General features: G+C 71.0%; 44 protein-coding genes and 3 tRNA genes (1 of these 47 running past the window's edge). 24 read left to right on the top strand and 23 right to left on the bottom strand.

What is annotated here, in order from left to right; all coding sequences use genetic code 11:
• Window positions 1-662, bottom strand: the 5' portion of a protein-coding gene (locus CG723_RS04285; protein ID WP_100592548.1) for an MFS transporter. Its footprint begins 616 nt before the window's first position; only the first 662 of its 1,278 coding nucleotides appear in the window; it begins with the start codon at window positions 660-662; its stop codon lies beyond the left edge, outside the window.
• Between the two features lie 206 nt (window positions 663-868).
• On the opposite strand from CG723_RS04285, the gene CG723_RS04280 reads away from it, so the two are divergent.
• Window positions 869-1,906, top strand: a complete 1,038-nt coding sequence (locus CG723_RS04280) for a rod shape-determining protein (protein WP_100591879.1) — start codon at window positions 869-871, stop codon at window positions 1,904-1,906.
• A gap of 1,047 nt (window positions 1,907-2,953) precedes the next feature.
• On the opposite strand, the gene CG723_RS04270 is transcribed toward CG723_RS04280, so the two are convergent.
• The 5 genes from CG723_RS04270 to CG723_RS04245 form a co-directional block, all read right to left on the bottom strand.
• On the bottom strand, window positions 2,954-3,838 hold the full coding sequence (locus tag CG723_RS04270) for a hypothetical protein (protein WP_159032384.1): 885 nt from the start codon (window positions 3,836-3,838) through the stop codon (window positions 2,954-2,956).
• 431 nt (window positions 3,839-4,269) lie between these two features.
• The gene (locus CG723_RS04260) at window positions 4,270-4,809 is read right to left on the bottom strand and encodes a hypothetical protein (protein ID WP_100591875.1); all 540 of its coding nucleotides are present in this window, start codon (window positions 4,807-4,809) and stop codon (window positions 4,270-4,272) included.
• A gap of 865 nt (window positions 4,810-5,674) precedes the next feature.
• A tRNA-Ile gene (locus CG723_RS04255) sits at window positions 5,675-5,751 on the bottom strand.
• Between the two features lie 187 nt (window positions 5,752-5,938).
• Window positions 5,939-6,011: transfer RNA gene (locus CG723_RS04250), tRNA-Asn, on the bottom strand.
• A gap of 5 nt (window positions 6,012-6,016) precedes the next feature.
• A tRNA-Asn gene (locus CG723_RS04245) sits at window positions 6,017-6,089 on the bottom strand.
• Between the two features lie 137 nt (window positions 6,090-6,226).
• On the opposite strand from CG723_RS04245, the gene CG723_RS04240 reads away from it, so the two are divergent.
• The 4 genes from CG723_RS04240 to CG723_RS04225 all read left to right on the top strand — a co-directional run bounded on the left by CG723_RS04240 (window position 6,227) and on the right by CG723_RS04225 (window position 11,861).
• Window positions 6,227-6,535 (top strand): YtxH domain-containing protein, encoded by a 309-nt coding sequence (locus tag CG723_RS04240; RefSeq protein ID WP_100591874.1) that lies wholly within the window; start codon window positions 6,227-6,229, stop codon window positions 6,533-6,535.
• A gap of 87 nt (window positions 6,536-6,622) precedes the next feature.
• The gene (locus CG723_RS04235; RefSeq protein WP_100591873.1) at window positions 6,623-8,062 is read left to right on the top strand and encodes a xylulokinase; all 1,440 of its coding nucleotides are present in this window, start codon (window positions 6,623-6,625) and stop codon (window positions 8,060-8,062) included.
• 137 nt (window positions 8,063-8,199) lie between these two features.
• Window positions 8,200-9,933 (top strand): ABC transporter ATP-binding protein, encoded by a 1,734-nt coding sequence (locus CG723_RS04230; RefSeq protein ID WP_100592547.1) that lies wholly within the window; start codon window positions 8,200-8,202, stop codon window positions 9,931-9,933.
• Entirely contained in the window at window positions 9,933-11,861 is a 1,929-nt protein-coding gene (locus CG723_RS04225; protein WP_100591872.1) for an ABC transporter ATP-binding protein, read from the top strand. The genes CG723_RS04230 and CG723_RS04225 overlap by 1 nt, the downstream gene beginning before the upstream one ends.
• Window positions 11,862-12,010: 149 nt before the next feature.
• On the opposite strand, the gene CG723_RS04220 is transcribed toward CG723_RS04225, so the two are convergent.
• The 3 genes from CG723_RS04220 to CG723_RS04210 form a co-directional block, all read right to left on the bottom strand.
• The gene (locus tag CG723_RS04220) at window positions 12,011-13,414 is read right to left on the bottom strand and encodes an RNA polymerase sigma factor (protein ID WP_100592546.1); all 1,404 of its coding nucleotides are present in this window, start codon (window positions 13,412-13,414) and stop codon (window positions 12,011-12,013) included.
• A 163-nt stretch (window positions 13,415-13,577) separates the two neighbouring features.
• On the bottom strand, window positions 13,578-15,476 hold the full coding sequence (dnaG, locus tag CG723_RS04215; RefSeq protein WP_100591871.1) for a DNA primase: 1,899 nt from the start codon (window positions 15,474-15,476) through the stop codon (window positions 13,578-13,580).
• A gap of 34 nt (window positions 15,477-15,510) precedes the next feature.
• A complete protein-coding gene (locus CG723_RS04210; protein ID WP_100591870.1) occupies window positions 15,511-16,785 on the bottom strand; it encodes an NAD(P)/FAD-dependent oxidoreductase in 1,275 nt (424 codons plus the stop codon).
• 140 nt (window positions 16,786-16,925) lie between these two features.
• Here CG723_RS04210 and CG723_RS04205 point away from each other — a divergent pair, with 140 nt between their 5' ends.
• Entirely contained in the window at window positions 16,926-17,330 is a 405-nt protein-coding gene (locus CG723_RS04205; RefSeq protein WP_159032383.1) for a hypothetical protein, read from the top strand.
• Here the strand turns inward: CG723_RS04205 and CG723_RS04200 are convergent.
• On the bottom strand, window positions 17,275-18,666 hold the full coding sequence (locus tag CG723_RS04200; RefSeq protein ID WP_100591868.1) for a deoxyguanosinetriphosphate triphosphohydrolase: 1,392 nt from the start codon (window positions 18,664-18,666) through the stop codon (window positions 17,275-17,277). The two genes, CG723_RS04205 and CG723_RS04200, sit on opposite strands and share 56 nt — an antisense overlap.
• Window positions 18,667-18,699: 33 nt before the next feature.
• On the bottom strand, window positions 18,700-19,605 hold the full coding sequence (locus CG723_RS04195) for a sirohydrochlorin chelatase (RefSeq protein ID WP_100591867.1): 906 nt from the start codon (window positions 19,603-19,605) through the stop codon (window positions 18,700-18,702).
• A 284-nt stretch (window positions 19,606-19,889) separates the two neighbouring features.
• Here CG723_RS04195 and CG723_RS04190 point away from each other — a divergent pair, with 284 nt between their 5' ends.
• The 3 genes from CG723_RS04190 (at window position 19,890) to CG723_RS04180 (ending at window position 23,649) form a co-directional block, all read left to right on the top strand.
• The gene (locus tag CG723_RS04190) at window positions 19,890-20,465 is read left to right on the top strand and encodes a SanA/YdcF family protein (RefSeq protein WP_234374140.1); all 576 of its coding nucleotides are present in this window, start codon (window positions 19,890-19,892) and stop codon (window positions 20,463-20,465) included.
• A gap of 442 nt (window positions 20,466-20,907) precedes the next feature.
• Window positions 20,908-23,019, top strand: a complete 2,112-nt coding sequence (locus CG723_RS04185) for a molybdopterin oxidoreductase family protein (RefSeq protein ID WP_100591866.1) — start codon at window positions 20,908-20,910, stop codon at window positions 23,017-23,019.
• Between the two features lie 78 nt (window positions 23,020-23,097).
• Entirely contained in the window at window positions 23,098-23,649 is a 552-nt protein-coding gene (locus tag CG723_RS04180) for a DoxX family protein (RefSeq protein WP_234374139.1), read from the top strand.
• A gap of 94 nt (window positions 23,650-23,743) precedes the next feature.
• Here the strand turns inward: CG723_RS04180 and cutA are convergent, their stop codons facing one another.
• Window positions 23,744-24,070 (bottom strand): divalent-cation tolerance protein CutA, encoded by a 327-nt coding sequence (gene cutA, locus CG723_RS04175; RefSeq protein WP_100591864.1) that lies wholly within the window; start codon window positions 24,068-24,070, stop codon window positions 23,744-23,746.
• Between the two features lie 166 nt (window positions 24,071-24,236).
• Between cutA and CG723_RS04170 the strand changes: the two genes are divergently transcribed.
• The gene (locus CG723_RS04170; protein ID WP_100591863.1) at window positions 24,237-25,886 is read left to right on the top strand and encodes a M4 family metallopeptidase; all 1,650 of its coding nucleotides are present in this window, start codon (window positions 24,237-24,239) and stop codon (window positions 25,884-25,886) included.
• A 64-nt stretch (window positions 25,887-25,950) separates the two neighbouring features.
• Here the strand turns inward: CG723_RS04170 and CG723_RS04165 are convergent, their stop codons facing one another.
• Entirely contained in the window at window positions 25,951-26,589 is a 639-nt protein-coding gene (locus CG723_RS04165) for an NADPH-dependent FMN reductase (protein WP_100591862.1), read from the bottom strand.
• A gap of 291 nt (window positions 26,590-26,880) precedes the next feature.
• Between CG723_RS04165 and CG723_RS04160 the strand changes: the two genes are divergently transcribed.
• The 7 genes from CG723_RS04160 to CG723_RS04130 all read left to right on the top strand — a co-directional run bounded on the left by CG723_RS04160 (window position 26,881) and on the right by CG723_RS04130 (window position 33,965).
• Complete coding sequence (locus CG723_RS04160) at window positions 26,881-27,402, top strand: hypothetical protein (RefSeq protein WP_100591861.1); 522 nt, start codon at window positions 26,881-26,883, stop codon at window positions 27,400-27,402.
• A 135-nt stretch (window positions 27,403-27,537) separates the two neighbouring features.
• Window positions 27,538-28,182: a class F sortase gene (locus tag CG723_RS04155; protein WP_100591860.1), complete on the top strand. Its 645-nt coding sequence runs from the start codon at window positions 27,538-27,540 to the stop codon at window positions 28,180-28,182.
• Window positions 28,183-28,280: 98 nt separating this feature from the next.
• Window positions 28,281-29,504 (top strand): NAD(P)/FAD-dependent oxidoreductase, encoded by a 1,224-nt coding sequence (locus CG723_RS04150; RefSeq protein ID WP_100591859.1) that lies wholly within the window; start codon window positions 28,281-28,283, stop codon window positions 29,502-29,504.
• Window position 29,505: 1 nt separating this feature from the next.
• Window positions 29,506-32,061, top strand: a complete 2,556-nt coding sequence (gene nirB, locus CG723_RS04145) for a nitrite reductase large subunit NirB (RefSeq protein WP_100591858.1) — start codon at window positions 29,506-29,508, stop codon at window positions 32,059-32,061.
• Window positions 32,058-32,420: a nitrite reductase small subunit NirD gene (gene nirD, locus CG723_RS04140; protein WP_100591857.1), complete on the top strand. Its 363-nt coding sequence runs from the start codon at window positions 32,058-32,060 to the stop codon at window positions 32,418-32,420. The genes nirB and nirD overlap by 4 nt, the downstream gene beginning before the upstream one ends.
• 50 nt (window positions 32,421-32,470) lie before the next feature.
• Window positions 32,471-33,079, top strand: a complete 609-nt coding sequence (locus tag CG723_RS04135) for a TetR/AcrR family transcriptional regulator (RefSeq protein ID WP_100591856.1) — start codon at window positions 32,471-32,473, stop codon at window positions 33,077-33,079.
• A gap of 118 nt (window positions 33,080-33,197) precedes the next feature.
• Window positions 33,198-33,965 (top strand): SDR family NAD(P)-dependent oxidoreductase, encoded by a 768-nt coding sequence (locus CG723_RS04130; RefSeq protein WP_100591855.1) that lies wholly within the window; start codon window positions 33,198-33,200, stop codon window positions 33,963-33,965.
• Window positions 33,966-33,985: 20 nt separating this feature from the next.
• On the opposite strand, the gene CG723_RS04125 is transcribed toward CG723_RS04130, so the two are convergent.
• The 3 genes from CG723_RS04125 to CG723_RS04115 are packed head-to-tail and all read right to left on the bottom strand — an operon-like array spanning window position 33,986 to window position 37,049.
• Window positions 33,986-34,825 (bottom strand): carbohydrate ABC transporter permease, encoded by an 840-nt coding sequence (locus tag CG723_RS04125; protein WP_100591854.1) that lies wholly within the window; start codon window positions 34,823-34,825, stop codon window positions 33,986-33,988.
• Entirely contained in the window at window positions 34,822-35,772 is a 951-nt protein-coding gene (locus CG723_RS04120) for a carbohydrate ABC transporter permease (RefSeq protein ID WP_100592544.1), read from the bottom strand. The genes CG723_RS04125 and CG723_RS04120 overlap by 4 nt, the downstream gene beginning before the upstream one ends.
• Window positions 35,773-35,801: 29 nt before the next feature.
• Window positions 35,802-37,049, bottom strand: a complete 1,248-nt coding sequence (locus tag CG723_RS04115; RefSeq protein WP_199841655.1) for an ABC transporter substrate-binding protein — start codon at window positions 37,047-37,049, stop codon at window positions 35,802-35,804.
• Between the two features lie 220 nt (window positions 37,050-37,269).
• Here CG723_RS04115 and CG723_RS04110 point away from each other — a divergent pair, with 220 nt between their 5' ends.
• Window positions 37,270-37,827, top strand: coding sequence for a hypothetical protein (locus CG723_RS04110; RefSeq protein WP_100591853.1), 558 nt, complete (start codon window positions 37,270-37,272; stop codon window positions 37,825-37,827).
• A 93-nt stretch (window positions 37,828-37,920) separates the two neighbouring features.
• Here the strand turns inward: CG723_RS04110 and CG723_RS04105 are convergent, their stop codons facing one another.
• The 4 genes from CG723_RS04105 to CG723_RS04090 all read right to left on the bottom strand — a co-directional run bounded on the left by CG723_RS04105 (window position 37,921) and on the right by CG723_RS04090 (window position 45,927).
• Complete coding sequence (locus CG723_RS04105; protein WP_100591852.1) at window positions 37,921-38,835, bottom strand: oxidoreductase; 915 nt, start codon at window positions 38,833-38,835, stop codon at window positions 37,921-37,923.
• Between the two features lie 98 nt (window positions 38,836-38,933).
• Complete coding sequence (locus CG723_RS04100; RefSeq protein WP_234374138.1) at window positions 38,934-41,252, bottom strand: galactose-binding domain-containing protein; 2,319 nt, start codon at window positions 41,250-41,252, stop codon at window positions 38,934-38,936.
• Between the two features lie 300 nt (window positions 41,253-41,552).
• Window positions 41,553-44,270 (bottom strand): pyruvate, phosphate dikinase, encoded by a 2,718-nt coding sequence (gene ppdK / locus CG723_RS04095; protein WP_100591850.1) that lies wholly within the window; start codon window positions 44,268-44,270, stop codon window positions 41,553-41,555.
• 394 nt (window positions 44,271-44,664) lie between these two features.
• The gene (locus tag CG723_RS04090; protein WP_100591849.1) at window positions 44,665-45,927 is read right to left on the bottom strand and encodes an ROK family protein; all 1,263 of its coding nucleotides are present in this window, start codon (window positions 45,925-45,927) and stop codon (window positions 44,665-44,667) included.
• 141 nt (window positions 45,928-46,068) lie between these two features.
• Between CG723_RS04090 and CG723_RS04085 the strand changes: the two genes are divergently transcribed.
• Both CG723_RS04085 and CG723_RS04080 read left to right on the top strand, forming a co-directional pair.
• On the top strand, window positions 46,069-47,505 hold the full coding sequence (locus tag CG723_RS04085; RefSeq protein WP_234374185.1) for an MGH1-like glycoside hydrolase domain-containing protein: 1,437 nt from the start codon (window positions 46,069-46,071) through the stop codon (window positions 47,503-47,505).
• Window positions 47,502-49,493, top strand: coding sequence for an amylo-alpha-1,6-glucosidase (locus CG723_RS04080; RefSeq protein WP_100591848.1), 1,992 nt, complete (start codon window positions 47,502-47,504; stop codon window positions 49,491-49,493). The genes CG723_RS04085 and CG723_RS04080 overlap by 4 nt, the downstream gene beginning before the upstream one ends.
• Before the next feature lie 167 nt (window positions 49,494-49,660).
• Here CG723_RS04080 and dusB read toward each other — a convergent pair whose 3' ends face one another.
• Window positions 49,661-50,791: a tRNA dihydrouridine synthase DusB gene (gene dusB / locus CG723_RS04075; RefSeq protein ID WP_100591847.1), complete on the bottom strand. Its 1,131-nt coding sequence runs from the start codon at window positions 50,789-50,791 to the stop codon at window positions 49,661-49,663.
• Between the two features lie 136 nt (window positions 50,792-50,927).
• On the opposite strand from dusB, the gene CG723_RS04070 reads away from it, so the two are divergent.
• Entirely contained in the window at window positions 50,928-52,397 is a 1,470-nt protein-coding gene (locus CG723_RS04070; RefSeq protein ID WP_100591846.1) for an MFS transporter, read from the top strand.
• Between the two features lie 84 nt (window positions 52,398-52,481).
• On the opposite strand, the gene CG723_RS04065 is transcribed toward CG723_RS04070, so the two are convergent.
• On the bottom strand, window positions 52,482-53,480 hold the full coding sequence (locus tag CG723_RS04065) for a helix-turn-helix transcriptional regulator (protein ID WP_100591845.1): 999 nt from the start codon (window positions 53,478-53,480) through the stop codon (window positions 52,482-52,484).
• A 101-nt stretch (window positions 53,481-53,581) separates the two neighbouring features.
• On the opposite strand from CG723_RS04065, the gene CG723_RS04060 reads away from it, so the two are divergent.
• Window positions 53,582-55,024 (top strand): MFS transporter, encoded by a 1,443-nt coding sequence (locus tag CG723_RS04060; protein ID WP_100591844.1) that lies wholly within the window; start codon window positions 53,582-53,584, stop codon window positions 55,022-55,024.
• Window positions 55,025-55,039: 15 nt separating this feature from the next.
• Here the strand turns inward: CG723_RS04060 and CG723_RS04055 are convergent, their stop codons facing one another.
• Window positions 55,040-55,423, bottom strand: a complete 384-nt coding sequence (locus tag CG723_RS04055; RefSeq protein WP_100591843.1) for a VOC family protein — start codon at window positions 55,421-55,423, stop codon at window positions 55,040-55,042.
• Between the two features lie 417 nt (window positions 55,424-55,840).
• On the opposite strand from CG723_RS04055, the gene CG723_RS04050 reads away from it, so the two are divergent.
• Window positions 55,841-56,875 (top strand): aldo/keto reductase, encoded by a 1,035-nt coding sequence (locus CG723_RS04050; RefSeq protein ID WP_100591842.1) that lies wholly within the window; start codon window positions 55,841-55,843, stop codon window positions 56,873-56,875.
• A 24-nt stretch (window positions 56,876-56,899) separates the two neighbouring features.
• A complete protein-coding gene (locus CG723_RS04045) occupies window positions 56,900-57,490 on the top strand; it encodes a TetR family transcriptional regulator (RefSeq protein WP_100591841.1) in 591 nt (196 codons plus the stop codon).
• Window positions 57,491-57,671 lie beyond the last annotated feature (181 nt).

The raw sequence follows: 57,671 nt of genomic DNA, 5'->3' as shown, positions 1-57,671 counted from the left end.
CGCCGCTCCCCCTGCGGCGCGTCCGGCAGCATCGCCGGCAGCCGCCACATCGCGTACAACGCCGCCGAGAAGGCGACCGCGTCGATCAGATACGCCGTCTGGTAGCCCCACAGGCCGACCACGACGCCGCCCAGCATGGGGCCGATGAGGCTGCCGGCTGTGCTCGTCATGGAGTTGAGCGCGTTCGCCGCCGGCAGGTGCTCGGGCGGCAGGAGGCGCGGGATCATCGAGGTGCGCGCCGGTGAGTTGAGCGCCCCGCACATCGCCTGGAGGGCCACGACCGCGTAGAGCAGCCAGACGCGGTGGTAGCCGGCGAGCGCCGCGACGGCCAGTGCCACGGACAGCGCGCACGAGCCGGTCGCGCTGTACAGGCCGAGCTTGCGCCGGTCCATCGTGTCCGCGATGGCACCCCCGTAGAGGCCGAAGACGACCAGCGGGACCAGCGAGAACAGGCCGACCAGGCCCACGGAGAAGCTGGAGTGCGTGATGTCGTACACCTGGAGGGACACCGCGAGCGCGGTCATCGCCTGGCCCGTCCAGGACACCGTGTTGCCGACCCACAGGCGCCGGTAGTCGACGGAGATACGCAGCGGGGTGAGATCGGCGAGAATCCGGCGACGACCACCCGGAGCGGGGCCCTTCACCAGTGCCGGAGCGGATATCGCAGGGGTCTCGGAGGCGTCTGCCTGGTCCGGCGAGGACGGGGTGCTGGTCACACGGGATGCTAACAACGCCCGGCAAGACCACCCGTCCGGCGGAACCCCGCCCGGCTCATTCCAGCGCGCGCCCGGCGCCACCCCGCCGCAGGATTTCAGGAGGGCCGTTATTTGACGACCCGTCACGGTCTGCGCTCTCGGGAGGATCTGCCATGACCGTCAGTCTGGAGCAGTTGCGCCGCTGCCATCTCGCCGTCGACCTGGGGGCCGCGCGGACCCGGGTGTACGTGAAGGGCGCGGGCCTCGTCGTCGACGAGCCGAGCGCCGCCGCCGTCAACACCCGCACCGGCGCCCTGATCGCGGTCGGTGAGCTCGCCGAGAAGATGACGGGCCGCACCCCCGACTACATCCGCGTCATGCGCCCCGTCTCCGGCGGCACTGTCATCGACATCGACATGGCCCAGCGCATGCTGCGCCACCTCATCGGCGAGAAGCTGCGCCGCGCGCTGCGCCGCAAGCCCCGGCTGCGCGCCGCCGCCTGCACCCCGCACGACGCCGACCCGCTCGCGCAGCGCGCCGCCGTCGAGACCCTGGTCGGGCTCGGGGCGCGCCGCGTCGAACTCGTCGACACCCTCATCGCCGCCGCCGTCGGCTGCGACCTGCCCGTGGAGCGCCCCGAAGGCACGATGATCATCGTGTGCGGCGCGGCCACGACACAGATCGCCGTCCTGTCGCTGGGCTCGATCGTGACCGCCCAGCGCATCCCGGTCGGCGGCGACGCCATCGACCACGCGGTGGTCCAGCACCTGCGCCAGCACCACGAACTGATGCTCCCGTCCCAGTCCGTACGTCCCCTGCAGATCGCCCTCAGCGGCAATGGCCTCACCCCGTACGGCCCGGAGTCGACGGAGATCCACGGCCGGGACGTGGCGACGGGCCTGGCCCGCTCGGTGGTGGTCGACACGGCGGCCGTGCGCCACGCGATCCACACCCCGCTGACCGCCGTCCTCGACGGCATCGGCAAGGTCCTGCGGGACTGCCCGCCCGACCTGGTGGCCGACCTCGCCGACCGCGGCATCATGATGGTCGGCGGCAGCGCGCTGCTGCCCGGTTTCGACCAGATGCTGCGCGACGCCACGGGCGTACCGGTCCATATCGCCGAACGCCCCGACATCTGCGCGGTACTCGGCCTCGGCGCGATGCTGGAGGGCAAGGTCCAGCCCCTCACCCTCACCCCGGTGGCCGGCTGATTCCGGCGACCCGGTTCGACGCGGCGCGGGGACGTCCTTCGATGTCGCGTGTCGCGGGTCCGAGCCCGCCCGCCTGCGCAACGAGCCCCGGGGCCGGTGCTCAGGCGGGCGGGCTCGGGCATTCCACGGATGCGTTGCGGCGCACGGCCATCGAGGCCGGCCGGGTGGCCACAGATCATCAAGGAGTCCGAGACCCACGCACAGGACCAGCGCCACCACACCCATCAGCAGGGTGCGCCGACCGGCGCCGATCAGCTCGGCGGCGAAGGCCGGCCCGGGCAGACGATCGGGAGCCTCCGGTCGCCGGCATGGGGCGGCTCATGTCCGCACGCGCGGAGCGTCATGACTGAGGAGGCTGTGGAGACTCGCTGGCCCTTGGCGCGTCCACGATGTTCACCGTGGACGCGTAGTGGTGGGCTCGCCCTCCCCGCCACTTCACCCATGCCTCGTCGTCGAGGAGAGCACTGTGAACCGTCACGCCGGCCTGGCAGAGGAGTTCGACGAGGTCGGCATCACTTCGGACGATCCCGGCGACGTGCCCCTGGATTGCTACCCGTCGGCCCCCGGTGGGGGCGGGCGGGTGCACGACTATCGGAGTGGAGTCCATACGGCGAACGGTGCTACGGGCCGGCCGATCCCGCGCGTGAGCTCCGGTGGGAACGTTGCGCTGTTCGCGTGACTGGACACATCAACAGTGACGCGAGGCCGCGCCGCGACCGGTGTCGGGGAACGGCCTGTCCGGGGCCTGGCGGACTGCGGCGGCGTCCGGCCGTCCCGGCCGCACGCCGCCAAGTACCTTGCGCACCACGCAGGTTCGCCTACGGATACGGCTCCCAGGACCGCCTCGTCACCGGGCGGCTCGCCAGGCCGCTCGCGCCGCTCGGTTCAGCCGGGCCGAGCCCCTGCGTGTGACGGATGCAAGGGCTCGCCGGGCACTTCCGCTCAGCCGATCGGCTGACGTCTTCGGGGCCCGGTCCGGCGATGGGCCCTCAGTAGCCGGCAGCGCGCGGGCCCCGCACCGCTCGCCGTTCGTGCCCGGACGCACCGTCATGAACGGCTGAATCGTCGCAGTGGCCCCGCCGGACCGGAAAGCTTCGAGCGAAGCGCTTGAGACGTTGCCGTGAGGCGGTTTTCCTCACGCCTTCCCGGGTCCTCACTTCGTGAGGAGTCGAACGGCAAGGCGGGCTGCCAATGCTGTTCGAGGCGCCCCGTCGAACTCTGCCCGCAGATATGTGGCTGAAGGTGATTCTGCGACACCAACTGATTCGCCACGAGATAAATGAGCGTGGCGACCGCATCCTGATCCACGACCACGGTACGACCGCTACCCACCGGCGCCTCGGGTGCCGACCTATTCGAGCATCTTCTCGGTGCGATCGGAACGGCCCGCTCTCGCTGCCCGACCTCGCCGGCCAGCGGAACGCCGGACGCGCTCACCCTTGAGGGAATGGGCCGAATTCCGAGGGAGTCTCTGCGTTCCTCGATGTAGTCGAACTGTTGGTAGAATCCGGGCAGTTGAGACGTAGTCTCCGCGGATCCCGCGGTGATCTGCTCTCTGCCGCGCAGGAGTTCGCGATGCATTTCCCCGTACGCGCTGCCCAGCTTGACGGAGTCCTCGCCGCGATCAGTCAGGCCGCTCGCGTAGGGGGCGGCAATGGCCAGCGCTGCCAGGCCCGACAGCCCGGAGATGAGAACCTGCGCCGTGAGCACGGAGGACTCGGCCACCACAGGCCAGGCCAGAAGGCCGGTGAGGAGGCTGACCCCTCCTGCGGCGACGCCGTAGAGGCGCTCCTTGCGTACCAGGCGGACTGCCTCGCGCGGCATCCTTCTTGCCCAGTACTCGGAGCTTTCGATGGTCTCTTCAAGTCTTTGCGAGATTGCAGCGGCGGCCGTTGTCTTCGTTTTCGTGAGCGATCTCTGCGGCATTTTCATGCATCCCTCAAGTCCGAAGGGGCGGATTCGACGTCACGGATCGACGGAGCAAGACAGTCCGCCGCCTGGTGAATGCCCAGCCCGTGCACGGCCGGCATCCCACCCATTGCGATTCTCGGCTGGTCGGCCATGACGCCGTTTCGTATACCCCCGTCCGTATACGGAATGTGCAGCATGACCGACGACAGCCGACGCGACTTGGAGGGCTCGATCGAGCCCGAGGAACCGGGCATACCTCGGCACGCCTTCGACGAAGCGCGACATGCCCATGGGTGCGCCCGAGATCACCGCGATGCAGGCACGGACCGTGAGGTGGTCCGTACGAGCATTCAGCCATCTCGGGCGCGGCGTGCCCGGCTGGGATAACCTTTCGTTGATCGCCCCGGCCCGATTCCGGCGGGCCGGGGCCTCAACTATTCCAGCGGCCGGTGTTACCAGCCGCCCTTGCCGCCGCCGCCGTAGCCGCCGCCGTAGCCACCACGGTGGTCGTCGACCACACGGAAGCTGCCTACAACGCCGTTCTTGACGAACACGCCGCCGCGGATGTGGCGGAGGGGCACGATGCTGTTGCTGGTGCTCCACGGTCCGACCGTGGCAATGGGAGACCCGTTGTCGCAGGTCGCGCCACGGAAGACCTCAACAGTCTTCCTGCTGTCGTTGCGGACGTTGAAGCTACGCGAGCCCAGACCGCTGACCACAGTGATGCAGCCATCCGACCAGGCCGAGTAGGACCGCTCGTTGAAGTGGATCCGTCCCTCGTGCTTGTAGCCGCCGTAGTTGTTGTCTTCCTTCTCCTTGCCCTGGCCGGAGTCGCCACCGAGGGGCGCCGCCGCGGGAGCAGCCGCCTGACGAACAGCCGGAGCAGCCGGGGCGGCCTCCGTGCCGGCAGCAGCGGCGTAGTTGATGCCGGTGGCGGCGAGGGCTGCAGCGCCGGCAATAGCGGCGGTGACAGCAATGGAGCGCTTGCTCATGTCAGTTTCTTCCTTCTCGGAGAGATCGGCCGGACAGCCGCTCTGTGAAAGAAGATACATAAATCGCCCCATTCATCACTTATAAGACGTGCTGAAAATGCGAGAAATAATCCGAGTGGCCGTATGCCGGCGGCGGCACCTGTCGACTGCGGCACTCACATCGACTCTCAATTGGCTTGATTTACAGGCGAGTTGACATCTCGTTAGCCCTATCAGGTGACTCGCTGACGACTGCTCAAGCCTCCGACGGCGTGTCGCGGATTTCCGCGTGGCGCGCAGTCGCTCGCGCCCCCTGCCGGTCGGGGCGAAGCTCGTCGACGCCACGCAGACCGCGCTTCAGGGCGGCTGCCTCGTGATCCCCAGGGTGCCCCGGGCGTTCCGGGCGCCTTCGGCGGCCCCGGCCGTCGCCACGCAGACCGGGCCGGTTCGCGACCCGACCGTCCGCGATCTCGACGTCGATGGTGTCCCTCTTCGCGGACGGGGAGAGCACCCTCTCGTCCGGCCGCCGTTCTTTCGGACACTCCCCTACCGCGCGCGACGCCCCGTCCAGGCAGGTGCAGCGCCTCGGCGGCGAATCCGTTGCGGGCCGAAGAAGTGGCAGGGGGCGCAGGGGCGGATCGATCAGATCAGCGAGCGCACACCTGCCCGGCCCCTGAGGCGCCGAGGGGCATCGTCATCGATGACCCGCTCGACCGGCTCGCGGCTCCCCCGAGCCAGGTGACGGAGGTTGCACCCAACGGCGCGGTCGCCAGCTCTTCGGGCCGGCAGCGGGCGGCCGACGGTCCACCTGACGGGTAATCACGTCCGCCGAACGACGGACGCTCCGGTGTGTCGCAGGTTAAAACGTTCCTGCATCGGAAACCCTTGGTGGGGCGGGTGGGACTCGAACCCACGGCCGACGGATTATGAGTCCGCTGCTCTAACCGGCTGAGCTACCGCCCCGTTACGGCGTGGCGCGTACATGTGTGCGCGCCGTCTGCCGCAGCATAGCCGCTCATACGATCTCCTGCTCCGGATGCTCGGCCTTGCTCGACGTAGAGGACCTCGCCGCGCCCGCAGACGGTTCCACCTGGTGGAGAAGACGACACGACAAGACCCCCGGGGGTTCCCCGGGGGTCTTGTCCGTCAGCTCTCCCGACTGGACTCGAACCAGTAACCTGCCGGTTAACAGCCGGCTGCTCTGCCAATTGAGCTACAGGAGATCGAGCTCCCCCGACTGGACTCGAACCAGTAACCTGCCGGTTAACAGCCGGCTGCTCTGCCAATTGAGCTACAGGGGAATGTCTCGTTGCATCGAACGCATCTACCTGGGCACTCGCCAGGGGGCGTGCGCTCGCTGCGACACATACATTAGCGCAAGCAGGGGGGTGCTCCGCCAATCGGTTCCCCCGGTGATCACAAGGGAAGGGTGACAGCCATGCGCTACCGGCTCACATTCGTCGCCGGTCTGGCCCTGGGTTACGTGCTCGGGACCCGGGCCGGACGCGAGCGGTACGAGCAGCTGAAGAAGTCCGCCCGCGGGTTCGCGCAGAACCCCGCCGTCCGGAACACGGCGGAGTCGGCGGCCCAGCAGACGCGTCACTTCGCGGGCAAGGCCATGCACTCGGTGAGCGTGAAGGTCGAGAGCCGGGTCCCCGACTCGGTGGCCGGCCGGGTGCGCTCGCTGCGGGAGCGCGGCCAGGGCGGCGACGGCTTCGAGGACGACTGGGGCACCAGCAATACCTGAGCCCCGCGGCCCCGCCGCTCAGCGGGTCTTCGGCCCCGGCCCCGGCCCGCGGGACGGGGCCGCCGCGGAGTGCGGCAGAATTCAGTCATGGGGATAGTCGCCGGGCTGGACAGTTCGCCCGATTTCACTCGGATCGTGGTCTGTGACGCGGACTCCGGTGCCGTGCTCAAGCAGGGCTATGCCCCGCACCCGCTCGAATCCGCCGAGGGCGGCGGCCGTCCCGCCGATGTCGATCCACAGGCGTGGCTCCTCTCACTCGGCGAGGCCGCGGGCGGCGGGCTGCTCGAAGGCGTGCAGGCCATCGGAGTTTCCACGCAGCAGAACGCGCTGGTGCCGCTGGACGCGCAGGGCAACACCGTGCGCCCCGCAATGCCAGGGGGCGACAAGCGGACGCAGGCCTCGGCCGCGGATCTCATCGACCGGCTCGGCGGGCGCGAGGCGTGGGCGCAGGCCGTCGGGTGTGTGCCGCAGGCCGCGCATCCGGTGACGAAGCTGCGGTGGCTGGCGAAGCACGAGCCGGAGGCCGCGCAGCGGGTCGCGCTCGTGCTCCAGGCCCACGACTGGCTGGTGTGGCAGCTCCTCGGCCGGCCCTCGCGGCGGACCACCGACCGGGGCGGCGCCTCGGGCACCGGCTACTGGTCGGCGGCGAGCGGCTCGTACCGGCCTGACCTGGTCGAGCTGGCACTCGGGCACCAGGCGATGCTGCCGGAGGTGCTCGGCCCCGGGGACGCGGCGGGCACCACTCCGGAGGGGCTGATCATCTCTGCCGGTACGGGCGAGACGATGGCCGCGGCGTTCGGGCTCGGGGTGCGGCAGGGCGACGCCGTGGTGTCACTCGGCGCCTCGGGGTCGGTCATGGCGGTGCACCACGAGGCACTCGTCGATCCGTCCGGGACGATCACCTCGCTCGCCGACGCGACCGGCATGCATCTGCCCGTCGTCCATACGCTCAATGCGGTGCGGACCCTGCGCGGTACGGCCGACATGCTCGGGCTCTCCGGGATCGAGGAGCTGTCCGACCTGGCGATGAAGTCGACCCCCGGTTCGCACGGGCTGGTCATGCTGCCGTATCTGGAGGGCGAGAAGACACCGAGTCTGCCGCACACCGCGGGCACCCTGAGCGGGCTGCGGCGGGAGTCGATGAAGCCGGAGCATCTCGCGCGGGCCGCGTTCGAGGGCATGCTGTGCGGGCTCGGGGACGCCATGGACGTACTGCGGGCGCGTGGGGTCGGGGTGCGGCGGGTGTTCCTGCTCGGAGCGGCGGCCGAGCTGCCGGCGGTGCAGGCGGCGGCGCCGATGCTGTTCGGGACGCAGGTCGTGGTGCCGCAGCCCGCGGACTACGCGGCGCTCGGTGCGGCGCGGCAGGCGGCGTGGGCGCTGAGCGGTCAGCTGCCGCAGTGGCAGGGCGCGGCCGCGCAGGTTCTGGAGCCGGGCGAGGAACTGCCCGTCGGGCAGGCGGTGCGCCAGCAGTTCACCGCCGTACGGGAGCAGACGCACCCCGGAGCCTTCGATTCCGTGGGGGCATGAGCGTTTCGTCCCGCTCCACGTGGGTTTCTTGGCGCGGACTTGGCTAAATCGGTTGAGGTAACGCGGGTGGAGTGTCGGACGATGGGGGTCGTGCATCACTGACCCCCGTCATGTCGGCCGACTTCGAGAGACCGAGCGTGCTCATACGACTCCTTCGGACGTACCTCAGTCCGTACAAGAAACCCATCGGCGTGCTGGTGCTGCTGCAGTTTCTGCAGACCTGCGCCTCGCTCTACCTGCCCACCCTCAACGCGGACATCATTGACAACGGTGTCGTGAAGGGGGACACGGGCTACATCCTGGCCTTCGGGGCCATCATGATCGCGATCACCGTGGTCCAGATGGTCTGCAACATCGGCGCCGTGTACTACGGCGCCCGCACCGCGTCCGCGCTCGGACGGGACGTCCGGGCCTCCGTGTTCGACCGCGTGCAGTCCTTCTCGGCACGCGAGATGGGCCAGTTCGGGGCGCCGTCCCTGATCACCCGCACGACGAACGACGTGCAGCAGGTCCAGATGCTCACGCTCATGACGTTCACGCTGATGGTGTCGGCGCCGATCATGTGCGTCGGCGGCATCGTCATGGCGCTGGGCCAGGACGTGCCCCTGTCCGGCGTGCTGCTCGCCGTGGTCCCGGTCCTCGGAATCAGCGTCAGCCTGATCGTGCGCCGCCTGCGCCCGCTGTTCCGCACCATGCAGGTGCGGCTCGACACGGTGAACCGGGTGCTGCGCGAGCAGATCACCGGTAACCGCGTCATCCGCGCCTTCGTACGCGACGACTACGAGAAGGAGCGCTTCCGCGAGGCCAACGCCGATCTGACCGCGGTCTCCCTCGGTACCGGCAAGCTCCTCGCGCTGATGTTCCCGATCGTCATGACCGTGGTGAACATTTCGTCGATCGCCGTCGTCTGGTTCGGCGCGCACCGCATCGACAGCGGCGGCATGCAGATCGGCGCGCTCACCGCGTTCCTCGCCTATCTGATGCAGATCGTGATGAGCGTCATGATGGCCACCTTCATGTTCATGATGGTGCCGCGCGCCGAGGTCTGTGCCGAGCGCATCCAGGAGATCCTCTCCACCGAGTCCAGCGTCGTGCCGCCGTCCGCGCCGGTGCGGGAGCTGCGCCGCCACGGTCATCTGGAGATCCGGGACGCGGGCTTCCGCTACCCGGGTGCCGAGGAGCCCGTGCTCAAGGCCATCCAGGTCACCGCGCGCCCCGGTGAGACGACCGCCGTCATCGGCTCGACCGGCAGCGGCAAGTCCACCCTCCTCGGCCTGGTGCCGCGGCTGTTCGACGCGACCGACGGCGAGGTCCTGGTGGACGGCGTCGACGTGCGCACCATCGAGCCGGCGCTCCTCGCCAGGACCGTCGGGCTCGTGCCGCAGAAGCCGTACCTCTTCGCGGGGACCGTCGCGACGAATCTGCGGTACGGCAATCCGGACGCGAGTGACGAGGACCTGTGGCACGCCCTGGAGGTGGCGCAGGCCAAGGACTTCGTGAAGAAGCTGGAGAACGGGCTCGACTCCCCGATCGCGCAGGGCGGCACCAATGTGTCCGGCGGTCAGCGCCAGCGGCTCGCGATCGCGCGGACGCTGGTACAGCGGCCCGAGATCTATCTCTTCGACGACTCGTTCTCCGCGCTCGACTACGCGACGGACGCCGCGCTGCGGGCCGCGCTGGGGCACGAGACCGCCGAGGCGACCGTGGTGATCGTGGCCCAGCGGGTCTCCACCATCCGCGACGCGGACCGCATCGTGGTCCTCGACGAGGGCCATGTCGTGGGCACCGGCACCCATCACGAGCTGATGGCCGGCAATGAGACGTACCGGGAGATCGTTCTCTCCCAGCTGACGGAAGCGGAGGCGGCCTGATGGCGGGGCCAGGCGGGCGGATGATGGGCGGGGGCGGCCCCGACCAGCGTTCGATGGACTTCAAGGGCTCGGGCAAGCGGCTCATCAGGCAGTTCAGGCCCGAGAAGACGACGATGCTCGCGATGGTCGCGTGCGTCGTCCTGAGTGTGGGCCTGTCGGTGCTGGGCCCGAAGATCCTGGGCCGGGCGACCGACCTGGTCTTCGCGGGCATCATCGGGCGTGAGATGCCGTCCGGGAGCAGCAAGGCGCAGGTCATCGCGGGGATGCGGGCCAAGGGTGACTCCGGGGTCGCCGACATGCTCTCCGGGATCGACTTCACGCCCGGCCAGGGCATCGACTTCGACGCCGTGGGCTCCGTGCTGGGACTCGCCCTCTGTACGTTCCTGGGGGCCGGTCTCCTGATGGCCGTGGCGACGCGGCTGTCGAACCGGGCGCTCAACAAGACCGTCTTCCGGATGCGCGAGGACATCCAGGCGAAGCTGTCGCGCCTTCCGCTGTCGTACTTCGACAAGCGGCAGCGCGGTGAGGTCCTCAGCCGCGCCACGAACGACATCGACAACATCGGGCAGACGCTCCAGCAGACGATGGGCCAGCTCATCAACTCGCTGCTCACCATCATCGGCGTGCTGGTGATGATGTTCTGGATCTCGCCGCTGCTCGCGCTGGTGGCGCTGGTGACGGTGCCGCTGTCGTTCCTGATCGCGACGCGGGTCGGCAAGCGGTCGCAGCCGCAGTTCGTGCAGCAGTGGAAGACCACCGGCAAGCTGAACGCGCACATCGAGGAGATGTACACCGGCCACACCCTGGTGAAGGTGTTCGGGCGTCAGGAGGAGTCGGCGAAGGCGTTCGCCGAGCAGAACGACGCGCTCTACGAGGCCGGGTTCAAGGCGCAGTTCAACAGCGGGATGATGCAGCCGCTGATGTTCTTCGTGTCGAACCTGAACTATGTGCTCGTCGCCGTGGTGGGTGGCCTGCGGGTCGCCTCGGGTTCACTGTCGATCGGTGACGTCCAGGCGTTCATCCAGTACTCGCGGCAGTTCTCCATGCCGCTGACGCAGGTCGCCTCGATGGCGAACCTGGTGCAGTCGGGCGTCGCGTCGGCCGAGCGGATCTTCGAACTGCTCGACGCGGACGAGCAGGAGGCCGACCCGGTGCCGAGCGAGAAGCCCGATCTGCTGCGCGGGCTCGTCGAGTTCGAGAACGTGTCGTTCCGCTACGAGCAGGACAAGCCGCTCATCGAGGACCTGTCGCTCGCCGTGGAGCCGGGTCACACCGTCGCCATCGTGGGCCCGACGGGCGCCGGCAAGACGACGCTGGTCAACCTGCTGCTCCGCTTCTACGAGGTGACCGGCGGGCGCATCACCCTCGACGGGGTCGACGTGGCGAAGATGTCGCGCGACGAACTCCGTTCCGGGATCGGCATGGTGCTCCAGGACACGTGGCTGTTCGGCGGCACGATCGCGGACAACATCGCGTACGGCGCCACCAAGGACGTCACGCGGGAGCAGATAGAGGAGGCGGCACGGGCCGCCCACGCGGACCGGTTCATCCGGACGCTGCCCGAGGGCTACGACACCGTGATCGACGATGAGGGGGCGGGCGTCAGCGCCGGTGAGAAGCAGCTCATCACCATCGCGCGCGCGTTCCTTTCGGACCCGGTGATACTCGTCCTCGACGAGGCGACGAGCTCGGTCGACACCCGTACCGAGGTGCTCATCCAGACGGCGATGGCGCGGCTCGCGCACGGGCGGACCAGCTTTGTCATCGCCCACCGGCTGTCCACGATCCGCGATGCCGACACCATCCTGGTGATGGAGAACGGGGACATCGTGGAGCAGGGCACGCACGAGGCGCTGCGCGCTGCCGGTGGGGCGTATGAGCGGCTGTACAACGCGCAGTTCGCGCAGGCCGTTGCCGAGGTGGACTAGGCGCGTCATGGGGCGGCGGGGTTCTGCGTGCGGGTCGTTCGTGGCTTGTTTGCGCAGTTCCCCGCGCCCCTGATGGTTCTCTGTGCGGGTCGTGGGGGTTGAGCGCGCCCACGCGGCGGAGCCGCACATGTCACAGCCCCGCGCCACCATCAGTCCAGATAGCCACGCAGTTGGTCGGCGAACGCGTGGTCGCGCAGCTTGTTGAGGGTCTTGGACTCGATCTGGCGGATGCGTTCGCGGGTCACCCCGAAGATGCGGCCGATCTCCTCCAGCGTGCGAGGGCGGCCGTCCGCCAGGCCGTAGCGGAGCTGGACCACCTTGCGTTCGCGTTCGCCGAGGGTCGAGAGGACCGCCTCCAGGTGTTGGCGCAGGAGGAGGAACGCGGCCGATTCGACGGGGGACGTCGCGTCGCCGTCCTCGATCAGGTCGCCCAGCGCGACATCGTCCTCCTCGCCCACCGGCGCGTGCAGCGACACCGGTTCCTGGGCCAGGCGCAGGACTTCGCTGACCCGCTCGGGCGCGAGTTCGAGGTGGGCGGCGACCTCTTCCGGGGTGGGTTCGTAGCCGCGTTCCTGGAGCATGCGGCGCTGGACGCGGACGACCCGGTTGATCAGCTCGACGACGTGCACCGGGACGCGGATCGTGCGGGCCTGGTCGGCGAGGGCCCGCGACATGGCCTGCCGGATCCACCAGGTCGCGTACGTCGAGAACTTGTAGCCGCGGGCGTAGTCGAACTTCTCGACCGCCCTGATCAGGCCGAGGTTTCCCTCCTGGACCAGGTCCAGCATGGTCAGGCCGCGGCCCACGTAGCGCTTGGCGACCGAGACGACCAGGCGGAGGTTGGCCTCGATGAGGCGGCGCTTCGCCATCCGGCCCATGACGACGAGTTTGTCGAGGTCGATGGCGAGCTGGGAGTCGGGGTCGGGGGTGCCCGTCAGCTTCTCCTCGGCGAAGAGTCCGGCCTCGACCTTGCGGGCCAGGTCGACCTCCTCCGCGGCCGTGAGCAGCGGGATCCGTCCGATCTCGCGCAGGTACTGGCGGAACAGGTCCGAGGACGGGCCGCCGGTGTCGGTGCGGCTGCGGGAGGCAGGGGGCTCGGGAGTCTCGGCTTCCACGGTGTCGAGGAGGAGGGCGACGGGCGGGCGGGGCCCGGCCTCCCGCGGCTCCGTCTCCGACTCGGGCCCTGGCTCTGGCTCCGGTTCCGGCAGTTCGGCGGCGCCGGACGTCAGAGGGGCGTCGGCGGGATCGTCGGGCGGGTCGGAGTCCGGGTGGTTCTCCGGCCCCCTCTGCTGGGGGACGGCCGGGAGTGCCTCTCCGTCCGTGTCCGGCGCGGGGGCGCCCTGTGCGCTCTGACGCGCGGCACCGGTCTGGCTGAGGGTCTGGGTCTGCACGGGGGCGACCTCCAAGGTGATCGCTGCTGAGGCGTGCGGCAGGGGTACACCGGGATCGGCGACGGCGGCCACACCGCTGTCCGTCCCGTACGCGATAGGCGGAACCGCGGGGGTGTCGGACCCGTTGTCGGGGTTCCGGCCGCGCTCCGAGGACTCAGGCACCGGACCCAGTGTGCTGTACGACACAACGCTGCCACGAGGGGCGTGCGGTGACTTTTTGAGTCCGGTGCGTGACCGCCCGGTTACCGTGCACGACGCCTGCCCCTGCCGGGCGGACCGAAACCGGCCGGGCGGACCCTCGTCACGGGCCCGCGGGGCGCAGCGGTCAGAGCGCCTGCGCGCCGAGGTCCTGCAGTGCCCTGTCGTAGCGCTGGAGGACCATCAGCTCCTCCTGGACGGCGGACAGGCGCGCCGGGTCGCCGTGCGTGCCCAGGCGGGTCAGGGAGCCCTGTACGTCGCGGATGCGCCGGTCGACGGCGCGGCGGCGCACGGCGACGAGCTGCTGGCCCGCGTACACCTCGTCGACGGATCTGCGCAGGATCGCCTCGACGGCGAGCTCGGTGACCATGGCGCGCACCGCGTCGTCGGGCGCCACCTCCCGGACGCGTACGAGATACGCCTGCGGGTCCTGCGTGCCGAGGTCGGCGCCGCCCGCCTCGATGATCGCCTCGCGCACCGCGGCGTACGGGGCGGCGGTGAACTCGTCCACGCCGTACGCGTCGAAGGCCGGGGAGACCAACTCGGGCCGCTGGAGGGCCAGTTTGAGCAGCTCGCGCTCGGTGGCGTACACGGGGTTGCGCAGGGTGAGGGCGGGGCCGGCGGCGGAGGCGCGCGTCGCCGCGGCCTCGTAGGACTGCTGCGGGCGGGCCGGGGCGGGGCCGCGGCCACCGCGGTCGCGGGCCCAGCGGGCGAGCTGCGAGACGCGCTTGACGACGAACTGCGTGTCGAGGATGCCGAGCATGCCGGCGAGCTGGACGGCTACCTCGTGCTGCGCGCCGCTGTTCTTGATGCGGGCGACGACGGGGGCGGCCTCGTCCAGCGCGGAGGCGCGGCCGGCGGGGGTCTCCAGGTCGTACCGGGAGACGATGTGGCGCAGGGCGAACTCGAAGAGCGGGGTGCGGGGTTCGACGAGGTCGGCGACCGCCTCGTCGCCCTTGGCCAGGCGCAGGTCGCAGGGGTCCATGCCGTCGGGGGCCACGGCGATGTACGTCTCGGCGGCGAACTTCTGGTCGTCCTCGAAGGCGCGCAGGGCGGCCTTCTGGCCCGCCGAGTCGCCGTCGAAGGTGAAGATCACACGGGCGCTCCCGTTGTCCATGAGGAGGCGGCGCAGGATCTTGATGTGGTCGCCGCCGAAGGCCGTGCCGCAGGTCGCGATGGCGGTGGTGATGCCGGCGAGATGGCAGGCCATCACGTCCGTGTACCCCTCGACGACGACCGCGCGGCTCGACTTGGCGATGTCCTTCTTCGCGAGGTCGATGCCGTAGAGCACCTGGGACTTCTTGTAGATCGGCGTCTCGGGCGTGTTCAGGTACTTCGGACCGTTGTCGTCGTCGCGCAGGCGGCGGGCGCCGAAGCCGACGACCTCGCCGCCGATGTCGCGGATGGGCCACATCAGGCGGCCGCGGAAGCGGTCGATGGGGCCGCGGCGGCCCTCCTGCGCGATCCCGGAGGTGATGAGCTCCTTGTCGGTGAACCCCTTGCCGCGCAGGAAGCGCGTGAGGTGGTCCCAGCCGGCCGGGCTGTAGCCGACGCCGAAGTGCGCGGCGGCGGCCTGGTCGAAGCCGCGCTCGGCGAGGAACTTACGGCCGATCTCCGCCTCGGCGCTCTCCAGCTGGTCCATGTAGAACTGGGCGGCCGCCTTGTGCGCCTCGACCAGGCGGATGCGCTCACCGCGCTGGTGCGACGGGTTGTAGCCGCCCTCCTCGTACCGCAAGGTGATGCCCGCCTGGCCGGCGAGGCGCTCCACGGCCTCGGAGAAGGAGAGGTGGTCGACCTTCATCACGAACGTGATGGTGTCGCCGCCCTCCTGGCAGCCGAAGCAGTGGAAGAAGCCCTTGCTCGGGCTGACCTGGAAGGACGGCGACTTCTCGTCGTGGAAGGGGCACAGGCCCTTGAGGTTCCCGCCGCCCGCGTTGCGCAGTTGCAGGTACTCGGACACCACGGCGTCGATCGGGACCGCGTCCCGGACCGCCTTCACGTCCTCGTCATTGATCCTGCCTGCCACGCAAGAATTCTACGGTGACCCGCCGACACTCACGTCACCCGTCCTCCCCCTCAAGCAGCGCCGTGAGCGCGACGGACGGATCCGACAGGCGTTCGGCCCCGGGCCTGACACCGGAGCGGATGAGGGCCTGGATGGTCTCCGTGACGTCCCACACGTTCACGTTCATCCCGGCGAGCACCCGCCCGTCCTTGAGCCAGAACGCGATGAACTGCCGCTTGCCTGCGTCCCCGCGGATGACCACCTGGTCGTACGAGCCCGGGGGCGCCCAGCCCGAGTACTCGAGGCCGACGTCGTACTGGTCGGAGAAGAAGTACGGCACGCGGTCGTACGTCACCTCCTGGCCCAGCATGGCGCGCGCGGCGGCCGGGCCGCCGTTGAGCGCGTTGGCCCAGTGCTCGACGCGCAGCCGGGTCCCGAACAGGGGGTGCTGCACGGCCGCCACGTCACCGGCCGCGTAGATGTCCGGGTCGGAGGTGCGCAGCGAGGCGTCGACGGCGATGCCGCCGCCGTGCGAACGGTCGGCGAGTTCGATCCCGGCGGACTCGGCGAGCGAGACGCGCGGGGCGGCGCCGATCGCGGCCAGCACGTCATGGGCCAGGTGCTCCTCGCCGTCGTCGGTGAGGGCGGCGAGGACCATGCCGTCCTGGCCGGTGATGCCGGTGAGGCGGGTCCCGAAGTGGAAGCGGACGCCGTGCTCGGCGTGCAGGTCGGCGAAGATCTGGCCGATTTCGGGGCCGAGGACCGCGTGCAGCGGGGTTGCCTCGGGCTCGACGACGGTGACCTCGGCGCCGTACTCGCGGGCCGCCGCGGCGACCTCCAGGCCGATCCAGCCCGCGCCCGCGATCACGATGTGGCCGTTGTCCCGGCCGAGAGAGGCGAGGACGCCCTTCAGGCGCTCCGCGTGGGCGAGGCGGCGCAGGTGGTGCACGCCGGCCAGCTCGGTGCCCGGGATGTCCATGCGGCGCGGCTCGGCGCCGGTGACCAGGAGCAGCTTGTCGTAGTGGACGACCGTGCCGTCGCCGAGCCGGACGTTCTTCACGGCCGGGTCGACCGCTACGACGGTCTGGCCGAGGTGCAGCTCGATGTCGTTCTGCGCGTACCAGGCCGGTTCGTGGACGAAGACGCTGTCCCGTTCCTCCTTGCCCTGGAGATAGCCCTTGGACAGGGGTGGGCGTTCGTACGGATGATCCCTCTCGTCCCCGATGAGGATCACTCTGCCGTTGAAGCCCTCGGAGCGCAGCGTCTCGGCCGCTTTCGCTCCGGCGAGCCCGCCTCCGACAATGACGAACGTTTGATCCGCGTCGACCACGTGATGCCTCCTCTTTGCCATGGCGCCATATGCGAGCGTCCCGCACGGAGCGTGATGCGGGAAGGGGGCATGGTCCGAACAGGGCATCTTTTCGTCACGCCCAGTGGTCGATGGCCGGTTTCGCGACGAGGGCGACGACCGTGCACAGGAGCGCGATCCGCACGAACCCCGCTCCGCGGCGCAGCGCGGTGCGGGCCCCGTCGTTCTTCTGCGTCGTGTCACCGGTGGCGCTGACCGACCCGCTGCTCGACCCCGTCCTCGTGCATCCTCCGGGATCCGCGCCGGGGTGGCCGACCCCCCAGGCGCTCGCCCTCGAAGCCCTCGAAGCCCTCGAACATCCGCGTACGACCGTGCAGTTGGCCCGGCTGCTGCGGCCGACCGCGTCCACCGCGAGCCGGCGCGCCACGGTCCTGCGGGAGGCGGGTCCCGTCGGTTCGCTGCGGCGCGGCAACACCGGCCTGCACCGCCGCACCCCGCTGGGCGACGCCCTCATGGACGGGGCCCTGTCAGCCGCGCGTGCAGCTCGCGGGCCGAGGCGTCGGTGAGGGAGGAGATCTGGTCGACGATCACGCGCTTGCGGGAGCGGTCGTCGCCCGCCGTGTCGAACAGGGCACGGAACTGCGGGTCGAGGCCGTCGGGGGCGCGCAGGGTGAGCGCCTCGGCGAGTTCCGCCACGACGATGCGCTGGTCGGCGCGGAGCCGCTCCTGCTGCGGGCGCTGCATCACGTACCGGTCGGCGACCGCCTTGAGGACCGCGCACTCGTACCGTGCCTCGCGCGGCACCACCAGCTCGGCCTCGTAGCGCGTGAGGCGGCCCGAGCCGTACCGGGTACGCGTGGCGCCCTCCGCCGCGAGGCAGAAGCGGCCGATGAGCTGGCTCGTCGCATCCTTGAGGCGGGCCTGCGCGACCGCCGTGCCGTCGTAGCCGTGCGGCCACCACTCCTGGTCGAGGAGCCGGTCGAGCGCCGCCGCGAGCTCTTCGGGGTCCGTGTCCGCCGGCACGTAACGGCCGATCGCGACCGCGTAGATGTCACGGCGCTCCGGTTCGGCGTGCAGCATGTTCGGGTCCAGGTGGCCGGCGTGCAGGCCGTCCTCCAGGTCGTGCACCGAGTACGCGACGTCGTCCGACCAGTCCATGACCTGCGCCTCGAAGCAGGTGCGTCGCTCGGGTGACTCCTTGCGGATCCAGTCGAAGACCGGGCGGTCGTCCTCGTACACGCCGAACTTGGGCGAGGCCGGGTCGGTGGGGTGGCCGCCGCGGGGCCACGGGTACTTCGTCGCGGCGTCCAGCGCGGCACGCGTGAGGTTCAGGCCTACGCTGACCAGCTCGTCCGTGTCGGCGCTCTGGACGAAGCGCTTGGGTTCGATACGGGTCAGCAGGCGCAGCGACTGCGCGTTCCCCTCGAAGCCGCCGCAGTCCTGCGCCACCTCGTTCAGCGCCTGTTCGCCGTTGTGGCCGAAGGGCGGGTGGCCCATGTCGTGCGAGAGGCAGGCCGTCTCCACGAGGTCCGGGTCGCAGCCGAGCGCCGCGCCGAGCTCCCGGCCCACCTGCGCGCATTCCAGGGAGTGCGTCAGACGGGTGCGGGGGCTGGCGTCCCAGGCTCGGATGGGGGTCCCCCCTGCTCGAGCGGAGTCGAGAGCCTGGGGGATCGTGCCGGGGGTGACTACCTGGGTCTTGCCCGCGAGGCGGCGCAGCGCCGAGGAGTGCAGGACGCGGGCGCGGTCGCGCTGGAAGGCGGTGCGGCCGGGGCGTTTGTCCGGCTCGGGGGCCCAGCGCTCCGCCGCCGCTGCGTCGTAGCCGGACTGGTCGATGGGGTGCGATGGGGCGGTAGGGATGGCTGGGACCGATTTCGCTGCGGGTGTCTCGTGCGTGCCTTCCATGGACTGACAGTAAAGGCACGCGGTGACAAACGGTCAGGCCGACGTGAGCTGCCGCTGTACGGGAGCGGGTCGCGCCGGGGACGCGAGCGTCGTGTCGTAGCGGTGGAGCAGGAGGCGCGCCATCGCCGTGTGCGCGCCGAGCGGGGCGGCGGCTATCCAGGGGGCGGCCTGCGCGCACTGCGTGGCGAAGCGGCCCGGCGCCGTGAAGTACGCGGCGACGGCGGCTCGGTGCCTGCCTCTCGCGGCCAGCGCCCGCAGCGCGGCCGGGACGGTGGGCGCGGCGGCACTCGCGTAGGCGGGCACCACCGGGACACCGAGCCGGTTCGCCAGGAGCGCGGCCGTACGGGCCGTGTCGACGGCCGAGTCGGGGTCGCGGGAGCCGGCCGCCGCGAGGACTACGCCGCTGGTCCTGCGCGTACGGGCGTCGGGGCGCGGGTCCCAGCCTGCCTCTACCAGGCGGGCGTACAGCGTTTCCACGAGGAGCGGGTGGGGGCCCAGTGGCGGGGCGACGCGGGCCGTCAGGTGCGGGGCCGTGGCCAGGGCTCCCGGGATGTCCTGCTTTACGTGGTAGCCGCGGGACAGGAGCAGCGGGGTCAGGACGGCGCGGCCGGGGGCGAGGCCCGCGAGGGTGTCGGTCAGGAGCGGTTCGTTCAGCTCGATGTGGCCGAGGTGGACGGGGAGTCCCGGGCGTTCCTCGCGCACCTTGTCCAGCAGGGCGTGGACCGTGGCGAGCGCCCTCGGGTCGCGGCTGCCGTGCGCCACGACCACCAGGGCCGGCGGGGTGGGCGGGGCCTGCGGGAGCGTGCGGCGGCTGCCGTCGAGCCTGACATGGCTCAGCTGGGTGCCGAGCTGACTGGTGATCCTGGTCATGAGTTGCGCCGTACTGTCGAGGTGGGCCGTGCCGGTGGGCTCGTCGCGCTGATGTTTCGACGCCGTCATGAACCGATCCTGTCCGCGGGAGGTTGCGGCGTCGTTGCGGGGCGGTGACGGGTCGCTTCCCCTGGGCTCACCGGGTGTTCGGACGGATGTGAGGTGGTCGGGTCCTCGCTTGCCGCGTGAACCGGCCGGCGGAAACGTGCGTCCAGTCGTGCGACGACGTTTCGGAGGGGTGGGGGTGGGGGTCAGTGGTGCGGATCCGGTTGCCGCGTACGCGACGGGGGTGGCGGCTGTTCGTACAGGGCGCAGTGGCCGTGTGTGTGCTGGCGCTGTTGCCGGCTACGTGGATGTTTGTGGTGACCGGGGACCGGCTGCGTACGGTTGACGATGCGCCGCGCACGGATGTCGCTGTGGTGTTCGGGGCCGGGCTCTGGGAGGGCGAGCCTTCGCCGTATCTCGCTCACCGGCTCGACGCCGCGGCCCGGCTCTACCGTGACGGGCGGATCCGGGTCCTTCTGGTGACCGGCGACAACAGCCGCGAGGACTACGACGAGCCCGACGCCATGCGCGCCTATCTGACCCGGCACGGGGTGCCGGACAAGGCCGTTGTCAGCGACTACGCCGGGTTCGACACGTGGGACTCGTGCGTGCGGGCCAAGAAGATCTTCGGGGTCGACCGGGCCGTGCTGATCAGCCAGGGGTTCCACATTCGGCGCGCGGTCGCCCTGTGCGAGGCGGCGGGCGTCTCGTCGTACGGCGTCGGCGTCGACGACCGGCACGACGTGACCTGGTATTACGGCGGGGCCCGTGAGGTGCTCGCTGCGGGGAAGGCCGTCATCGACTCCGTGTTCCGGCCCGATCCCCGGTTTCTCGGCCAACGGGAGCCTGGGGTTCGGGAGGCTCTTGAGGTGGGGCTTCGCTGATGCTCCTCGTGTGCGGCTTCGCTCAATCGCCTGTTGTTCGGCTTCGCTCAATCGCCTCGTGTGACGGTCGGCTTCGCTGATGCTCCTCGTGTGCGGCTTCGCTCAATCGCCTGTTGTTCGGCTTCGCTCAATCGCCTCGTGTGACGTTCGGCTTCGCTGATGCTCCTCGTGTGCGGCTTCGCTCAGTCGCCTCGTGTGACGTGGGGCGGGGCCGCGGGGGTGTGTCCGTCCTCGCCATCGTGGCGCCTCCGCCCTGTGTCCCTTCACCGGCGCCTGCACCTCCGTGCTCCGGGCGGACACACCCCCACGTCCCCTCGCGACGGTTTCACGGCTGATCCGCCGTTGTTCTCACCGTCCCGCCGGTGCCGCTAAGAGGGCGTCGTGCCTTGCGTGTAATCGGGCGTGGGCTGTCGCGTAACAGCGTGCGCGCAGTGTGGGCCTCATGCTCACTGTCACGCCCACCCACTGCCCCTACTGCTCCCTTCAGTGCGGGATGAATCTCGTCCCGACTGCCTCTGGTGTTGTCGAGGTCGCGGAGCGTGCCGGGTTTCCCGTCAATCGTGGCGCCCTGTGCGGGAAGGGGCGTACGGCCGCTGCCGTGCTCGAGCCGGGGGTGCGGTTGAGTGGGCCGCTTGTTCGCAAAGGGGGCGCGCTCGAGGCCGCTTCTTGGGGTGAGGCGCTTGACCGTGTCGCCGAGGGGCTCTCCCGTACGCGTTCTGCTCATGGCCCGGACGCGTGCGGGGTCTTCGGCGGGGGCGGGCTCACCAACGAGAAGGCGTACGGGCTCGGGAAGTTCGCCCGGGTCGTGCTCGGGACCTCGCAGATCGACTACAACGGGCGGTTCTGCATGTCGTCCGCCGCGGCGGGGCAGCTCGCCGCGTTCGGGCTCGACCGCGGGCTGCCGTTCCCCCTTGAGGACATTCCGCGTACGGGATGTGTGGTCCTGGTCGGGTCGAACATGGCCGAGACCATGCCCCCTGCTGTGCGCTATCTGAACGAACTGCGGGAGAACGGCGGCACGTTGGTCGTCATCGACCCCCGCCGCACGCGCACCGCCGAGCTCGCCGACCTCCATCTCGCGCCCCGGCCCGGGACCGATCTCGCCCTGGCCCTCGGCATGCTGCATCTCGTGGTGACCGAGGGACGGGTCGACGAGGAGTTCGTGCGCGCGCGGACCCGCGGCTGGGAGGACGCGCGGGCCGCCGTGATGGCGCACTGGCCCGAGTACGTGGAGCGCGTGACCGGCGTTCCGGTGCCTCAACTGCGCGAGGCCGTGCGGATGTTCTGCGAGCCCGAGGCCGCGATGGTGCTCACCGCGCGTGGGCCCGAGCAGCAGTCCAAGGGCACCGACACCGTGGGCGCCTGGATCAACCTGTGCCTCGCAACCGGGCGCGCCGGGCGGCCCCTTTCCGGGTACGGGTGCCTGACCGGGCAGGGCAACGGGCAGGGCGGGCGCGAGCACGGGCAGAAGGCCGACCAGCTGCCCGGGTACCGGAAGCTGACCGACCCTGCGGCGCGTGCACACGTGGCCGGCGTGTGGGGCGTTGACCCCGACTCCCTTCCCGGGCCCGGCCGTTCCGCGTACGAACTGCTCGACGCGCTGGGGCGTGACGTACGGGCTCTGCTGGTCATGGGGTCGAATCCGGTGGTGTCGGCTCCTCGCGCCGCCCACGTGGAGGGCAGGCTGCGGTCGCTCGACTTTCTGGCCGTGGCCGATGTGGTGCTTTCCGAGACCGCCGCTCTTGCCGATGTGGTGCTTCCCGTTACCCAGTGGGCCGAGGAGACGGGGACCGTGACCAGTCTGGAGGGGCGTGTGCTGCTGCGGCGTCGGGCGATCTCGCCTCCGGACGGGGTGCGGAGCGATCTGGAGGTGCTGCGTGAGCTGGCCGGGCGGCTGGGGGTGGAGAAGGGGTTCCCGGCCGATCCTGAGGAGGTTTTCGAGGAGTTGCGGCTGGCTTCGGAAGGGGGGCCTGCCGACTATGCGGGGATCTCTTATCGGCGGCTCGTCGAGGAGGACGGGGTGTTCTGGCCCTGTCCTGAAGAGGAACATCCCGGGACGCCCCGGCTCTTTCTGGAACGGTTCGCCACCGACGACGGGCGGGCCCGGTTCGTCGCCGTCTCGCACCGGGCCGCCGCCGAGGAGCCGGACGCCGAGTTCCCGGTCCATCTGACGACCGGGCGCGTCGTGTCGCAGTACCAGTCGGGTGCGCAGACCCGGCGCGTGGCCGAGCTCAACGCCGCCGCGCCCGGCCCCTTCGTGGAGCTGCATCCGCGGCTCGCCGCCCTGATCGGGGTGGCGGAGGGCGAGCCGGTCGCCGTCGTCTCCCGGCGCGGGCGGGCCGAGGCGCCCGCCCGGATCACGGCGGGCATCCGGCCCGACACAGTGTTCATGCCGTTTCACTGGCCGGGCGCCGGGCGCGCCAATAACCTGACCAACCCCGCTCTCGATCCGACGTCCCGGATGCCGGAGTTCAAGGTGTGCGCGGTACGGGTCGAGGCGGCCGGTATCGACTCCGGCTCCGGTGACCGCTCGGACGGTGTCGTTCACGTTTGAAACATCGTGGGCTGGCGGTTAGCTTGGGCATAGCTTGAAAGTTCAAGCATGTCCCTTCCGAGTCAGGAGAACCCCCACGTGACCTCTCTCGCGAACCAGCTCGGGCCGCTCCGCGCGCCCGGCTCCCCCGCCCCCGCCGCGCCCGCCCACGCCTATGACCTCGGTCTTCTCGTCCTGCGCCTCGCCCTCGGCCTGACCATGGCCGCGCATGGTGCGCAGAAGCTCTTCGGCTGGTTCGGCGGAGGCGGGATCGACGGCACCGGGCAGTTCTTCGCCGCGTCCGGCTACCCGTCGCCGAAGGCGTTCGCCCTGGTCGCCGGGCTCAGCGAGACCCTCGGCGGGCTCGGCCTCGTGCTCGGTCTGCTCACCCCGCTGGCCGCCGCGGCCGTGGTCGGCACCCTGGTCAATGCCATCGCCGTGAAGTGGGGCGGCGGATTCTTCGCGCCGCAGGGCATCGAGTACGAGCTCCTGATCGCCCTCGGCGCGGTGGCGCTCGCCCTGACCGGCCCGGGGCGCATCGCCTTCGACCGCTTTCTGCCGGGGCTTCGGTCCCACCGCCTCGGATACGGAGTCGCGGCCGTGGCCCTCGGTCTGGTCGTGGCGGGGATCACGCTGGTGTTGCGTAAGTGAGGTCGGTCGTGAATCGGTGACGTCGCGCATCGGTGAGCTGGTGACGGTCCGGGTGCTGGAGCGCTCGGGCCGTCGGCTTTTCCGGCTCCCGCGCTCAGGCTCCGCCCGTCTCCCCCGCGATCCACGCCAGGTAACCGGCACTGCCCCGCACCACCGGTGTCGCGATGATCTCGGGCGTCTCGTAGTCGTGTGCCTCCAACAGCCAGGACTCCAGGGCCTCGTAGCCCTCTGCCGTGGTTTTGAGTAGCACCTGCCATTCCTGGGCGGTCTCCGTGCTGCCCTGCCAGCGGTAGACCGACATGACCGGGCCCGCGATCTGGGCGCAGGCCGCCAGGCGCGCCTCGACCGCTCCCGTGGCCAGGGCTCGGGCCTTTGCCTCGTCGTCGGTCGCCGTGAGGACCGTCAGGGCCAGTGCGTTCATGTCCGTTCCTTTCACGGGCCGTGCGCTCCTTGATTCTGCACGTGAACACCTATTCACAGCTCCACCACGGGGGCGCTATGGACATGACATGTCATGGACCTTTAAATCTGAGACGTCATCAGTGTGACCCCCCTCAGCGCGCCCGCGCGCCGTCACTAGGAGCCCGATGAGACCTGCCCGGACCACATCGCGACTCACCACCGCCGGCATAGCAACGGCGGCCGCCACCCTGATGGCCGCCGCCCTCGCCCCCACCGCGGGCGCCGACTCCGGCGACCCCACGCCACCCACCCGGGCCGACGCCGTACGCCATGCGACGGCCGCGCTCACCGCCGAGGCCGCCCGCCTCGGGATCACCGGCTCGCAGGGTGCCTCCGTGCGGGACGTCGTCGTCGACGCCGACGGCACCCAGCATGTGCGCTACAACCGCACCTACCGCCAACTGCCGGTTCTCGGCGGCGACTTCGTCGTCCATCTGAACCGCGACGGCGGCTACCGCTCCGCGAACCGCGCGGTACTCGGCGACCTCGCCGTGCCGAGCGTGACGCCGGGGCTCCCCGCCCCGAAGGCCGCCGACATCGCCGCCGCCGCGCTGCGCGCCGCCAATCCGGGCGAGCTCCTGCGCAAGGTCGTCGCCAAGCCCGCGCTCGTCGTGGACGCGCTGCACGGCGCGCCGAAGCTGGCGTGGCGCACGGACACCGCGGGCAAGGACTCGCTCGGCAACCCGGTCGCCCGCGTCGTCCTCACCGACGCCACCACCGGCAAGCAGATCGACGCCTGGGACAGCATCGAGACCGCGACCGGCGACGGAAAGTCCCTCTACGCGGGCACGGTCCCGCTGGAGACGACCCAGTCCGGGTCCACGTACCAGCTCAAGGACGCGACGCGGGGCGGCACCTACTCGGGTGACGCGCAGAACAAGACCGACGGCTGCATCCTGACCATCTGCTGGAGCCGCGCTCCCGCGGTGGTGTTCACCGACGCCGACAACCACTGGGGCACGGGCGCGAACTCCGACCGCTCGTCGGCCGCCGTGGACGCCCAGTACGGGACCGACACGACGTGGGACTACTACAAGAACGTCCACGGCCGTAACGGCATCGGCGGCGACGGCAAGGGCTCGTACAACCGCGTCCACTACGGCAGCAACTACAACAACGCCTTCTGGGACGACACCTGCTTCTGCATGACGTACGGCGACGGTGACGGCTCGACGTTCGGGCCGCTCGTGGCGCTCGACGTCGCCGGGCACGAGATGTCGCACGGCGTCACGTCGAAGACCGCGGGGCTCACCTACTCGGGCGAGTCCGGCGGTCTGAACGAGGCGACGTCCGACATCTTCGGCACGCTCGTCGAGTTCTACGCGAACAACGCGTCCGACCCGGGCGACTGGCTCATCGGCGAGAAGATCGTGAAGCCCGGCTTCGGCCAGCCCGCGCTGCGCTTCATGGACAAGCCCAGCAAGGACGGCAACTCCGCCGACTGCTGGAGCTCGTCGGTCGGCAACCTCGACGTGCACTACTCGTCCGGGGTCGCCAACCACTTCGCGTACCTGCTGGCCGAAGGCAGTGGGCCGAAGGTCATCGGCGGCGTCCAGCACAACAGCCCGACGTGCAACGGCTCGACGCTGAGCGGCATCGGCAAGGACAAGCTCGGCAAGATCTGGTACCGGGCCCTGACCGTCTACATGACGTCCTCGACGAACTACGCGGGCGCCCGCACGGCGACCCTCAGTGCGGCGAAGGACCTGTACGGCGCCGGCAGCGCGGAGTACGCCGCCGTGGCCGCGACCTGGTCTGCCGTGTCCGTGGGCTGACATCGCGCATGAGTGGGGGAGGCCCCCGTAGTCGTCGGCTGCGGGGGCCTTCGGCTGCCCGGTCTCAACTGCCGTACGGACGCACCTCCTTCGCCTCCCGCAGCGCCTTCGCCCACCACGCCAGCTGGTCGAGCATCGCCTTCAGCGCGGTGGCCGGCGCCTCGGGGTCGCGGTGGGCGCCGGATGCGTCGAAGTGGCTGCCCGCATGGGTGAAGGAGACGGTGTCCCTGACCGTGACGGCGTGCAGCTCGGCGAAGACGGTGCGCAGGTGCTCGACCGCGCGCAGGCCGCCGGAGATGCCGCCGTAGGAGACGAAGCCGACCGGCTTGGCCTGCCATTCGGCGTGGTGCCAGTCGATGACGTTCTTGAGGGACGCCGGGTAGGAGTGGTTGTACTCGGGGGTGAGGACGATGAAGGCGTCGGCCGCGGCCAGCTTCGGGGTGACCTTGGCCAGCTCGGCCCGTACCTCGGCGGACGGGTCGTAGGAGAGTGCGGTGGGCAGGTCGGTGGCGGCTACGTCGATCACGTCGACGGCGAGGTCGGGGCGCTCCCCGAGCAGGGACATGAGCCAGTCGGCGACGACCGGGCCGAAGCGGCCCTCGCGGTTGCTGCCGATGACGACTGCGACCCGTACGGGGGCCTCGGTGGGGGCGGAAACGGGGACGGTGACGGGGGCTGCGGTCTGCACCGCTGTGGTGTTCATGGCGCAAGCCTGTTACCTGAAGCTTGGTTGAGGTCAAGCGGGCGCCGCGCGGGTCCGGTCACCCGTTCACCGGCGTCCGCTCCCCCTTCGGCTTCTTTTCTTCGACGCGTCGGTGACCTGCTGGAATGTACCTGCCGGGGTGTCAGATGACGCCCTTTCACCGGTTTTCTGATGGTGCATCAGGAGGCGTTACGGGGCGAGTGCCACTTACCTCGGTAGGGCAGGGGCGTGACCGACGCAGCGGCACTTGGGGGTGCCGCGGGCCGTGCCCCCTCGGAGGAGCACGACACGATGCGCACATCCCGCCTGCTGACCGCCGCCGCGCTCGCCGCGGCCGCCGCGGCACTGACCGCCGCGCCCTCGTACGCCGGTAAGGGCGGCTCGGGCGGTCTCGAGGTGTACCCGGCGAACGCCACCGCGGGCGCCACGGTCACCGTCAACACCACCGCGTGCGGTGCGAGCCGCGCCGCCGCCGGGGACGCGAGCGCGGTCGGCGCGGGCACCTTCATGCTCGCCCCGGGCTCGCAGGCGAAGGACGCCGTGGGGCGGTTCCAGGTGCCTCCGTCGGCGCCGCCCGGGACGTACGAGATCGTCGCGAAGTGCTCCGGCGGCGGGCAGGTGACGGGCGATCTGACGGTCGCGCTCGCCTCATCGTCGGACCAGGCCCTTCCGAAAGGCCATGTGAAGACGGGGGTCGGCGGCGCGCTCGGCACCGACCCCGTGAAGACCGCGGCGGGAGTGGCAGCGCTTGCCGTCGCCGCCGCGGGCGGTACCTGGCTCCTGCATCGCCGGGCGAGAGGCGAAGGGATCTGACGGGCGCCGGACGGACGACCTCCGCTGTCCCTCCGGCCCCCTGGTACCGCTTGTCCTCTCCTCTCCCGGCCACGCACCCCCCTCCCGCGGCCGGGAGAGGAAGGCGCCCCCACCGATTCCGACCTGGAGAAGCCGATGCCTCAGGCGCGCCGCCGCAGAGTCAGCAGCGGACTCATAGCCGCGGTCACCACTCTCGCCCTGTGTCTGGGCGCCTGGCTGCTGCTCCAGGGCACCGAGATACACGGACCGCCGCAGCCGTCCACGGCGCAGGCCGGGTCCGCGCTCCCCGGCACCGGCCACGAGCCGCCGGGCGCGGCCCCCCTCTCCTCCTCGCCCCCCGACCGCATACGCATCCCCTCGATCCGGGTCGACGCACCGCTCATGGGGCTCGCCCTGACCCCGCAGGGCAGCCTGGGCGTCCCGCCGCCGGAGCAGAAGAACCTGGCCGGCTGGTACGACGCCGGTACCGCGCCCGGCGTCCGCGGCACAGCGGTCGTGGCCGGCCACGTCGACAACGCCGAGGGGCCCGCCGTCTTCTACGACCTGGGCGCGCTGACCAGGGGCCGCACCATCGAGGTCGACCGCCGCGACGGCTCCGTCGCCGTGTTCACCGTCGACGCCGTCGAGGTCTACGACGCCCGCGCCTTCCCCGACGAGAAGGTGTACGGCGCGGCCGACCGGCCCGAGCTGCGCGTCATAACCTGCGGGGGCGGCTACTCGAAGCAGACCGGCTACCGGGGGAACGTCGTGGTGTTCGCGCATCTGACGGGCAGCCGCTGAGCCCTCACACTCCCTCCTCGTGCGCGCTGAGCGCAGCGTTCCCCGCGGGAAACGGGAGGGATGCGGCCGGGTAACACCGGCCCCGCAGGCTGCCGTGCATGACCTTTTCGACGGACCTCGGACGCGTGGTGGTGATCGGCACCGGCCTCGCCGGTACCCGGCTCGCCCGGCGCCTGGGCGCTGCCGCCGTACTCATCGGCGAGGAGGCGCACGCCCCGTACAACAGGGTGCTGCTCGCCGAGGTCCTCGCGGGCAGTTACGGCGCCGACGTCATCGCGCTGCCCCGCCACACCGGAACGCACCTGCGGACCCGCGCCGTGCGTATCGACCGCGACGAGCAGGTGGTGCGCTGCGAGGACGGCTCCGACGTCCCGTACGACACCCTCGTACTCGCCACCGGGTCGAACCCGGTCCTGCCTCCTCTGCGCGGCCTGTTCGCGCCCGGTGCGGCTGAGCTGCCGGGCGGGGTGCACGCCTTCCGCACCATGGACGACTGCCTGGCGCTGTCGCGGGCGGTGGTTCCCGGGGTGCGCGCGGTCGTCGTCGGCGGCGGGCTCCTCGGGGTGTCCGCGGCCCGTGCGCTCGCCCGGCGCGGCGCCCAGGTGGTGCTCACGCAGCAGTCCGAGCGCCTGATGGAGCGCCAGCTCGACCCGCGGTCCTCGCGTCTCGTGCACGAGCACCTCACCGCGCGCGGCGTCGAGGTGCACACGCAGTGCCGCGTACGGGGCGTGGGCGTCGTCGACGGGGCGGTCCGCAGCGTCGAGCTCGCCGACGGCTATGTGCTCGGCACGGATCTGACGGTCCTCGCGTGCGGGGTGCGTCCCCGTACGGGGCTCGCGCTGGCAGCGGGACTCGACGTGCGCGAAGGGATCGTCGTCGACGACGATCTGCGCACCTCGGACCCCCGTGTCCGCGCGGTCGGGGACTGCGCCCAGCACGCGGGCCGCGTCTACGGGCTCGCGACCCCAGCCGTCGAACAGGCCGACGCGCTCGCCGAGAACCTGCTCTCCGGCCGGCGGCGCCCCTACGCGGGCACCCGGACCCTCACCCGGCTGACCCTGCCGCACGAGGCCGGGCCGCTCGACCTCGCGGCGTTCGGGGAGCCCGAGGCGCTGCCCGGTGACGACGTCGTGCAGCTCGCCGACGCGACCCGCGGCACGTACCGCAAGGTCGTCGTCCGCGGTGACCGGCTCGTCGGCGGGGTGCTGGTCGGCGAGCTCGGCACGGTCGGGGCGCTCGCCCGGGCCTGGGAGGCCGACGACCCGCTGCCCGACGACGGCGCACCCCTGCTCCACCTGCTCACTCACGACGGAGGACTCTGAGATGCCCACCACGCCCACACTCGTCCTCGTCGGCCACGGCATGGTCGGCCAGCGCTTCCTCGAGGCCCTCGCCGAGCGCGGGCTCACGGACACGCACCGCGTCGTCGTGCTGTGCGAGGAGCCGCGCCCCGCCTACGACCGGGTCCAGCTCACCTCGTACTTCTCGGGCCGCACACCGGACGAACTCTCGCTCACGGACGCGGAGTTCATCGCCCGGCACGGCATCGAGCTGCACCTCGGGGACCCCGCCGAGCACATCGACCGCGATACGCGGACGGTCACGGCGCGCTCCGGTCTCCAGGTCACGTACGACGCCCTCGTCCTCGCGACCGGCTCCTACCCGTTCGTGCCGCCCGTGCCCGGCAAGGACGCGACGGGCTGTTTCGTGTACCGCACGATCGAGGACCTGCTCGCGATCGAGGAGTACGCGAAGAAGCACGCCACGACCGGGGCCGTGGTGGGCGGCGGGCTGCTCGGCCTGGAGGCGGCGGGCGCCCTGCGCGGCCTCGGCCTCGACACGCACGTCGTGGAGTTCGCGCCGCGCCTCATGCCGGTGCAGGTCGACGAGGGCGGCGGCGCGGCCCTCCTGCGCACCATCACGGGCATGGGCCTGAGCGTCCACACGGGCGTCGGCACGCAGGAGATCCTGACCGAGGGCCCCGACGGTACGGCCGGCGCGGTGCGCGCCATGAAGCTGTCGGACGGCTCGGAACTGGCGACCGACCTGGTGGTGTTCTCGGCGGGCGTACGGCCGCGCGACCAGCTCGCCCGCGACATGGGGCTCACAGTCGGCGAACGCGGCGGCATCACCGTCGACGAGCGCTGCCGCACCAGCGACCCGGCGGTGTACGCGATCGGCGAGTGCGCGCAGGCCGTGGACGGCCGCGTGTACGGCCTGGTCGCGCCGGGCTACGAGATGGCGCAGACGGCGGCCGCCTCGATCGCGTCGGAGGAGGGGCAGTTCACCGGTGCCGACTTGTCGACGAAGCTGAAGCTGCTCGGCGTGGACGTGGCGTCGTTCGGCGACGCGCACGGCGCGGCCGACGGCTGCCTCGACGTCGTCTACTCGGACTCGCGCTCGGGCACGTACAAGAAGCTGGTCGTGGGTCCGGAGGGGGAACTGCTCGGCGGGATCCTGGTCGGGGACGCGGAGGCGTACGGGACGCTGCGCGCGCTGACCGGTTCGGTGCCGCCCGTGGCGCCCGAGCAGCTGGTGCTGCCCGCGGGGGCGGGGGCGCCGGTGGCGCTGGGCCCGGAGGCGCTGCCCGGCGACGCGGTGATCTGCTCCTGCCACAACGTCACCAAGGAAGAGATCCAGGCCCACGCCACGCTGCCCGAGGTGAAGAAGTGCACCAAGGCCGGTACGGGCTGCGGCAGCTGCGTGAAGCTGATCGGCCAGCTCCTGCCCCAGAGCGGCGACAAGGGCCTGTGCGGCTGCTTCCCGCACACTCGCGCCGAGCTCTACGAGATCGTCCGGGTCAAGCGGATCGCGTCGTACGCGGACCTGCTCGACGCGCACGGGCGTGACGGCGCGCGCGGCGGCGAGGGGTGCGAGGTCTGCAAGCCGGCCGTCGGCTCGATCATCGCCTCGCTCGCCCCGACGATCGGCGCCGACGGCCATGTCCTCGACGGCGAGCAGGCGGCCCTCCAGGACACGAACGACCATTTCCTCGCCAACCTCCAGAAGAACGGCTCCTATTCGGTCGTGCCTCGCATCCCCGGCGGCGAGGTCACCCCGGAGAAGCTCATCGTGATCGGCGAGGTGGCGCGCGACTTCGGCCTCTACACAAAGATCACCGGAGGTCAGCGGATCGACCTGTTCGGCGCGCGGGTCGAGCAACTGCCGCTGATCTGGACACGGTTGGTGGACGCCGGCTTCGAGTCGGGCCATGCGTACGGCAAGGCGCTGCGGACGGTGAAGTCGTGTGTGGGGCAGACGTGGTGCCGTTACGGCGTCCAGGACTCCGTGCGCATGGCGATCGACCTGGAGCTGCGCTACCGGGGTCTGCGGGCGCCGCACAAGCTGAAGTCGGCCGTTTCGGGCTGCGGGCGCGAGTGCGCGGAGGCCCAGTCGAAGGACTTCGGGGTGATCGCCACGGCCAACGGCTGGAACCTGTACGTGGGCGGCAACGGCGGCGCGACCCCACGCCACGCGGACCTCCTCGCGCAGGACCTCTCCGACGCCGAGCTGATCCGGCTGATCGACCGGTTCCTGATGTTCTACATCCGCACGGCCGACCGTCTGGAGCGCACGGCGGGCTGGCTGCAACGGATCGAGGGCGGCCTCGACCACGTACGGGACGTCGTCGTGCACGACTCCCTCGGCCTCTGCGACGAGCTGGAGGCCCTGATGGCCGACCATGTCGCGCACTACCGCGACGAGTGGGCCGACACCCTCGACGACCCGGAGCGCCTGGAGCGCTTCGTGTCCTTCGTGAACGCGCCCGACGCCCCGGACCCGCTGGTGCGGTTCGTCCCGGAGCGCGACCAGATCAAGCCCGACCTGCCCCTGCTCTCCATCGGCTCCCGCCCCCTGGAAGGATCGGTGACGTCATGACCGTCGCTCCCGAGAAGACCGCCGTGATGGTGCAACTCCACCTGGGTGACGCCTGGTTCACGGTATGCGAGCTGGCCCGGCTGACCCCGGGCCGCGGGGTCGCGGCGCTGCTCCCCGACGGCCGGCAGGCCGCCGTGTTCCTGGACCGCTCGGGCCGCCTGTACGCGGTCGGCAACCGTGACCCGTTCACGGGCGCCGCGGTCCTCTCCCGCGGCCTGATCGGCTCGTCACAGGGCCGCCCGTTCGTCGCGTCACCGCTGCTCAAGCAGCGCTTCGACCTGGAGAGCGGCACGTGCCTCGACGACGAGGCGTACGCGGTGGCCACGTATGCCGTACAGACGACGCCGAGCCTCGCGTGACCGGCCGCACTTCTTGACTGATCGTTCCAGTTACGCCTAGTCTTCTTTCCATGGCCAGGACCAAGGAATTCGATCCGGACGCCGCACTCCAGTCGGCCCTGGAGCTGTTCTGGCGGCGCGGCTACGAGGCGACGTCGATGGCGGACCTCGTCGACCATCTCGGCATCGGCCGCGCCAGCATCTACGCGACCTTCGGCAACAAGCACGAGATGTACCTGAAGGCCATGGACCGGTACGCCGAGTCCGCCGACGCGGCCATCCTCGCGGACCTGTCGGCCGGCGGCCCCGCGCTGCCGGCCGTGCGCGGGCTCGTCCGGCGCTTCGCCGCCGAGGCGACGGCCGACGAACGGCGCCTGACCGGCTGCTTCGTCACCAATACGGCGACAGAGCTGGCCCCGCACGACACGGCCGCCGCACGCCGCGTGGAACGTAGCTGGGAGCACATCGAGACGCTGCTGCAGGCCACGCTCACCCGGGCGCGGGCCCAGGGCGAGCTGCCCGCCGACCGCGACCCCCGGGCACTCGCCCGCCTGCTGCTCGTCCTGATGCAGGGCATGCGCGTCGTCGGCAAGGCATCGTCGGACCCGGGGCGCGTACGGGACGCGGCGGAGCAGGCGCTCGGCCTCCTGGACCGAGCGGCTGCGCCAGTGAGCTCCTGAGCGACCGAGGGGCCGCCCCCTGACTCACCCATGGGCCCTTCCGCATGCCCGCATACTGAACCAATCGTTCTGGAAATGCCTGATCCACCCGCCCGGCCCACCCTCCAAGGAGCCCTTCATGTCCCGCAGTCGCTTCGCCGGTAGGAACGTCCTCGTCACCGGTGCCGGAACCGGGCTCGGGCGGGCCATCGCGCTCGCCTTCGCCGCCGAGGGCGCGCGCGTCGTCGTCGCCGGACGGACCCGCGCCACCCTCGACGCGACCGTGGACCTCATCGAAGCGGCGGGCGGCACCGCCGTCGCGCACACCGCCGACGTGAGCCGGGCCGGAGACCTTCAGGACCTGGTGCGTGCCATCGTCGAGCGGTTCGGGTCGCTCGACGTCGCCGTGAACAACGCCGGCGTCTTCCGCGGCGCGGGCCCCGTCGCTGAACTCGCGTCCGGTGACTGGCAGACGATGCTCGACATCAACGTCACCGGCGTGCTTCTCGCCCTCCAGGCCGAGGTCGCGCAGATGCGGACGCAGGAGCGCGGCGGCGCGATCGTCAACATCTCCTCCAACCTCGGCTCCCACAAGTCCCGGGCGGGCGTGACCGGTTACGCCGTGTCGAAGGCGGCCGTCTCCGCCCTGACCAGGGGCGCGGCCCTCGACCACATCGGTGACGGGGTCCGTATCAACGCGGTGAGCCCGGGCCCCTCCGCGACCGCCATGTCCCTGCTCCCCGGCGAGACCGAGGCCGAGCGGGCCGTCCGCATGAAGGAGCAGTCACCGCTCGGCCGGGTCTCGGCACCGGACGAGGTCGCCGCCGCCGTGCTGTACCTGGCGTCCGAGGACGCCGCGTCCGTGGTCGGCGCCGACCTGGTGATCGACGGCGGCTCGGCCGCATAGCCCGTAGAGAGGGGGTGGGGTCAGTCGTCGATGCCCGAGCGTTCCACCCCCGCCACGATCCACCGCTGGAAGAACAGGAACACCACGAGCAGCGGCACGATCGACACGGCCGCCGCGATGAACAGCTCGTGGAGTCGCACCACTTGGGCCGTGGTGAAGGACGACAGTGCCACCTGGACGGTCCACGCGTTGCGGTCCTGGCCGATGACCAGGGGCCACAGGAACGAGTTCCACGCGCCGATGAAGACGATGGTGCCGACGGCCGCGAAGACGGGCCGGGAGTTGGGCACGACCACCCGCCAGTACGTACGCCAGTAGCCGAGCCCGTCGACGCGCGCCGCGTCCTCCAGCTCCCCCGGAAAACCGAGGAAGTACTGGCGGAAGACGAAGCACGCGAACGCGGAGAACAGGGTCGGGACGATCAGGCCGCGCAGCGTCGAGATCCAGCCCAGCGACGAGACGAGCACGAAGCTCGGCACGAAGGTGACCGCGGCCGGGACCGTCAGGGTGCCGAGGATCGCGTAGAAGACCTTGTTCGCGTGCCGGTACGGGATGCGGGCCAGGCCGTAGCCGGCGAGCGAGGCGAGGAGCAGGGTGCCGAGCGTCGTCGCAACCGCGATGAGCGCGGAGTTGAGCAGGGAGCGGGCGTAGGGGACGGACGTGTCGGCGAAGAGTTCCCGCACGTTTCCCCAGCGCAGCGAGGACGGGAAGAACGTCCACTCGGGCGAGGTGATGTCGCTCTCCGCCGCGAGCCCGTTGCGTACCAGGAGGTAGAACGGGATCAGGAACAGGAGCGCCAGCGCGATCAGCAGGGCGAGGCGCAGGGCGCGGCCGGCCCTGACCCGGGATTCGTCCCTCACTGTGCCTCCTTGCGGCCGAGGCCGAACCACTTGGCCTGCCCTACCGTCACCACCGCGATGATCAGCGCGAGCAGCACCGCGCCCGCACTGCCGAGCCCGAGGTTCTGCCCCTGGCCGAGCGCCGTGTAGTAGAGGTAGACGAGCGGGGGCCTGGCGTACGGCGGATAGCCGCGGGCGTCCGAGAGCAGGTTGTAGAACTCGTCGAAGGCCTGGAAGGCGTTGATGACGAGGAGCAGGACGACCGCCACGGAGGTGGCCCGCAGCTGCGGGAACGTGATGTGCCGGAAGACCTGCCAGCCGGGCCGCGCCCCGTCGACGGCCGCCGCCTCGTAGAGGGTGGGGCTGATGCGCTGGAGCCCCGCGAGGAACAGCACCATGTAGAAGCCGGCCTGGAGCCAGAGCCGTACGGTGACGATGACGGCCCAGTACCAGGGCGGGTCGGTCGTCGACAGCCAGGCGATCTGGTCACCGCCGAACCAGCCGAGCACGGTGTTGGCGAGCCCGAACCGCACCCCGTTGAAGATCGACATCTTCCAGATCAGGGCCGCCACCACGTACGAGCAGGCTGCGGGTAGGTAGAAGACCGAGCGGAAGAACGCCTGGGCGCGGCGCTGCCGGTTCACCATCAGGGCGAGGGCGAGCGAGAGCGCGTAGGTCGCGGGCACGATGAAGAGCGAGAAGACGAGGAAGGTCCACAGGCTGTCGGTGAAGGCCTCGTTCTCCAGCATCGCCGTGTAGTTGCCGAGGCCGACGAAGTCGCTCGGGGTGACGGTGTTGTGCGCGTCGAAGAAGCTGAGGTAGACGCTCCAGCCGAGCGGGATGTACGTGAAGACGCCGAGGCCGAGGAGGAAGGGCCCGACGAAGATCCAGAACCAGAGGGTGCGGTTCTGGACTCCGGCCCACTTCCGTGCCGTGCCGCCCTGCCCGCGGCCTCTCTGCCGAGGGATCGCCTGGCGGCGGCCCTCTTGCCGCAGGCTCACTTCTTCTTCACGCGGTCGAGCTCGGCCGACACCTTCCGCACGACTCCCTTGAGCTCGCTGTCCGGACTCGCGCCGTCCTTGATGATGCGGCTCAGGGCGTCCTGGTACGCGGTCTGGCTCGCGGGTGTCCACCTCAGGGGCTGGGCGAAGCCGTGGTCGGTCGTGAAGCGGACGGCGTCGGCCGCCGCGCCCTTCCGCAGCTTCGCGGCCTTCTTCGCCAGCGAGATACGGGCCGGGATGTGGAAGCCGTACGAGAGGGCGAAGTCCTCCTGGTATTCGGTGCGGTCGATCCACAGCCACCTGAGGTAGTCCTTCGCGGCCTGCTGGTGCTCGCCACGGGTGGAGACCGCCGCGCCGTATGCGCCGACCGGCACCGACGGCCTGCCCGCGCCGTCCTTCGGGAAGGGCAGGACGCCGAAGTCGTCGCCGAGCTCCTTCTGCACGGTGGGCAGCGCCCACAGGCCGGACCACTGCATGGCGGTCAGGCCCTGGACGAACGCCGACGGGTCGGACCAGTCGGAGGGCGCGCCCAGGAGCAGCGACTTGCCGGCGTACAGCTGGTGGATCTTGCCGAGGGCTCGCGCGGCGGCCGGGTCGTCGAAGCCGACCTTGCCGTCCTCGGTGACGAGTTCGAGGCCGGCCGCGTACAGAGGCGTACCGCCGAGGACGCCCGCGCCGCCGTCGTTGCCGAGGAAGAGTCCCTTCGTCTTCTTCGAGGTGAGTTTCTTCGCGGCGTCCACGAGCTCGTCGAGCGTCTCCGGCGGCTCGACGCCCGCGTCGGCGAGCAGGCTCTTGCGGTAGTAGAGCATCTGCATGTCGATGACCTGCGGGATCGCCCAGATCCTGCCGTCGTACGTCTTCGGAGCGAGGACCGCCGGGTTGAAGTCGTCCTTGACCCCCTCGAACAGGCCGGTGAGGTCGGCGATCTGCTTGCCCTGGATCTGGTCGAGGGTGGGCCCGTTGACCTCGAAGACGTCGGGGCCCGAGTCGGTGAGGAGCGCGGCGGCGGTCTGCTCGTCGTAGTTGCCGGGCCGCCACTGGACGGTGACGTGCGCCTTCTCGTACGCGGCGGCGTACTTCTTCACGGCCTGCTCGGTGCCCTGCTCGCCGTACTGGTGGTACCACTGCGCCAGCTCCGGCTCGCCGCCCGCACCGCCGTCGTCCCGGCCCGTGTTGGAGCCGCACGCGGTGAGCAGCCCCAGCGCGGCGCCGGTCCCGAGCAGTCCCCTGCGGCTGATGGTCATTGATCGTCCCCCTGCTTCTCGCTGCTCTTGAACGCCGGGTCCTTTCGGCGTCCACGGATTCCGACGGCCCAACGATCAACCATGCGGCCGGATTACGACAGAGGGACTACAGCCGTATGTCGGCCCTCCCGTCAGCACGGCGTCAACGTGCGCGGCCGCTGGATCAGCGACGCGTCAAGAGTGCTGACCTGGGGCGCCGCACGGGCTTACGGTGCGCTGCATGGGACGAGACACGAGGGCGGGATCCCGCGGGCGGGCGGCGGCGCCGGCTTCGCAGGACACGGTGGTGCGGGACCGGCGGTGGGCCGCCGATCTGCGGGCGGCGGTGTTCTGCGCGCTCACGCTGTTCTGCCTGATCCTGGTGATCGACACGGCCAACGGCACGCTCAGCGCGGCGCGGGTCGGGCTGTGGGCGGGGCTCTCGGCGCTGCTGCACGCCGTGCTGCATCCGCCGCTGGTCAGCGCGGGTCCCGGCTGGCTCGCCGTGCGCGGCGTCTGGGGCACACGGCGGGTCTGCACGGACCTGCTCACGTCGGTGCGCCACAGCGACGGGGTGACGCCGCGGCTCGTGCTGCGGGACGCGCTCGGCGGGCGCGTCGAGCTGGACCCGAAGGTGCTCACCGACAACCCCGTCGTCTGGCACCGCCTGGAGACGGGCGCGCGCCGGGCCCGTGCGAACGGGCTGCTCCGCTGCGGCACCCCGGTCGTCGACCGCCTCGCGGCCCGCATCGACGGCGACGCGGCCCGCGCGGTGTTCGAGGCCTCGGAGCTGGACTAGGGCCTTTCGTTTGGATCAGGCCGGATCAGGGAGCGGGGTCGTGGGGGTCCCCCGCCCGAGCGAAGCCGAGAGCGGGGGTCCTGGTGGTTCGCCCTAGAACGTCACGCCCGTCAGCTGTTCCGACGCCGCCCACAGCCGCTCCCCCGCCACGTCGTCGAGGGTCCGCCCGGCCCGCCACGACTTCGCGGGCGCCCCGCGCCACATCATCAGGGACGGCCCGGTGAACGAGTCCGGGCGCACACCGGGTTCCGTCGCCGCGTACAGCGTGGGCAGCGCGCCTGCCTCGGCGGGCTGGGCGATGACCCGGTTGCCCAGCTCGACGACGCGCTCGACGGCCTTGCGGCCCTCCATGCGCACGCCCTGCGTCGCGAGGTTCGTGGACGCGTACCCCGGGTGCGCGGACGCCGCTACGACGTCGGACCCGCGCGCCGCCAGCTTGCGCGCCAGCTCGTGGATGAACAGCAGGTTCGCCGTCTTGGAACGGCCGTACGCGATCCAGCGCCGGTAGCGGCGCTCGCTGTTGAGGTCCGCGATGTCGATGTCCGAGAGGACGTGGAACATGCTGGAGACGCTGACGACGCGGGCGCCGGGCGTGTCGAGGAGCCGGGGCAGGAGCAGCCCGGTCAGCGCGAAGTGGCCGAGGTGGTTGACGCCGAACTGCGTCTCGAAGCCGTCGGCGGTCCGCCCGAGGGGCAGCGCCATCACGCCCGCGTTGTTGATCAGCAGGTCGAGCCGCTCCCCGCTGCCGCGCGCTCCGGCGAACTTCCGCACGGACGACAGGTCACCCAGGTCGAGCTGCTCGAACTCGGCCTGCGCGCCCGGCACTTCGGAGCGCAGCCGGTCGAGGGCGGCCGTGCCCCGCGCCTCGCTGCGGCAGGCGAGGACGACGTGGGCGCCCTTGCGGGCCAGCTCGCGTGCCGTGATGTAGCCGATGCCGCTGTTGGCGCCGGTCACCACGGCCGTGCGGCCGCTCTGGTCGGGGATGTCGCTCGCGTTCCAGCCGGTCATGGCTGTGCTCCCTGGACGAGGGGATACGGGGGTGCCCGACTGTACTTACCGGCCAGTAGATGCGGAACCCCGCACCCCCGTTTCCCCTCTCGGAGTACTCAGCCCCGCACTTCGAACCGGTAGAGCGAGTACCCGTACGTCGTCTGCCGCTTCACCCCGAGCATCCGCACCCGCCGCGCCTGAACGGCGTCGAGGTCGACCGTGTCCACCCCGGCCGTGGTGCGGCCCTGGCGCGCGGCGACGGTGCGCCAGGACGAGCCGGTGGCGTCGGCGGAGACCTGGAGGTCGTAGTCCCGTCCCGCGGCCGTCTCCCAGTCGAGGACGATCCGCCGCACGGTCCGGGTCTGCTCCAGGTCGACCTCGATCCACTCGCCGTCGGTGTATTTCGACGCCCAGCGGGTGCCCGGATCTCCGTCGGTGGCGTTGGGCGCGGTGAGCGTGGCCGTCTCGGCGGAGGACGCGGTGGTGGGGCGGCCGAGCGCCAGGTCGGGGATGTCGTACACCTGGAGGCTCCACACCGAGTAGCGCGTGCTCGCGCGCTCCCGGCCGCGCAGGCGTACATGGCGCGCGGTGGTCGCCGGGAAGCCGAGTTCGTCCCAGCCCGCGCGGTCGCGGCCGGTGCGCTCGGCGACGGTGCGCCACGCGACGCCGTCGTCGGAGACCTCGACGGCGTACGCGGTGCCGTGCTCCGGCCCCCATTCGACGCGCACGCGTTGTACGGGCCGGCTCTGCCCGAGGTCGACGGCCAGCCAGGGAGCGCGCTCGCGGCCGCTGGTCCACCGGGTGACCGGGCTGCCGTCGGTGGCGTACACGGGGCGGGTTCCCGCCGCCGTGGAGGAGGCGGTGGCGGGGGCGTCCAGGGAGATCTGGTCGGGTTCGGCGAGGGTGGGCGTGAGGGTGGTGAGCCCGGGTCCGGCGATCCCACGCCGCAGCTCGGCCGTGAAGTCGCGGTAGCTCAGGCCCGCTCCGGACCCGCTCCACATCTTCTGAGCGAGCGTGCCGAAGGTCTTCTCGACCAGACCGTGGACGGCCTGCTGGGTGTACGTGGCGTGCACGAGGTCGTTCCACACGGCGGACATGGCGCCGCGCAGCTTCGGGTCGTGCGGCTGGAGGCTCTGGTCGCCGGGGAAAACGTGCGGGGCCCAGCTCTCGTACAGGTAGGGGCCGTCGAGGCCTAGCGGGTGGTAGTAGGTGGCGAACGGGACGACGTAGAGGAGCCCGTCGTTCGTGTTGACGATCTCGTAGCCGTCGGCGGTGGCGGCCTTGGGCCCGTACCAGCCGTTGTTCCAGCTGTGGATGGTGACGTCGCGGTCGTAGCCGGAGGTGCCGGAGGGTGCCATCTCGGTGAGGCTGCCCCAGGCGCGGGGGTGTTTGCCGAGGGTGCGCAGGTGGGCGGCCATCGCGTTGAAGTAGCCGCGGTACTGCTCCTCGGGGCCGGTGTACTCGTCGGCGCCGTAGTGGATCTCGGGGCTGCGGAACCAGGGCGCGAACTCGTCGAAGACCTTCTTCATGAAGGCCGTCGTCTCCGGCTTGGCGAGGTCGAGGTGGTCGGAGTTGCCGCCCTTCAGGCCGAGTTCGGGGCGGAAGCGCACGAAGGAGCGGGCGTGCGCGGGCGCGTCGATCTCGGGGGTGAGCTGGACGGCGTGGGCGGCCGCGGTGTCCTCGAAGGAGTCCCAGTCCCCCCGCGAGTACGAGCCGTCGGGCGCGGCGAGCCCGGCCCATTCGGGCTTGTCGCTGCGCAGCCGGAACGCGTCGTAGGCCTGGGACCAGTCGCCGCCGGCCGGGCTGATCTCGTTGTCGTTCAGATGCAGTTGCAGGTCGTTGAGCTTGAACCAGCCCATCAGGCGCAGCTGGTCGCGGATGAAGCCCGGGGTGAAGAAGCGGCGGCCCGCGTCCAGCATGAAGCCGCGCAGCCGGTAGTCGGGCCAGTCGTGCGCGGTGCCGGTGGGCAGTTCGCGGCGCCCGTCGGAGCGCAGGAGGATCTGCAGGACCGAGCGGGTTCCGTAGTAGAGGCCGGTGCGGGTGGGTGCGGTGACCGTGACGGCGGCCGCGGTGACGCGGAGGGTGTAACCCTCCTCGGCGTACCGGTCGCCGCCGGGCGCGTGCCGGTCGGCCGGGTCGAGGACGAGCCGCAGGCCGCCACGCACTCCGCGGCCGGCGCGGGGGACGCCGGGCCTGATGCCGGTGACCTCTTCGATATCATCGGCGAACTGCCGGGCGAGCGCCAGGAGTTCACTCGCTTTCGCGGCCTGTACGACGATCGGCGCGCCCGCTTCGAGCCGGTAGCGGCCCGTGGATCCGGCCCAGTTCTGGAGGGCGGGGATGACGACGGGGCGTTCGTTGGCCGCGTTCCCGCCCGCGGCCCGCGCGGCGGCGGACCCGAGCCCGAGCGGCAGGGCGGTGACTGCCGAGGTCACCGCGAGGGCGGTGACGAACGAGCGGCGTGACAGACGCGGTGAAATCGAACCGTTACTCGGAGGCATGCATTGGACTACACCACTTGCCTTCCGGGCCTCACAAGGGAACGGACATCACAGAACTCCCAAGAGCGCCCGCCCCCGCCCACACGACTTCCAAGAGCGCCCGCCCCCGCCCACACGAAAGGGCGGCACCCCCCGCACAAGGGGTACCGCCCTCTCCTTCGGTGCACCGGAGCCGCTGCCTTTCGTGAGGGTCGGGCACCCAGACAACGGCTCCGGAGTTTTGCGGACCGGTTCCTAGCGGTGGTCGCTGCCCGTCGACGTCGACGCGGCACGGCCGGCCTCGAGGCGGGCGACCGGGATACGGAACGGCGAGCAGGAGACGTAGTCCAGTCCGACCTCGTGGAAGAAGTGGACCGACTCCGGGTCACCGCCGTGCTCGCCGCAGACGCCGAGCTTGAGGTCGGGCCGCGTGGCGCGGCCGGCCTCCACGGCGTTGCGTACGAGGCTGCCGACGCCGTCCTTGTCGATGGTCTCGAACGGCGAGACCCCGAAGATGCCCTTCTCCAGGTACGCCGTGAAGAACGAGGCCTCCACGTCGTCGCGGGAGAAGCCCCAGACGGTCTGCGTCAGGTCGTTCGTGCCGAAGGAGAAGAACTCCGCGGCCTCGGCGATCTGCCCGGCCGTCAGCGCGGCGCGCGGCAGCTCGATCATCGTGCCGAGCGCCAGCTTCAGCTCGACGCCGGTCTGCTCCTGCACCTCGGCGATGACCTGCTCGGCCTCCTCGCGGACGATCTCCAGCTCCTGGACGGTGCCCACGAGCGGAATCATGATCTCGGCGCGCGGGTCGCCCTTGGCGTTCTTGCGCTCCGCGGCGGCCTCGGCGATGGCCCGTACCTGCATGGCGAACAGGCCCGGGATCACGAGGCCGAGACGGACACCGCGCAGGCCCAGCATCGGGTTCTGCTCGTGCAGGCGGTGCACGGCCTGGAGGAGGCGCAGGTCGTTCTCGTTGGCGTCCTGGCGGGACTCGGCGAGGGCGACGCGCACCGACAGCTCGGTGATGTCGGGCAGGAACTCGTGCAGCGGCGGGTCGAGCAGGCGCACCGTCACCGGAAGCCCGTCCATCGCCTCGAACAGCTCGACGAAGTCCTTCTTCTGGAGCGGCAGGAGCTCCTTGAGGGCCTCCTCGCGCTCCGTGTCCGTGTCGGCGAGGATCAGGTGCTCGACCATCTCGCGGCGCTCACCGAGGAACATGTGCTCGGTGCGGCACAGGCCGATGCCCTGCGCGCCGAAGCGGCGGGCGCGCAGCGCGTCCTCGGCGTTGTCCGCGTTGGCGCGCACCCGCAGCCGGCGGACGCGGTCCGCGTACGCCATGATCCGGTGCACGGCGCCGACGAGCTCGTCGGCGTCGTCGGCGCCGGCGTGCATGCGGCCCTCGAAGTACTCGACGACCGGGGACGGGACGACCGGTACCTCACCGAGGTAGACCTTGCCGGTGGAGCCGTCGATGGAGACGACGTCGCCCTCCTCGATGACCTGCCCGCCGACCGTCATCCGGCGGCGCTTGGTGTCGACCTCGAGGTCCTCGGCGCCGCAGACACAGGTCTTGCCCATGCCGCGGGCGACGACGGCGGCGTGCGACGTCTTGCCGCCGCGCGAGGTGAGGATGCCCTCGGCGGCGATCATGCCGTCGAGGTCGTCGGGATTGGTCTCGCGGCGGATCAGGATGACCTTCTCGCCCGAACGCGACCACTTGACGGCGGTGTACGAGTCGAAGACGGCCTTGCCGACCGCGGCGCCCGGCGAGGCGGCGATGCCGCGGCCGATCTTCTCGACCTTCGCGTTCTCGTCGAAGCGCGGGAACATCAGCTGCGCGAGCTGGGCGCCCGTGACGCGCTGGAGCGCCTCGGCCTCGTCGATGAGGCCCTGGTCGACGAGCTGCGTCGCGATGCGGAAGGCGGCACCGGCGGTGCGCTTGCCGACGCGGGTCTGCAGCATCCACAGCTGGCCGCGCTCGATCGTGAACTCGATGTCGCAGAGATCCCTGTAGTGGGTCTCGAGCGTCTCCATGATCTGCATGAGCTGGTCGTACGACTTCTTGTCGATCGACTCGAGCTCGGCGAGCGGGACGGTGTTGCGGATACCCGCGACGACGTCCTCGCCCTGCGCGTTCTGGAGGTAGTCGCCGTACACACCCTGGTGGCCGGAGGCGGGGTCGCGGGTGAAGGCGACGCCGGTGCCGGAGTCGGGGCCGAGGTTGCCGAAGACCATGGAACAGATGTTGACCGCGGTGCCGAGGTTGCCGGGGATGCGCTCCTGGCGACGGTAGAGCTTGGCGCGGTCGGTGTTCCAGGAGTCGAAGACCGCGTGGATGGCGAGGTCCATCTGCTCGCGCGGGTCCTGCGGGAAGTCCCGGCCGGCCTCGGTCTTCACGATCTTCTTGAAGCGGGTGACCAGCTTCTTGAGGTCGGAGGCGTCGAGGTCGGTGTCGACCGTGACCTTCTTGGCGGCCTTGGCCTTGTCGAGGGCGTCCTCGAAGAGCTCTCCGTCGACGTCCAGGACGGTCTTGCCGAACATCTGGATGAGGCGGCGGTATGAGTCCCACGCGAACCGCTCGTCGCCGGACTGCTTGACCAGTCCGAGGACGGACTTGTCGGAGAGTCCGATGTTGAGGACGGTGTCCATCATGCCGGGCATGGAGAACTTCGCGCCCGAACGGACCGACACCAGAAGGGGGTTGTCGGCCTGGCCGAGCTTCTTGCCCATCTTCTGCTCGAGGGCGTCGAGGTGCGCACTCACCTCGTCACGCAGTGCCACCGGCTCATCGCCACTGTCGAGGTAGACCTTGCAGGCCTCAGTGGTGATGACGAAGCCGGGAGGAACCGGCAGACCGAGGTTGGTCATCTCCGCGAGGTTCGCCCCCTTCCCGCCGAGGAGGTCCTTGAGGTCCTTGTTTCCCTCGGTGAAGTCGTAAACGAACTTCACTACGTGGGGATCCTTGTTTTCCGACACGGGTCTCGACTCCTCGATGACTCGGTGGCTGCCCTGACGGCGAGGAACATACCCAGATCGAAGGCATCTGGGTACGTCCACTTGTGCGTCATACGGCCGTAACCACCCGTCCGCCGCTAGATCGAAAGTAACTAACAGGCAGCGGCACCGAGAACCTTGTCTTCATTTCTTGAAGACACAACCCCCGTAGACGCCAAATATCGCTCAGGTGAGCGCACTCCACACTCAGGTGAGTTCAAGTTGTAAATGATCGAACGGTGGCACTCAGTGCCATGCCTTAGAAATGTACAGCCGCCTTCAAGTTGCTCATCTGAGCGCTACCCCTATCAGGGGTGGCGAGAATCACGCCGTTTCCGGGCCCTTCGATGTCAGCATCCGGACGCAAAGCGGGCGTTCACAGGCCGAGCGCCGCGAGCCGTTCCTCCGCCCGGTCCGGCGCGTAGAGGTGCTCCACGACCAGCGCACCCGCCCCCACCAGGGCAGACCGCTCGCCGAGCCGCGCGGTGACCACGTCCAGATGAGCGGTGGAGCGCGGCAGGGCCCGCTGGTAGAGCAGCTCGCGTACGCCCGTGAGGAAGGGGGTTCCGGCCAGATCCCCCGCGATCATCAGGACCCCCGGGTTGAGCAGGGTCACCACCGTCGCCAGGACCTCGCCCACGCTGCGCCCGGCCTCCCGTGCCAGGCGCACCGCTTCGGGGTGCCCCTCGGCGAGCAGCTCCCGCACATCCGATCCCGACTCCGCCGGCACCCCGGCCTCGGTGAGCCGCCGCGCAAGGGCGCGCCCGCTCGCCACCGAGGCCAGGCACCCGTACGAGCCGCACCGGCACAGCGTGCCCGCGCCCTCGGGCACCCGGATATGCCCTATGTCGCCCGCTCCCCCGTCGATGCCCCGGTAGATCCGGCCGCCGACGACGACGCCGGCGCCGATGCCGGTGGACACCTTGACGAGGGCGAACGCCGCGCAGTCCGGGTGTCCGGTGCGCTGCTCGCCGTAGGCCATCAGGTTGGCGTCGTTGTCCACGAGAACGGGGACGCCGCCTGCGCCCTCTGCACCACCCGCGTCACGCACATCACCGCCGCCGCCCGTCTGCTCGGCGAAGGCGCGGCCCAGGCGGCCCCTGATGTCGTAGCCGTCCCAGCCCGGCATGATCGGCGGCTGTACGACGCGGCCCGTGGCGCTGTCCACGGGACCCGGGACCCCGATCCCGATGCCGCACACCGCGTCCGCGGTCCGCCCCGCCTCCTTCAGCAGCCCGGCGAACCAGCCGCCGAGCGCGCCGAGCACCCGCTCCGGCCCCTCGTCGACGGACAGGGCGCCGGAGCGCTCGGCGAGCAGCTCGCCGGTGAGGGTGAGGACGGCGGCGCGCGCGTGCCGGGTGTCGAGGGAGACGGCGAGCACAACCGCGTGGGCGTCGTCGAATTCCAGGCGCAGGGAGGGCCGCCCGCCCGTCGGCGACCCGGCCGGACCGCCCGCGCCCTCACGCAGCCAGCCCGCCCGGAAGAGCCGGTCGAGGCGCTGGCCGACGGTGGCCCTGGAGAGCCCGGTGGCCTCCTGGAGCGCGCCGCGCGTGGTCGCCCGGCCGCTGCGCACGAGGTCCAGCAGATCCCCGGCGCTCGTCTGGCTCCGCGGCCGCTCTCTCGTCCGGTCCCCGGCCATTCGCACCCCTTGCGTTCATCAACTGCGCGTTACATATTGGGTTTTGCTGGTTAAGTAGACGTAACTCTATGCTGGATACGGCTTAACTGACAGACCGTGGGAGTTCGTGTGGACCGCACAACCCGGCGGACCGGTGCGGCTCTGCGCCGCGCCTCCGATGCCGTCGCCGCGCCCTCGCTCGAGCGGGCCGCGCTGCGCGAGCAGGCGGCACGGGTCCTGGAGACGAACTGGACGGGCACGTCCACGGTCCCCTCCCGCACCCTCTATCCGCACCAGTGGTCGTGGGACTCCGCGTTCGTTGCCATCGGGTCACGTCATGTGTCGCCGCTGCGCGCCCAGTTGGAGCTGGAGACGCTGTTCGACGCGCAGTGGGGCGACGGCCGGGTGCCGCACATCGTGTTCAACCCCTCCGTCCCCCTCGACGCCTACTTTCCCAGCCCCGACTTCTGGCGCTCCTCCACTTCGGGACGGGCGGCCGGAGCGCCGCGCTCCGTGCAGACCTCCGGCATCGTGCAGCCGCCGGTGCACGCGCTGGCGGCCTGGCTCGTGCACCGCGCCGACCCGGGCCTGTCCCGGTCCCGCTCGTTCCTGGCCCGCGTCTATCCGAAGCTCGCGGCCTGGCACCGCTACCTCCTGCACCGCAGGGACCTGGGCGGTGGCGGCCTCGCCAGCGTGATCCATCCCTGGGAGCAGGGCATGGACAACAGCCCGTGCTGGGACGCCCCGCTGAGCCGGATCGCCCCGGCGCCCGCGCGCGCGTTCCGCCGCGCCGACCTGGAGCACGGCGCGCCCGACGACCGCCCCACCGACCTCGACTACGGCCGGTACGTGCGCCTGGCGACGGACTACCGGAACGGCCAATATGCCGACGGGCAGGGCGAGTTCGCCGTAGAGGACCCCTCCTTCAACGCCCTCCTGATCGCCTCCGAACACGCCCTCGCCCGCATCGCCTGCGAACTCGGCGCCGCGGGCACGGCCCGCCACGCCCGCGCCGAACGCCTCACGGCAGCGCTGGTCGAGCGCCTGTGGGACCCGGTGACGGGCATGTTCTTCTGCCGCGACCTGCGCGGCGCGGCCGACGGCCACCACGCGCCCCGCGCACCGGGACACGACACACCCCGAACCGCCGGCCGGTCCTCACCCCCCGCCCTGATCCCCGAGTACGGCGTCTCGGGCCTGATCCCGCTCATCCTGCCGACGCTGCCTCGGCACGTGACCGCCGGACTGTTGCGCGTCGCCCGCGGCCCTCGCTTCGGCCTCGGCACCGCGGTGCGGCTCGTGCCGAGCTACGACCTGACGGGACCGGCCTTCGACCCGCACCGCTACTGGCGCGGACCGGCCTGGTTCAACACGAACTGGCTGATCGAGCGCGGCCTGCGCCTCCACGGCGAGCACGCGGAGGCCGAACGCCTGCGCGCCGCGCTGCTCGGCACGGCGCTCGACACGGCCTTCGCCGAATACGTGGATCCGTACACGGGGCGCGGCTGCGGCGCGCGCGGCTTCGCATGGAGCGCCGCACTCGCCCTGGATCTGCTGCAGGAGCCGCTGGAGCGGCACGAGGGAGGGACCTGGGGATGACGGACCGACAGCATCAACTGCTCGTGCGGGGAGCCACGTTCGCGGCGATCGGCCCCGGCGGCGACATCAGCGGCGTACGCGGATCCGGCTCGCCCGACGGCCTGTTCGTGCGCGACGGCCGGCACCTCAGCCGCTGGCAGCTCACGGCGGACGGCGCCGCACCCGAAGTGCTCACGCCCGCCGGACGGCCGGGCGGGGACGCGGGCGGGCGAACCGGCGGGGACGCGGCCGGGCGGACCGGCGCCGGTGAAGGCGTGGCGCGCTGTGTACTGGTGCCGCGCGGCGGCCGCCTGGAGCCGCCCGCGTACACGCTCTTCCGCGAACAGGCCGTGGCGGACGGCGCGTTCGTCGAGACCCTGCGGGTCGTCTCCAACCGCGCGGTGCCGACGACGGTACAGCTCGCGTTGACCGTAGACGCGGACTTCACCGACCAGTTCGAGCTGCGCGCCGACCACCGCACGTACGCGAAGACCGGCGCGGTCCGCTCCCGGTCGGTCCTGGAGGACGGCGTCCGGTTCGGCTACCGGCGGGGCGAGTGGCGCTCGTCGACCACGGTGACCGCAGAGCCCGCGCCCGACGCCGTCGAGGAGACCGGCACCGGCGCCCGCCGCCTCGTCTGGTCTCTCGAACTGACCGGGCACGGCACGGCCGACCTGAACCTGCGCGTCGCGGCCCGCCCACACGGCGCCCCCCGTACTCCGGTGCCCGCGTCCCCCGCCGACGCGGCGGCCGAACTCGCCGCGCGCACCGAGGAGTTCACCCGGGACGTCACCCTGCCCGCCGCCTGGCCCGGACTCGCCGCGGCGTGCACGAGGGGCCTGGCCGACCTGGCCGTGCTTCAGGTCCCGGCCACCGGCCCGGACGGCGAGCGGCTGAGCGTGCCGGGCGCGGGCGTCCCCTGGTTCCTCACGCTCCTCGGCCGTGACGCGCTCCTGACCTCCCTGTTCGCCCTCCCCTACCGGCCGGGGCTGGCCGCCGCGACGCTCCCGGTGCTCGCCGCGACGCAGGCCACGGAGTCCACCGAGGGCGCCGTGGCCCAGCCCGGCAAGATCGTCCACGAGGTGCGGCACGGCGAGCTGGCGCACTTCGGCCAGGTCCCCTTCGCCCGCTACTACGGCTCCGTCGACGCGACGCCCCTCTTCCTCGTCCTGCTCGGCGCGTACACGGACCGGACCGGCGACGTGGCGACGGCCCGCCGCCTCGAACCGCACGCGCGGGCCGCCGTCAGCTGGATGCTCGACCACGGCGGCCTCACCTCACGCGGCTATCTCGTCTACCGCGCCGACCGGGGCGGCCTCGCCAACCAGAACTGGAAGGACTCGCCGGGCGCCATCTGCTCGGCCGACGGCAGCCGCCCCACGGGACCCGTGACGGCGGCGGGCGCCCAGGGCTACGCGTACGACGCGTTGCGCCGCACGGCCGCGCTCGCCCGCACGGCCTGGGACGACCCGGTGTACGCGGACCTTCTGGAGCAGACGGCGACGGATCTGCGGGACCGGTTCCAGCGGGACTTCTGGATGGCGGACCGCGCGTTCCCCGCGCTCGCCCTGGACGGCGAGGGGCGACACGTCGACGCGCTGGCGTCCGACGCGGGCCATCTCCTGTGGTCGGGCCTGCTCGACAAGGAGTACGGGGAAGTGGTCGGCCGGCGTCTCCTGGAGCCCGACTTCTTCTCCGGCTGGGGGGTGCGCACGCTCGCGGCGGGGCAGGCCGCCTACCACCCGCTCTCCTACCACCGGGGCTCGGTGTGGCCGCACGACAACGCGCTGATCGCGCTCGGGCTCGCCCGCTACGGACTGCATGACGAGGCGCGGACGGTGGCGAACGCGCTGGTGGAGGCCGCAGCGGCCTCCGGCCACCGGCTGCCCGAGGTGCTCGCCGGGTACGCGCGGGAGTCGTACCCGGCGCCCGTCCCCTACCCGCACGCGTGCGAGCGCGAGTCACGGTCGGCGGCGGCGCCGCTCGCGCTGCTCACGGCGGTCTATTAGCAACGGGGGTCTTCGGCCGACCGGGGTCTTCGGGCGTCGGGGTCTTGGGGAGGTCTTTCAGCCGGTCGCGGCCTTTGAGCGACCGGGGGTCCGGAGGTCCGGGGGCAGAGCCCCCGGTTCCGGGAAGGGGCGGGGTGGAGTGGGTGAAACAACTCCCCCGCGACACGTCACCCCCCGGACGTGTCCAGCTCCGCGTCCTCACTGACGCCCGCGCAGTCCCACGGGTCCTTGAGCCAGCCGTCCGGCAGCACCACCCGGTTGTTGCCGGACGTACGGCCGCGAGGCCCGTCCGCGCCCACGGGCCACGCCTGGTCGAGGTCCAGCTCGTCGAGCCCCGCGCGCAGCTCGGCGAGCGACGACGTGACGGCGAGCCGCTTGCGCATCTCGGAACCGACCGAGAAGCCCTTCAGATACCAGGCCACGTGCTTACGGAAGTCGATGACACCGCGTGCCTCGTCGCCGATCCACTCGCCGAGCAGCCCGGCGTGCCGCACCATCGCGTCGGCGACCTTGCGCAGGTCGGGCGCGGCGGGCGCGCCCGTGCCCTCGAAGGCGGCGACGAGATCACCGAACAGCCACGGCCGCCCCAGGCAGCCGCGCCCCACCACGACACCGTCGCAGCCGGTCTCGCGCATCATCCGCACCGCGTCGTCGGCGCACCAGATGTCGCCGTTCCCGAGGACGGGAATCTCCGGGACGTGCTCCTTCAGGCGGGCGATGGCGTCCCAGTCGGCCGTGCCGCCGTAGTGCTGCGCCGCGGTCCGCCCGTGCAGGGCGATCGCGGTGACGCCCTCCTCGACGGCGATCCGGCCCGCGTCGAGGAAGGTGATGTGGTCGTCGTCGATGCCCTTGCGCATCTTCATCGTGACCGGCAGGTCCCCGGCCCCGCTGACGGCCTCCTTCAGGATGGCCCGCAGCAGATTCCGCTTGTACGGGAGCGCGGAGCCGCCGCCCTTGCGCGTCACCTTGGGGACCGGGCAGCCGAAGTTCAGGTCGATGTGATCGGCGAGATCCTCTTCGGCGATCATGCGGACGGCCTTGCCGACGGTCGCCGGATCGACGCCGTACAGCTGGATCGACCGGGGCTGCTCACTCGCGTCGAAGCGAATCAGCTGCATGGTCTTCTCGTTGCGCTCGACCAGCGCCCGCGTCGTGATCATCTCGCTCACGAAGAGGCCCTTGCCGCCGGAGTACTCCCGGCACAGGGTGCGGAAGGGCGCGTTCGTGATCCCGGCCATGGGCGCGAGGACCACGGGCGGCTGCACGAGGTGCGGACCGATGGTGAGCTGCTGGGACATCGGGCGGGCTCTCCGAAATCGTGGGGCTGTGGGCAGGGGCAGTTCTCCATTGTCCCCCACCTGGCGGACAGCCCAGCCCAGGGTTGTCCCCGACCTGGCGGGCGCCCCCGCCCGCCGTCGGGCTACCGTCGGATACATGCCACCCCCACTGACTCCCCGCCGGCGGATGCTCGTCCTCGCGATCTGCTGCATGAGCCTGCTGATCGTCAGCCTCGACAACACCGTCCTGAACGTCGCGCTGCCGAGCATGCAGAAGGAGTTCGGCGCGAGCGTCTCCGGCATGCAGTGGACCATCGACGCGTACACGCTGGTCCTCGCGTCGCTCCTGATGCTGGCGGGCTCGACGGCCGACCGGATCGGGCGCCGCCGGATCTTCAAGGCCGGCCTGGTGATCTTCACCGTGGGCTCGGTGCTGTGCTCGGTGGCGCCGAACCTGGAGTCCCTCATCGTGTTCCGCATGGTCCAGGCGGTCGGCGGCTCGATGCTCAACCCCGTCGCCATGTCGATCATCACCAACACGTTCACCGAGCCCCGCGAACGCGCCCGGGCCATCGGCGTCTGGGGCGGCGTCGTCGGTATCTCCATGGCCGCGGGCCCCATCGTGGGCGGCGTCCTCGTCGACTCGGTCGGCTGGCGCTCCATCTTCTGGATCAACCTGCCGGTGGGCCTCGCCGCCCTCCTGCTGACCATCCGCTACGTCCCCGAGTCCCGCGCCCCCAAGCCGCGCCGCACGGACCCGATCGGGCAGCTCCTCGTCATGGTGCTCCTCGGCTCACTCACGTACGCGATCATCGAGGCCCCCGAAGCGGGGTGGACGTCCCCCACCATCGCGACGTTCGCGCTGCTCGCCCTCGTGGCCCTCATCGGACTGATCGCCTACGAGCCGCGCCGCGCCGAACCCCTCATCGACCTGCGCTTCTTCCGCTCGGCACCCTTCAGCGGCGCCACGGTGATAGCGATCAGCGCGTTCGCCTCGCTCGGTGGCTTCCTGTTCCTGTCGACGCTCTACCTGCAGAACGTACGCGGCCTCGACGCCCTGGACGCAGGCCTGTGGATGCTGCCGATGGCGGCCATGACCCTGGTGTGCGCTCCGGTCTCCGGCCGCATCGTCGGCAGCCGCGGCCCGAGGATCCCGCTGCTCGTCGCGGGCATCGCGATGACGGCGAGCGGCCTCCTGTTCGCCGCGTTCGAGGCGGAGACGTCGAACGTGACCCGCTTCATCGGCTACGTCCTGTTCGGCCTGGGCTTCGGCTTCGTCAACGCCCCCATCACGAACACCGCTGTCTCCGGCATGCCCCGCGCCCAGGCGGGCGTCGCCGCCGCGGTGGCCTCCACCAGCCGGCAGATCGGCCAGACCCTCGGCGTCGCCGTCATCGGCGCGGTCCTCGCGTCGGGCGTCGCGGGGGCCGTCGGCACATCGGCGTACGCGACCACGTTCGTCGACGCGAGCCGCGGCGGCTGGTGGATCATCGTGGGCTGCGGCCTCGCCGTACTCCTGGTCGGCCTCCTCACCAGCGGCCGCTGGGCACGCTCCACAGCACAGCGCACCGCCCGCTGCCTGGAACAGCCGGAAATCCAGGAGGCCACGGCGGGCGCCAGCTCCTGAAGCGACCGCCGCCGGCCACGGCGTGGCCGTTCCCCGGGTCGGCCTCCCACCAGCCCCTGGCGCCTTGCCGGAGCAGCAGGAGACTCAGGAGGCCGCGGCGAGCGCCAGCTCCTGAAGCCGGTCGAGCCGCTCCCGGGACTCCTCGTCGGCGGGCGTGTACGTCACCAGACGGGCCCCCTGGTCCGGGCCGAGCCACAGATCGGTGTGGACCAGGGACAGCGGCCCGACGTACGCGTTGCGGAAGTACTTCGTCTTGCTGCGCGTGCCCACCACCTCGTGCAGCTGCCACGCCTCACGGAACTCCGGCGACTCGTCCTCGAGCCGCTTGAGCAGCAACTCCCAGGCGGGCTCGCCCAGATGACCGGCCATCGACCCGCGGAACTTGGCCGCCATCAGCCGGATCGTGTCTTCCAGGAACACGAACGACTTCCGCCACTGCTCGTTCGTGCAGATCAGCACCATACAGTTGCGGTCCTCGGGTGCCACCGTGTCCAGATCGCACAGCAGCCGCCCGTACGTACGGTTGTACGCGAGGATGTCGTACCGGCTGTTCTGGATGCAGGCGGGCAGCGGCTCCAGCTTCTCCAGCATCAGACGCAGCGCCGGCGTGACGGTCTGACAGCTCGCCGCGGGCGACGGATCGACGGCCCCGGCGAGCTGGAAGAGATGCGCGCGCTCACTCGCGTCGAGGAGCAGCGTGCGGGCCAGCGCGTCCAGGACCTGCACCGACACCTGGATGTCCCGCGCCTGCTCGAGCCACGTGTACCAGGTGACCCCGACCGCGGACAGCTGCGCGATCTCCTCACGCCGCAGCCCGGGGGTACGCCGGCGCCGGCCGCGCGGCAGCCCGACCTGCTCGGGGGTGATGCGAGCGCGACGGCTGCGCAGAAAGTCGGCGAGCTCGTGCCGCCGGATCTCGGACTCGCGCTTGGGCGACTCGAGCGGGGGCGCCACCTGCCCGGGCCGCCCTCCGGCCTTCGCCTGAGCCTGAGCCTGGGCCTCCGCCTGAGCCGGGGCCTCCGCCTCGGCCCGCGCCCGTCCCTCTGCCACAGTCGTCGTAGTATCCCGCGCCATCGTGGTCATGCCTCCAGCCTGCCGCGCCACGGAGCCTGTTGCCAGGTAGTCCTTCTACCAGGATAAGGACACTCTGGTACCAGTCTGAGCGCCCGACGACGCTGGTATCCATGACCGGAACCGGGACCCGTTCCCTCTCTGTCGCCACCACTGCCCGCTCCGCCACGGCCCCACCGGCACTCGGCGGACTCGGGCTCTTCACCGTGCTCGTAGGCGCCGCCCTCCCTCTCATCGACTTCTTCATCGTGAACGTCGCCCTGCCCACCATCGGCCACGACCTGGCCGCGGGCGAGGCGCTCCTCGAACTCGTCGTCGCCGGTTACGGACTCGCGTACGCCGTCCTGCTCGTCCTCGGCGGACGGCTCGGCGACCTCTTCGGCCGACGCAGGCTGTTCCTCGGCGGCATGATCGCCTTCGGCCTGACCTCGCTGGCCTGCGGCCTCGCCCCCGACGCCTGGACCCTTGTGGCCGCGCGCGTCGCGCAGGGCGCCGCGTCGGCCGCGATGCTCCCGCAGGTCCTCGCCACCATCCAGTCGACGACGACGGGCCGGCGCCGGGCGAAGGCCATGGGCCTGTACGGGGCGACGGCGGGCCTGTCCATGGTCGCCGGCCAGATCCTGGGCGGCGTCCTCATCGCAGCAGACGTGTTCGGGACCGGCTGGCGGTCGGTGTTCCTGGTGAACGTGCCCGTAGTCCTCGTCGGCCTCTTCCTGGCCGCCCGCGCCGTTCCCGAGACGCGCTCCGAGCACCCCGAGCCGGTCGACGGCCCCGGCACGGTACTCCTCGCCGCGTCCCTGCTCACGCTCCTCGCACCCCTGACCGAGGGCAGGGCGGCGGGCTGGCCCTTGTGGACGTGGCTCTCGCTCGCGGTCTTCCCCTTCATCGCGTACGCCTTCTACCAGGTGGAACGCCGTGCGGACCGCCATGGCCGCACCCCACTGGTCCCACCCAGCCTCTTCGCGCTGGTCTCACTGCGCCGCGGCCTGATCATGGTCGTGCCGTTCTCCATCGGGTTCAGCGGCTTCATGTTCGTGATCGCAGTGGCGCTCCAGCAGGGCGAACACCTCGGCCCCGTACCGGCGGGCCTGGCCCTCGCGCCCATGGCCGTCGCCTTCTTCGCGGTGTCCCTCGCCGGCCCGCGCCTCATCGCCCGCTACGGCACCCGGATCGTCACCGCGGGCGGCATCATCCAGGGGGCCGGCGTCGTCCTGATCGCCCTCGCGGCCTGGCGAACCTGGCCCGACCTGGGCGTCCTGGAACTGATGCCGGGCGCCGCACTCGCGGGCGCGGGACAGGCACTCCAACTCCCCATACTCTTCCGGCTCATCCTGTCCGAGGTACCGGCGTCGCGGGCGGGAGTAGGCAGCGGCGTCATGATCACCACCCAGCAGTCGGCCCTGGCCCTCGGCGTAGCCACACTCGGCTCCCTGTTCCTCGCCCTGATCCCAAGCCTGGGCGCACGAGACGCGCTGGTCACGACCCTGCTGGCGCAACTGGCGGGCATCGCCCTGACGACAGCACTGAGCGTGCGACTGCCGCGGGTGGTGGGGTGATGCCCGCCCCACCCGCTAGGGGCGAACGTAGGGGCGAGTCATGATCTCCATGTTGTGCCCGTCGGGATCGCTGAAGTACGCGCCGCAACCGCCGAAGAGCCTGTTGATCCGGCCGGGTTCGGTGTGGCTGGGGTCCGCGAAGTAGGTGACTCCGACGGCGGCGAGGCGGCCGATCATCCCGTCGAACTCCTCGTCGGGCACGAGGAAGGCGTAGTGCTGCGACTGGATGGGCTCGTCGCGCTTCTCGTAGAAGTCGAGGGTCACGCCGTTACCGAGATCGACCGGCAGGAACGGCCCGAACGGAGCGCCGACCTTCAACCCCAGCACGGCGGCGAGGAACTCGGCCGAGAGATGACGGTCGTGGGCATAGACGGCGGTGTGATTCAACTGAGCAGACATGGGTGACAGTTCTCCGGTTCATACGCTTCTTCGGCTGCTGAAGGAACGCGGCACCCGCACACGGGCGCCGGGAAGGAACACGGAGACACGCGGCGGCCCTCGGCCCCGCGCCACCCTCACCCGAAGGCCGGGCGCCTCACTCGTACGCGGCCCAAGGCCGACCCGGCAGTCATACAAAGAACGCTAACGCCCAACCGGGACGGGCTCAACAGCGAAACCGGCCACCCGGCCACCCGGCCACCCGGCCACCCGGCCACCCGGCCACCCGGCAGAGGGTCCGACAACGATTGGGCCCGGCATCGCGCGACAGCTGACAGATGACAACTGACAGATATTGAAATCTGTCAGTTGTCATGTCATCGTGGATAGGGAGACACCGAACTCTCGAACTGACGGCACCGACCCAAGGAACGCTCTATGTCCCCCACCACTCCCACCTCCCCCACTCTCCACCTCCGCTCCCTAGGCTCCACCGGTCCTCAGGTGTCCGCCATCGGGCTCGGCTGCATGGGGATGTCTGCGCTCTACGGCGAGGCCGACCGGGGCGAGTCCATCGCCACCGTTCACGCGGCCCTCGACGCCGGCATCACCCTGCTCGACACCGGCGACTTCTACGCGATGGGGCACAACGAGATGCTGATCGGGGAGGCCCTGCGGACCGCCCCCGCCGCACACCGCGAGAAGGCGCTGACCAGCGTGAAGTTCGGCGCTCTCCGGGACCCGGACGGTGGCTGGTCCGGCTACGACGGCCGGCCGGCCGCCGTGAAGAACTTCGCGGCGTACTCGCTCCAGCGCCTCGGCGTCGACCACATCGACGTCTACCGGATCGCCCGTGTCGACCCCGACGTACCGATCGAGGAGACCGTCGGGGCCATCGCCGAGCTCGTCGAGAAGGGACACGTCAGGCACATCGGCCTGAGCGAGGTCGGTGCCGACACGATCCGGCGGGCCGCGGCCACCGCCCCCATCTCCGATCTGCAGATCGAGTACTCGCTGATCTCCCGCGGCATCGAGGAAGCGATCCTGCCGGTCGCCCGCGAGCTCGGCATCGGCGTCACGGCGTACGGGGTCCTGTCGCGCGGTCTGATCTCCGGGCACTTCGGCCGGGACCGCAAGCTCGCCGCGAACGACTTCCGCGGAATGAGCCCGCGCTTCCAGGGTGAGAACCTCCAGCACAATCTCGACCTCGTCGAGTCGCTGCGCAAGATCGCCGAGCAGAAGGGCGCCAGTGTCGCGCAGGTCGCCATCGCCTGGGTCCTCAGCCGCGGCGACGACATCGTGCCCCTGGTCGGCGCCCGTCGCAGGGACCGACTGACGGAGGCGCTCGGCGCTCTCGACGTCACCCTGGACTCGGCGGACCTCGCCGCTATCGAGAAGGCCGTCCCGGCCGGTGCCGCCGCCGGTGACCGCTATCCCGAGGCACAGATGGCACACCTCGACAGCGAGCGCTGATCTCCGCCCGGTACGGTCGGCATCATGGCAACCGAGACCCTGACCACCGAGCGCATCCTCGAGGCGACCGAGGAGGTGCTGCGTCGCCACGGTCCCGCGAAGGCGACCGTCGTCGACGTGGCCCGCGCGCTGGGCGTCAGCCACGGCAGTGTCTACCGGCATTTCGGCACAAAGGCACAGTTGCGCGAGGCGGTCACGAAGCGCTGGCTCGACCGCACCACGAATGAACTGCAACTCCTGACGACGGATGGCTCGCTGACGTCGCCCGCCCTGTTGCGCCAATGGTTCTCGACACTGTTCGCGGCCAAACGCCGCAAGGCAGGCGACGACCCGCAGCTCTTCGCCACCTACCAAGTTCTGATCAGCGAGAACAGCCGGGTGGTCGAACTCCACGTCGGTGAGCTGATCATGCAGCTCGATCACATCATTCAAGACGGCGTCGCCAGGGGGGAGTTCAGCCTCCCCCACCCCGACCCCGCTCTGACCGCCCGCGCGGTATTCGACGCGACGAATCGCTTCCACGATCCGGCGTACGCGGGTGAGTGGCAGAAGGCCGGCATCGACGAGGAGTTCAGGGCCCTCACGGATCTCGTCCTCCGTGGCCTGAATTCCTGACTGTATCCCCGCACAGCATTTGGCCGGGCCCTGAAAAGGGGGTCGGCCGAAAAAGGGGATCAATCCCTTAAACGCAGAAAACCCCCGTAACAGGATTCTCATCCGTTACGGGGGTTTTCTTCAAAATTAGTTCGGCGGCGTCCTACTCTCCCACAGGGTCCCCCCTGCAGTACCATCGGCG

This window comes from Streptomyces sp. CB01635 (assembly GCF_002803065.1).
Classification (GTDB): domain Bacteria; phylum Actinomycetota; class Actinomycetes; order Streptomycetales; family Streptomycetaceae; genus Streptomyces.
Note: the sequence above shows the minus strand (reverse complement) of the source record. Positions and strands in the feature narration are given on the sequence as shown.

Coding starts and splice junctions, on each gene's coding strand:
- CG723_RS04280 (WP_100591879.1), top strand. CDS start 869: ATGACCGTCAGTCTGGAGCAGTTGCGCCGCTGCCATCTCGCCGTCGAC.
- CG723_RS04270 (WP_159032384.1), bottom strand. CDS start 3,838: ATGAAAATGCCGCAGAGATCGCTCACGAAAACGAAGACAACGGCCGCC.
- CG723_RS04260 (WP_100591875.1), bottom strand. CDS start 4,809: ATGAGCAAGCGCTCCATTGCTGTCACCGCCGCTATTGCCGGCGCTGCA.
- CG723_RS04240 (WP_100591874.1), top strand. CDS start 6,227: ATGCGCTACCGGCTCACATTCGTCGCCGGTCTGGCCCTGGGTTACGTG.
- CG723_RS04235 (WP_100591873.1), top strand. CDS start 6,623: ATGGGGATAGTCGCCGGGCTGGACAGTTCGCCCGATTTCACTCGGATC.
- CG723_RS04225 (WP_100591872.1), top strand. CDS start 9,933: ATGGCGGGGCCAGGCGGGCGGATGATGGGCGGGGGCGGCCCCGACCAG.
- CG723_RS04200 (WP_100591868.1), bottom strand. CDS start 18,666: ATGGAAGGCACGCACGAGACACCCGCAGCGAAATCGGTCCCAGCCATC.
- CG723_RS04195 (WP_100591867.1), bottom strand. CDS start 19,605: ATGACGGCGTCGAAACATCAGCGCGACGAGCCCACCGGCACGGCCCAC.
- CG723_RS04190 (WP_234374140.1), top strand. CDS start 19,890: ATGTTTGTGGTGACCGGGGACCGGCTGCGTACGGTTGACGATGCGCCG.
- CG723_RS04185 (WP_100591866.1), top strand. CDS start 20,908: ATGCTCACTGTCACGCCCACCCACTGCCCCTACTGCTCCCTTCAGTGC.
- cutA (WP_100591864.1), bottom strand. CDS start 24,070: ATGAACGCACTGGCCCTGACGGTCCTCACGGCGACCGACGACGAGGCA.
- CG723_RS04170 (WP_100591863.1), top strand. CDS start 24,237: ATGAGACCTGCCCGGACCACATCGCGACTCACCACCGCCGGCATAGCA.
- CG723_RS04165 (WP_100591862.1), bottom strand. CDS start 26,589: ATGAACACCACAGCGGTGCAGACCGCAGCCCCCGTCACCGTCCCCGTT.
- CG723_RS04160 (WP_100591861.1), top strand. CDS start 26,881: ATGCGCACATCCCGCCTGCTGACCGCCGCCGCGCTCGCCGCGGCCGCC.
- CG723_RS04155 (WP_100591860.1), top strand. CDS start 27,538: ATGCCTCAGGCGCGCCGCCGCAGAGTCAGCAGCGGACTCATAGCCGCG.
- CG723_RS04150 (WP_100591859.1), top strand. CDS start 28,281: ATGACCTTTTCGACGGACCTCGGACGCGTGGTGGTGATCGGCACCGGC.
- nirB (WP_100591858.1), top strand. CDS start 29,506: ATGCCCACCACGCCCACACTCGTCCTCGTCGGCCACGGCATGGTCGGC.
- nirD (WP_100591857.1), top strand. CDS start 32,058: ATGACCGTCGCTCCCGAGAAGACCGCCGTGATGGTGCAACTCCACCTG.
- CG723_RS04135 (WP_100591856.1), top strand. CDS start 32,471: ATGGCCAGGACCAAGGAATTCGATCCGGACGCCGCACTCCAGTCGGCC.
- CG723_RS04130 (WP_100591855.1), top strand. CDS start 33,198: ATGTCCCGCAGTCGCTTCGCCGGTAGGAACGTCCTCGTCACCGGTGCC.
- CG723_RS04115 (WP_199841655.1), bottom strand. CDS start 37,049: ATGACCATCAGCCGCAGGGGACTGCTCGGGACCGGCGCCGCGCTGGGG.
- CG723_RS04110 (WP_100591853.1), top strand. CDS start 37,270: ATGGGACGAGACACGAGGGCGGGATCCCGCGGGCGGGCGGCGGCGCCG.
- CG723_RS04105 (WP_100591852.1), bottom strand. CDS start 38,835: ATGACCGGCTGGAACGCGAGCGACATCCCCGACCAGAGCGGCCGCACG.
- CG723_RS04090 (WP_100591849.1), bottom strand. CDS start 45,927: ATGGCCGGGGACCGGACGAGAGAGCGGCCGCGGAGCCAGACGAGCGCC.
- CG723_RS04080 (WP_100591848.1), top strand. CDS start 47,502: ATGACGGACCGACAGCATCAACTGCTCGTGCGGGGAGCCACGTTCGCG.
- dusB (WP_100591847.1), bottom strand. CDS start 50,791: ATGTCCCAGCAGCTCACCATCGGTCCGCACCTCGTGCAGCCGCCCGTG.
- CG723_RS04070 (WP_100591846.1), top strand. CDS start 50,928: ATGCCACCCCCACTGACTCCCCGCCGGCGGATGCTCGTCCTCGCGATC.
- CG723_RS04065 (WP_100591845.1), bottom strand. CDS start 53,480: ATGACCACGATGGCGCGGGATACTACGACGACTGTGGCAGAGGGACGG.
- CG723_RS04060 (WP_100591844.1), top strand. CDS start 53,582: ATGACCGGAACCGGGACCCGTTCCCTCTCTGTCGCCACCACTGCCCGC.
- CG723_RS04055 (WP_100591843.1), bottom strand. CDS start 55,423: ATGTCTGCTCAGTTGAATCACACCGCCGTCTATGCCCACGACCGTCAT.
- CG723_RS04050 (WP_100591842.1), top strand. CDS start 55,841: ATGTCCCCCACCACTCCCACCTCCCCCACTCTCCACCTCCGCTCCCTA.
- CG723_RS04045 (WP_100591841.1), top strand. CDS start 56,900: ATGGCAACCGAGACCCTGACCACCGAGCGCATCCTCGAGGCGACCGAG.